The 57,065-nt window shown below is 38.7% G+C and carries 52 protein-coding genes and 3 pseudogenes; 2 read left to right on the plus strand and 53 right to left on the minus strand.

The window, feature by feature from the left end; all coding sequences use genetic code 11:
• Positions 1-449 precede the first annotated feature (449 nt).
• The 5 genes from CU635_RS14245 to CU635_RS14275 all read right to left on the minus strand — a co-directional run bounded on the left by CU635_RS14245 (position 450) and on the right by CU635_RS14275 (position 11,305).
• Positions 450-1,313 carry a proline iminopeptidase-family hydrolase gene (locus CU635_RS14245; protein ID WP_101578050.1) on the minus strand — a complete coding sequence of 288 codons (864 nt, stop codon included), beginning with the start codon at positions 1,311-1,313 and terminating at the stop codon, positions 450-452.
• A gap of 815 nt (positions 1,314-2,128) precedes the next feature.
• Positions 2,129-3,151, minus strand: a complete 1,023-nt coding sequence (locus tag CU635_RS14260; RefSeq protein WP_101578052.1) for a DNA cytosine methyltransferase — start codon at positions 3,149-3,151, stop codon at positions 2,129-2,131.
• Between the two features lie 23 nt (positions 3,152-3,174).
• On the minus strand, positions 3,175-5,082 hold the full coding sequence (gene drmB / locus CU635_RS14265) for a DUF1998 domain-containing protein (RefSeq protein WP_101578053.1): 1,908 nt from the start codon (positions 5,080-5,082) through the stop codon (positions 3,175-3,177).
• 8 nt (positions 5,083-5,090) lie between these two features.
• Positions 5,091-8,687, minus strand: a complete 3,597-nt coding sequence (locus CU635_RS14270) for a helicase-related protein (protein WP_101578054.1) — start codon at positions 8,685-8,687, stop codon at positions 5,091-5,093.
• Between the two features lie 17 nt (positions 8,688-8,704).
• Entirely contained in the window at positions 8,705-11,305 is a 2,601-nt protein-coding gene (locus CU635_RS14275; protein ID WP_101578055.1) for a DrmE family protein, read from the minus strand.
• Between the two features lie 782 nt (positions 11,306-12,087).
• Between CU635_RS14275 and CU635_RS14280 the strand changes: the two are divergent.
• A pseudogene (locus CU635_RS14280) lies at positions 12,088-12,198 on the plus strand (ATP-binding protein); the annotation flags it as partial.
• Positions 12,199-12,276: 78 nt separating this feature from the next.
• On the opposite strand, the gene CU635_RS14285 reads toward CU635_RS14280, so the two are convergent.
• Positions 12,277-13,998, minus strand: a complete 1,722-nt coding sequence (locus CU635_RS14285; RefSeq protein ID WP_101578056.1) for an ATP-dependent nuclease — start codon at positions 13,996-13,998, stop codon at positions 12,277-12,279.
• Between the two features lie 213 nt (positions 13,999-14,211).
• Between CU635_RS14285 and CU635_RS14290 the strand changes: the two are divergent.
• Positions 14,212-15,118, plus strand: a pseudogene (locus tag CU635_RS14290) (aminotransferase-like domain-containing protein); the annotation flags it as partial.
• A gap of 23 nt (positions 15,119-15,141) precedes the next feature.
• Here the strand turns inward: CU635_RS14290 and CU635_RS14295 are convergent.
• The 47 genes and pseudogenes from CU635_RS14295 to CU635_RS14525 all read right to left on the minus strand — a co-directional run bounded on the left by CU635_RS14295 (position 15,142) and on the right by CU635_RS14525 (position 57,020).
• On the minus strand, positions 15,142-16,326 hold the full coding sequence (locus tag CU635_RS14295) for a M20 family metallopeptidase (protein WP_101578057.1): 1,185 nt from the start codon (positions 16,324-16,326) through the stop codon (positions 15,142-15,144).
• Between the two features lie 183 nt (positions 16,327-16,509).
• Positions 16,510-17,535, minus strand: coding sequence for a phosphotriesterase family protein (locus tag CU635_RS14300; protein WP_101578058.1), 1,026 nt, complete (start codon positions 17,533-17,535; stop codon positions 16,510-16,512).
• Positions 17,536-17,551: 16 nt separating this feature from the next.
• Positions 17,552-18,565, minus strand: a complete 1,014-nt coding sequence (locus tag CU635_RS14305; protein WP_101578059.1) for an ABC transporter permease — start codon at positions 18,563-18,565, stop codon at positions 17,552-17,554.
• Positions 18,565-19,323: an ATP-binding cassette domain-containing protein gene (locus CU635_RS14310; protein WP_101578060.1), complete on the minus strand. Its 759-nt coding sequence runs from the start codon at positions 19,321-19,323 to the stop codon at positions 18,565-18,567. Before CU635_RS14310 ends, CU635_RS14305 begins: the two co-directional genes overlap by 1 nt.
• Before the next feature lie 71 nt (positions 19,324-19,394).
• Complete coding sequence (locus tag CU635_RS14315; protein ID WP_101578061.1) at positions 19,395-20,378, minus strand: substrate-binding domain-containing protein; 984 nt, start codon at positions 20,376-20,378, stop codon at positions 19,395-19,397.
• Entirely contained in the window at positions 20,375-21,310 is a 936-nt protein-coding gene (locus CU635_RS14320) for a ribokinase (protein WP_180956625.1), read from the minus strand. Before CU635_RS14320 ends, CU635_RS14315 begins: the two co-directional genes overlap by 4 nt.
• A gap of 17 nt (positions 21,311-21,327) precedes the next feature.
• Positions 21,328-22,167, minus strand: a complete 840-nt coding sequence (locus CU635_RS14325) for a BtpA/SgcQ family protein (protein ID WP_101578063.1) — start codon at positions 22,165-22,167, stop codon at positions 21,328-21,330.
• Between the two features lie 31 nt (positions 22,168-22,198).
• The gene (locus CU635_RS14330) at positions 22,199-22,936 is read right to left on the minus strand and encodes a glutamine amidotransferase (protein ID WP_101578064.1); all 738 of its coding nucleotides are present in this window, start codon (positions 22,934-22,936) and stop codon (positions 22,199-22,201) included.
• Positions 22,937-22,950: 14 nt separating this feature from the next.
• Positions 22,951-23,880: a ribokinase gene (gene rbsK, locus CU635_RS14335; RefSeq protein WP_101578065.1), complete on the minus strand. Its 930-nt coding sequence runs from the start codon at positions 23,878-23,880 to the stop codon at positions 22,951-22,953.
• Positions 23,870-24,886 (minus strand): LacI family DNA-binding transcriptional regulator, encoded by a 1,017-nt coding sequence (locus CU635_RS14340; RefSeq protein ID WP_101578066.1) that lies wholly within the window; start codon positions 24,884-24,886, stop codon positions 23,870-23,872. The genes rbsK and CU635_RS14340 overlap by 11 nt, the downstream gene beginning before the upstream one ends.
• Before the next feature lie 636 nt (positions 24,887-25,522).
• A complete protein-coding gene (locus CU635_RS14345) occupies positions 25,523-25,762 on the minus strand; it encodes a hypothetical protein (protein ID WP_101578067.1) in 240 nt (79 codons plus the stop codon).
• 27 nt (positions 25,763-25,789) lie between these two features.
• Positions 25,790-26,224 carry a glycine/sarcosine/betaine reductase selenoprotein B family protein gene (locus tag CU635_RS14350; protein ID WP_101578068.1) on the minus strand — a complete coding sequence of 145 codons (435 nt, stop codon included), beginning with the start codon at positions 26,222-26,224 and terminating at the stop codon, positions 25,790-25,792.
• A 39-nt stretch (positions 26,225-26,263) separates the two neighbouring features.
• Positions 26,264-26,764 (minus strand): redoxin domain-containing protein, encoded by a 501-nt coding sequence (locus CU635_RS14355; protein WP_101578069.1) that lies wholly within the window; start codon positions 26,762-26,764, stop codon positions 26,264-26,266.
• A 149-nt stretch (positions 26,765-26,913) separates the two neighbouring features.
• Positions 26,914-27,972: an LLM class flavin-dependent oxidoreductase gene (locus tag CU635_RS14360; protein ID WP_101578070.1), complete on the minus strand. Its 1,059-nt coding sequence runs from the start codon at positions 27,970-27,972 to the stop codon at positions 26,914-26,916.
• Positions 27,973-28,575: 603 nt separating this feature from the next.
• Positions 28,576-29,007 (minus strand): ASCH domain-containing protein, encoded by a 432-nt coding sequence (locus tag CU635_RS14365; protein WP_101578071.1) that lies wholly within the window; start codon positions 29,005-29,007, stop codon positions 28,576-28,578.
• A 362-nt stretch (positions 29,008-29,369) separates the two neighbouring features.
• Entirely contained in the window at positions 29,370-29,561 is a 192-nt protein-coding gene (locus CU635_RS14370; protein WP_101578072.1) for a hypothetical protein, read from the minus strand.
• A 170-nt stretch (positions 29,562-29,731) separates the two neighbouring features.
• A complete protein-coding gene (locus CU635_RS14375) occupies positions 29,732-29,950 on the minus strand; it encodes a DUF2187 family protein (protein WP_101578073.1) in 219 nt (72 codons plus the stop codon).
• A gap of 216 nt (positions 29,951-30,166) precedes the next feature.
• A pseudogene (locus CU635_RS14380) lies at positions 30,167-30,490 on the minus strand (helicase-related protein); the annotation flags it as partial.
• Positions 30,491-30,667: 177 nt separating this feature from the next.
• Entirely contained in the window at positions 30,668-31,411 is a 744-nt protein-coding gene (locus CU635_RS14385; RefSeq protein WP_245917479.1) for a creatininase family protein, read from the minus strand.
• A 5-nt stretch (positions 31,412-31,416) separates the two neighbouring features.
• The gene (locus CU635_RS14390; RefSeq protein ID WP_101578075.1) at positions 31,417-32,037 is read right to left on the minus strand and encodes a bifunctional 4-hydroxy-2-oxoglutarate aldolase/2-dehydro-3-deoxy-phosphogluconate aldolase; all 621 of its coding nucleotides are present in this window, start codon (positions 32,035-32,037) and stop codon (positions 31,417-31,419) included.
• A 12-nt stretch (positions 32,038-32,049) separates the two neighbouring features.
• A complete protein-coding gene (locus CU635_RS14395) occupies positions 32,050-32,964 on the minus strand; it encodes a phosphotriesterase family protein (RefSeq protein ID WP_101578076.1) in 915 nt (304 codons plus the stop codon).
• Positions 32,965-33,044: 80 nt separating this feature from the next.
• On the minus strand, positions 33,045-34,313 hold the full coding sequence (locus CU635_RS14400; RefSeq protein WP_101578077.1) for a PTS ascorbate transporter subunit IIC: 1,269 nt from the start codon (positions 34,311-34,313) through the stop codon (positions 33,045-33,047).
• Positions 34,314-34,601 (minus strand): PTS sugar transporter subunit IIB, encoded by a 288-nt coding sequence (locus CU635_RS14405; RefSeq protein ID WP_101578078.1) that lies wholly within the window; start codon positions 34,599-34,601, stop codon positions 34,314-34,316. It lies immediately after the preceding gene.
• A 14-nt stretch (positions 34,602-34,615) separates the two neighbouring features.
• Entirely contained in the window at positions 34,616-35,047 is a 432-nt protein-coding gene (locus tag CU635_RS14410; protein ID WP_101578079.1) for a PTS sugar transporter subunit IIA, read from the minus strand.
• A 4-nt stretch (positions 35,048-35,051) separates the two neighbouring features.
• Entirely contained in the window at positions 35,052-35,825 is a 774-nt protein-coding gene (locus CU635_RS14415; protein ID WP_245917480.1) for a GntR family transcriptional regulator, read from the minus strand.
• Between the two features lie 354 nt (positions 35,826-36,179).
• Entirely contained in the window at positions 36,180-37,055 is an 876-nt protein-coding gene (locus tag CU635_RS14420) for an ROK family protein (RefSeq protein WP_101578080.1), read from the minus strand.
• 27 nt (positions 37,056-37,082) lie between these two features.
• The gene (locus CU635_RS14425; RefSeq protein WP_245917481.1) at positions 37,083-38,561 is read right to left on the minus strand and encodes a glycoside hydrolase family 32 protein; all 1,479 of its coding nucleotides are present in this window, start codon (positions 38,559-38,561) and stop codon (positions 37,083-37,085) included.
• Positions 38,562-38,628: 67 nt separating this feature from the next.
• Entirely contained in the window at positions 38,629-39,975 is a 1,347-nt protein-coding gene (locus CU635_RS14430; protein ID WP_101578081.1) for a glycoside hydrolase family 172 protein, read from the minus strand.
• A 27-nt stretch (positions 39,976-40,002) separates the two neighbouring features.
• Entirely contained in the window at positions 40,003-40,872 is an 870-nt protein-coding gene (locus tag CU635_RS14435) for a carbohydrate ABC transporter permease (RefSeq protein ID WP_101578082.1), read from the minus strand.
• 5 nt (positions 40,873-40,877) lie between these two features.
• Entirely contained in the window at positions 40,878-41,771 is an 894-nt protein-coding gene (locus CU635_RS14440; protein WP_101578083.1) for a carbohydrate ABC transporter permease, read from the minus strand.
• A gap of 60 nt (positions 41,772-41,831) precedes the next feature.
• The gene (locus CU635_RS14445; protein ID WP_101578084.1) at positions 41,832-43,127 is read right to left on the minus strand and encodes an ABC transporter substrate-binding protein; all 1,296 of its coding nucleotides are present in this window, start codon (positions 43,125-43,127) and stop codon (positions 41,832-41,834) included.
• A 49-nt stretch (positions 43,128-43,176) separates the two neighbouring features.
• The gene (locus CU635_RS14450; protein ID WP_101578085.1) at positions 43,177-44,196 is read right to left on the minus strand and encodes a LacI family DNA-binding transcriptional regulator; all 1,020 of its coding nucleotides are present in this window, start codon (positions 44,194-44,196) and stop codon (positions 43,177-43,179) included.
• A gap of 349 nt (positions 44,197-44,545) precedes the next feature.
• Positions 44,546-45,172 carry a YesL family protein gene (locus tag CU635_RS14455; RefSeq protein ID WP_101578086.1) on the minus strand — a complete coding sequence of 209 codons (627 nt, stop codon included), beginning with the start codon at positions 45,170-45,172 and terminating at the stop codon, positions 44,546-44,548.
• A 227-nt stretch (positions 45,173-45,399) separates the two neighbouring features.
• Positions 45,400-46,893, minus strand: a complete 1,494-nt coding sequence (locus CU635_RS14460) for a UxaA family hydrolase (protein ID WP_101578087.1) — start codon at positions 46,891-46,893, stop codon at positions 45,400-45,402.
• Between the two features lie 61 nt (positions 46,894-46,954).
• Entirely contained in the window at positions 46,955-47,863 is a 909-nt protein-coding gene (gene dapA / locus CU635_RS14465) for a 4-hydroxy-tetrahydrodipicolinate synthase (protein ID WP_101578088.1), read from the minus strand.
• Between the two features lie 12 nt (positions 47,864-47,875).
• On the minus strand, positions 47,876-49,150 hold the full coding sequence (locus tag CU635_RS14470; RefSeq protein ID WP_101578089.1) for a TRAP transporter large permease: 1,275 nt from the start codon (positions 49,148-49,150) through the stop codon (positions 47,876-47,878).
• Positions 49,147-49,665, minus strand: a complete 519-nt coding sequence (locus CU635_RS14475) for a TRAP transporter small permease (RefSeq protein ID WP_101578090.1) — start codon at positions 49,663-49,665, stop codon at positions 49,147-49,149. The genes CU635_RS14470 and CU635_RS14475 overlap by 4 nt, the downstream gene beginning before the upstream one ends.
• A gap of 29 nt (positions 49,666-49,694) precedes the next feature.
• A complete protein-coding gene (locus CU635_RS14480; protein ID WP_245917482.1) occupies positions 49,695-50,708 on the minus strand; it encodes a TRAP transporter substrate-binding protein in 1,014 nt (337 codons plus the stop codon).
• A 55-nt stretch (positions 50,709-50,763) separates the two neighbouring features.
• Positions 50,764-51,408: a bifunctional 4-hydroxy-2-oxoglutarate aldolase/2-dehydro-3-deoxy-phosphogluconate aldolase gene (locus CU635_RS14485; RefSeq protein WP_101578091.1), complete on the minus strand. Its 645-nt coding sequence runs from the start codon at positions 51,406-51,408 to the stop codon at positions 50,764-50,766.
• Between the two features lie 16 nt (positions 51,409-51,424).
• Positions 51,425-52,375, minus strand: coding sequence for a sugar kinase (locus CU635_RS14490; RefSeq protein ID WP_101578092.1), 951 nt, complete (start codon positions 52,373-52,375; stop codon positions 51,425-51,427).
• Between the two features lie 17 nt (positions 52,376-52,392).
• Entirely contained in the window at positions 52,393-53,406 is a 1,014-nt protein-coding gene (allD, locus tag CU635_RS14495; protein WP_101578093.1) for an ureidoglycolate dehydrogenase, read from the minus strand.
• Between the two features lie 31 nt (positions 53,407-53,437).
• Complete coding sequence (gene hxlB / locus CU635_RS14500; protein ID WP_308303540.1) at positions 53,438-54,067, minus strand: 6-phospho-3-hexuloisomerase; 630 nt, start codon at positions 54,065-54,067, stop codon at positions 53,438-53,440.
• Between the two features lie 25 nt (positions 54,068-54,092).
• A complete protein-coding gene (locus CU635_RS14505; protein WP_101578102.1) occupies positions 54,093-55,097 on the minus strand; it encodes a substrate-binding domain-containing protein in 1,005 nt (334 codons plus the stop codon).
• Positions 55,098-55,505: 408 nt separating this feature from the next.
• Positions 55,506-55,943: an antitoxin YezG family protein gene (locus CU635_RS14510; RefSeq protein WP_101578094.1), complete on the minus strand. Its 438-nt coding sequence runs from the start codon at positions 55,941-55,943 to the stop codon at positions 55,506-55,508.
• A gap of 22 nt (positions 55,944-55,965) precedes the next feature.
• On the minus strand, positions 55,966-56,244 hold the full coding sequence (locus CU635_RS14515) for a hypothetical protein (protein ID WP_101578095.1): 279 nt from the start codon (positions 56,242-56,244) through the stop codon (positions 55,966-55,968).
• 112 nt (positions 56,245-56,356) lie between these two features.
• Positions 56,357-56,767, minus strand: a complete 411-nt coding sequence (locus CU635_RS14520; protein WP_101578096.1) for an immunity protein YezG family protein — start codon at positions 56,765-56,767, stop codon at positions 56,357-56,359.
• Positions 56,757-57,020 carry a DNA/RNA non-specific endonuclease gene (locus tag CU635_RS14525; RefSeq protein WP_281258887.1) on the minus strand — a complete coding sequence of 88 codons (264 nt, stop codon included), beginning with the start codon at positions 57,018-57,020 and terminating at the stop codon, positions 56,757-56,759. Before CU635_RS14525 ends, CU635_RS14520 begins: the two co-directional genes overlap by 11 nt.
• Between the last annotated feature and the right edge of the window lie 45 nt (positions 57,021-57,065).

Genomic DNA, 57,065 nt, shown 5'->3' on the forward strand with positions numbered 1-57,065 from the left:
CACTTTTCCGCACTGACTGGCTCAAAACTCCGCACATGTGGCTCAATTCATATGCAATAATCAATTTTTTCATAAGCGATTTCATTTAATGTTACCTTTTTTTTCATGGTCTTCTCCTATGTTGTATTCATCTTGAATTCAAGTTGAATTCAAGATAACAACATATTAACATTGAAAACCTTACTTTGTAAATATGGATTTTTAAATTTTCGAACTCTTTAGAAATTTACTGAACAATAAATTGTTGAAATTGATGTTTCAAACACTTTGTATATCTGTTATAAAGTCTCTGCAGTTAAAAGAGGAGTCCCAAACTAATTATGGAGTGGAGTTATGTTGAAAAACAAAGGAGAAAAAAATTCACATCAGATAACTTTTCTATGGAAAGTAAAGAGCGGACACGAAATCTTATTGATTCCTGTCCGCTTATTAAGTTCTTCAAATTTATATTATAGTGACTGAAACCAACTTCTCATTACCCTCAAATATTCCTCAGGCTCTTCCAAATATGGCATGTGTGCACTCTTCTCAAACACATGGAAGCTTGAATTCGGAGTGAGGCTGCTATAATACTCTGTTGTTTCAGGAGTGGCCTCATCATAACGGCCACATGTGTAAAGCGTTGGACAGGTGATGTCCTTTAATTGAGCTGTACAGTCAAAGGTTTTAAGGTTCCCCTGAACGGAAAATTCAGACGGACCCCACATGGTTTGGTATACTTCTTGATTGCGGTTTTTGGCGTTTTCTTTTACCCACTCAGGATCAAGTTCAATTCTACAAACAAATTCTTTATTAAACGCTTTGATTGCTTTTTTGAATTCTTCTGAATCAGTCGTCCCGTTTTCCTCACAACGTTTGATGGTTTCCTGAACTTCCTCAGGAAGCTTTTCAATATTCTTTTTTTGGTCTTGAGCCCATAATGGAGCACTCAGGCATGGACTGGAAAAGATAACGCTTTTCACTCCGCTTGGCTTAGTCAGACAATAAGCGGCAGCAAGTGTAGTTCCCCACGAATGACCAAGAATATGGATTTCATGCAGCTTTAAGACGTGTCTTACTTGAGCAAGCTCCTCCACAAACCGATTAATTTGCCAGAGGGAAGTGTCCGATGGCCGGTCCGATTTTCCACACCCCAGCTGATCATAAATTATGACAGGACGGTCCACACTCAGCTCTTTCAAACCCTCAAGCGAAAAAGATGATGAACCTGGACCTCCGTGCAGTATAAAAACAGGCGTACCAGTGGAGTCCTTATTATAAAATTCGTACCAGACTTTTCCTCCGGTTACATCTATGTAGCCTTCTTCGTACATCGTGCTCCTCCTAATTCTTTATGAAAAATCCTCTCTTATTCACCTTTCAAAAGTGGAATGTCCACCTCGACTCCCAAACGCTTCAGAATTTTCTCTAGAGTTTCAAGCCCGGATTTCGGTTTGATTTTAGTTTCGAGGTAATAGACTTCACCTGCGATTTATAGCTATGCAATTGAGTAAAATGCCTACCATCCCGGTGAATTGGTTGAAGGGCGATAGCATACCGTTTTCCTGAATCAGTGGAGCCGAGGATAATGCCCTCTTTAACCAGCTCATGCAACGGTAACTTCTGATCTTCAATCCATTTCAAAGCCTCTTTCCAAATGGAAGGTACACTTTCCCCTCGAATCACAGACTTAACGTTCCCAAGTGTTACGTTTACCCACAATGATTCCCACTTTTTATACTCTTTTTATTTTCCTCGTCTATATGTTCTGCTTCACTGGCGACAGTCTTTTCTTTTGATTTGGCCTTCAATTGTTCAAACAATTTTTCAACTGTCTCGACCCCGACATTTTCATATTTAGCCAGAATAACCAGTTCTTTTGGAAGCTGTCCAACTGTTTCAATTTGATCTTCGTTTAATTATCGTAAAAGCTAGGAATTTCCAATGAATTCTTCAGCAGTTAGAGGTACTTTTGATAGTTCCTCCGTTACTACAAAGCCACAAAAAGAGCCGAATATTACTAAATAATTTTGTGATCCACATTACTGAGAGAAAGTGTTTCATCCATGGGGTGGGAGTAAAAAACTCATTTGTTATTTGTTAATTGATTTTATTACGTTTAAGATTCCTAAATAATTCCACCTTAATTTCAAATCAAATTAACTAATAAATGTTGATTAATATGATTAGATTGGACTTGGCTAAATAATGGCGGTAACGCATTGCCAATCATCAATGCAATTGAGCTCCTAGGTATGTCAGTTGGAAATTCATAATTAGCTGGGAAAGTTTGTAGTAAGGCTGCTTCTCTGGCAGAAATACAACGATCTTCTTCAGGGTGTAAAAACCTTCCTTTAGAAGGATTTAAACAACCACCTGTGATAGTTGAAGAAACATCGTCCCATCTTAGGCGCCCATAAACATCGTTAAAACCAACATTCTCTTTTTTATGACATGCTAATATATACTCGTCTGGAAGATCCTTTCTACTCCCGCCATCCTTGGGAATTTTTTTTATCATTTCTTTTATTCTTTTAACATGCTTAGGGTAAATTTTATGAACAGGATCATAAGTGTTTTCAGTACTTTCTAATCCCCCTATCACGTCACGCACTGTTCGTTTTAAATCGTTACCTTGAGCAATAGAGATATTAGCAAGTCGTGAACCTAGCATTACAAACCGCTTTCTTCTTTGTGGAACTCCATAATTAGCAACATCTACAATACCAAAATCAATATGGTAGCCCATCTTAATTAACTCTCTGTGAACCTCATGAAATAAATGATAATTTACTATAGCCGGTACATTTTCCATCATTATTGTCAAAGGTTTCAGTTCTTTTACAAACCTTAAGTATTCGAGTATTAAATCATTTCTTGAATCTTCAACGGGATTGTTTCTATTTAATCGTCTAATTGAGGAAAACCCTTGACAGGGTGGGCAGCCAGAGAGTAAGTGGAGAGTCTCACCGTCTAACAGTTTCTTGATTTCCTCTACATCTAGCTGTCGAATATCTTCATCGAAAAGTTTAGTCTCTTTATGATTTAAACGGTACGTTTGTGCCGCAAACTTATTAATTTCAACAGAGGCAATAACATTAAAGTTCGCTTGTCTTAAGCCTTCGGACAAACCTCCACATCCTGCAAATAAATCAATCGCTGTAAATGCCATAATTATCATCTCTCTTGTAAAAATTACGTATTTATCCAGTTGCTATAAAAACCAAGTTGTCTATCCTCAAAGGTTCCCACTACTAGTCCTCTATCCAAAAATACGTTGTACTCTTCGCAACTTGTTTCGGGTAATAATCCACATGAATGACAAGCTGCCAAATTTAAAGCATCCCTTCCCTGACCTTGGCTAGATATACACACCGGGTCATTAGCGCATAATTCACCGAATTCTATGGCCTTTCTAAAAGTTAATGGAAAACAATCCCAATATCCTTGCCTAACAAGGCCTCCTAGTGTGCCCTCTGAATCTCCGCTCGCGGTGTATATTAAAATTGCTGACATTTCAATGCCGTCTTCTAACTCACTACAGTAAATTCTTTCTCTTAATGACGCGGCAGTATAGCCACATTCATAGCTTAATTGTCGGATTAATAAATGGGCTACTGTATGCAGCAGAATATACTTAGGGGTTATGTCTCGTTCAGAAATACCACCTTGATATGAATCTCTATAATTTTGATTTAATATTTCAGATCGTTTTAAAACGTTTGAATTATTTTCCAACCAATTGGAAATGTCGCTACTATTAAATTCTATAAAAATTCCTTCACCACGTACTTCATAAGCCGGATACCACCTAGTTTCAGGTTCTTTAACTGATATAAAACCTGGTATTTTATCACCCATTTCGAAAGTATCCGGAGGATTAATTCTTGTGAAGCCAGTTAACGCACGTACCTCTCTAATTTTATTTATCAAAGAGATGCTTTTCACAGATGGAATACCATACCTATGTATATCTGTCTCTTCACGTACAAAATCATTACCATTAATACTGTCTTTTGATATTAATCCTGATAATGCTTGAAACTCTTCGAATCTATAAATAACTCCATTAGCATTAATCCTTTCGGATTCTCCATTAGTTGGTTTAGAGAACCTTCTGATTAATATGTTCTTAATTATATTTGTCTCAGCTGAAATTTCTCTCGCAATTTCCTCGGACCACCTATCTATCCTCGCTGCTATTTTCCCCTCCCTTTCTTCTTCATCACATTCGGCAATAAAATTTAAAACACGTTCAAAAGCTCGAGACTTTTCTATTTGATTATTTATTTTCTCCGAATAGGGAGGTATTACGAGAGAACTTATAACTTTAGGGAAATATAGCGAAGATGCACCTCGTTGCATAGCACGGGGGAATTCACCACAATCCACAGTTTTATTTTTCCAAGGCATTTTACCAGTACATCCATAACCAGGGCCGTGTTTATGCTCCATATTTTCCATAGCATCCTTGTCGAATGCACCAGCCAATGTAGCTCTTGCATTACAGTTTTTACATCTAACTATTAAACCTTCTAGCCCAGCAGAAGCAGTTGTCCCTGTTTCAAATGTTAATGTTGGATTGGAGCAGACTTGCTTTTTACCTCCCACATTTTTATCATGTACCCATTTAACCCATGGAAAATCATCTATATGCCCACTTTCACAAGCAACCACTATCCTGGTTGGTACAAGGTCTTTCTTACATTCCAAGCAACGAGGTTTTTTCATATACGGATCTTGGTCTTTTCTTTTCTGCGTTGCCTTCCTATTGTATTCAGATAACCAGCTCTTTAATGGCTGGAACTTCCTGCATTTTGGGCAAAAATACCACTCAGGAAATCTTGCATATGCAATTCCCCAATCATAGTTACTACTCCCAGGCATCCCAAAATAATCTACGTTTAAAGCCTTTTCGAGTCTCTCATCATGTATCTTTATTACTTTTGAACCCCAAAATTCTGGTGCCGCCGTCATAAGAGTTTGATCCGGAAAATCTACCATTGCTCCAACACCATACTGCAAAATAGCTTGGGCACTTCTTATACTATGTGTAATTTTATTTAATCTTTGTATATCCCTTTGTCTCCCTATATTGGACATTTTCTTAGTCACTCCCAGATAATTAGACCAGCGATAACGTTTTTATCAACATTGCGCATGGACGTTAATGTTTCCTTTGCATTGTCACTACTCTCATTTCCGTATACTTTAAGTAACCTTTTACTGTCAGTAGGAGGATCAGTAACTATAAACCTATCGCCATAAAAAAAATTGTTGCTTCCCCTGGAAATCCGATCTTCCCACTCGTCCCAAAAATCTTTCATTTCTTGTATTACTTCATTATTTTCATCTTGGAGTTCAATATCTACTCGATCTCTGATTTCTGACATTCGCTGGGTGATAAATTGTTGTATCTCTTTTACGCCGTCCGCGTCTTTTTGAAACAAGGCTGCATCTTTATCTTGAGATAAGCCAAACTTATGTCTCATTAATGTCACCATTACTGCATGCAATGCTCTATCTCTTGCGGGTTTTGCAAATGGTGTTACCCCTGTGGGCTCAACAAATTTATAAAAAGATTGATGATAACCATTAAATTGTTCATAATGCGACCTATCTCTGCTTTTTGCACCATCGTATAATACAAACGCTACTCCTGGATATGTTCTTCCTATTCTACTTGAAGCTTGAATATATTCACTTGTCAACTTCGGTTGTCCAACCAATAACATAACATTAAGCCTAGCAACGTCCACCCCTACTGATAACATATTGGTTGCAAGTAAAACGTTTATTGGGTATTTCTTATCTCGCTGATTTTCCTCACTATATACTAGTTGTTCTAACTTTTCCAATGTCTCATTCAGTTGTGAAGTAGATATTCTACTAGTAAGTTCATGAGCAGATCCAAGAGGTCTCGTCAAGTTCCTTTTCCCAAAACGTTGTGCGGTTCTCCTCAAAAAATCCTTAACATCATCATCTACCAAGGTCATACATTTGCTTAAATCGCGCAAACTATTGAAATATACGGCCAATGTCCAGAATTTATCTTTTATGTGATAAGGAATTTCCATCATATGAACACGTTGAAGAATCGCCGCTATTGAACGAACTTCCATCATAGCTTTTGTTTTACCCGATGGCATGAAACCGACATACAATCTGCCAGGCTTGTCTTGTATATTCGCTTCTCTCGCGAAAAATGAATCAGTTGAGTCTATCCCTGGAGCTGGGAATTGTCGCACATCTCGGTTAAATAAATTAGAACACTGATCTTTAGCTCGACGGATTGTTGCGGTGGAAGCAATAATCTTAGGTTTAATTCCTTTTGCACTGCAAAGTGCATCAATTGCTGTTTCATAGAGTCCAACCATCGTACCAAGGGGGCCCGAGATTAAATGTAACTCATCTTGAATGATTAATTCAGGTGTTCTATTTTCGTCTGAAGTGGCAAAAAAACTACCAATATCATTTTTCCAAGGTAACATAGCAAATTTATCAACAGTTCCAAATAATAATGTAGGGGGGTTAATATATAATTCCTCATCAACAACTTGAATTGGGAGAACACTTTCAAACTCACAATTTTCTTGAGTACAATTAATTTGGAAATGGTTTTTATCCCGCATTGAATAGCCCCATTGACCAACTAAGGATTTACCTGAGGAATCTTGATCTTTCACAAGTTTTGTGCCACACCATGGGCATTTCAGTATCTGAAATCTATTGTTGATATCTTTAACCTCTCTTATATCACTGCTAGTGGCTTTATGGAGTTTATTAACTAGTTCTTTTGCTTTGTCATTTTTATTTGGTGTATGTGTCCCTCCTATCCATAAACCAATAGTAATTTTTTCGGTTCCAAGCTGATAAGAAGGGTACTTGGATTTTCTTTTCATGCTGTCTTTTCTGATTGATTCACAGGCACATATTAAAGTTCCTGCTCTTAAAAATTGTTGTGCTGCAAGTAATCTTAAAGTATACCTCATTATAACTGTTGTCCCTTTGGAAGTTTCAAGATGAGCTAATCTCCTATAGAAAATAGTAAATGCCGTAAGCCCTAAATAGGCCTCCGTCTTCCCCCCTCCTGTCGGAAACCATATTAGATCGACAAGATCTCGCTCGTCGCTGGTTTCGTTTGTTATTGATTTCAAGCTCATAAGTAAAAAAGCAAGTTGAAAGGGGCGCCATCTATGGGTACTATCGTCCTCTAAATAATAATTTAACTGTGACATTCGTTCTTGTAGGTGTTGATCATCTGGGTAATGATCTTCTTTTTGAAAATTTGCATGAATACGTTGCATAAACATAGACCGATTCGCTAGTTGAAAAGCATTAAATACTTTAACATCGTCTTTTAGTAATTCTAATCCAACGTACATCCTTTGAAGTGATTCTTCACAATCGTGAATATGCTTTTTTACCGCTTCTTGGTATCTTTCATCAAGGGTCTTCCCTTTTTGACCGATTTGAACTATCCATGCTGCATAAGCATCTACTAACTTTTTCATAGAATTTAATTTATCCAGTTTCTCTGTGGAATCTATATCTGATAAATATTTCATGGACAACACGTTTGTATCAAGGCCTGAAATATTAAAATCCATTTGAGGTACTTCATAAACTGGCACAAATTCTGTCCATACCTTACCGTTATCAGACTCAGTTATCTTCCAATCAGCAGAAACACCATGACCGGTGGCATAAACTTTTTTATCCCTGTAAAGAAGGTCAAGACTTTTTTCTTCACTATCCTGTTTTTGAGAATAGTATCTTTTTGAATAAGCGTGAAATATTATATTTGGATTTTTTTCTGTATCAACAACAATCATTGGTTGAAAAAAAGAATTAGTGCCGTTATACCCCCCCGAATTTGTGTTTACAAGCATAGCGGTAATGGCATTTATTCCTTCTTCTGCGCGTTTACGTAGTACAACCAATTTTATATTTTGATCATTAAGATTTGGCTCCTCATAAAAGGATTTTTCATCAGTGAAAGCTAACTTAATAGTAAAATTATGTGGTTCTCTAACGAACCCCTTTTCAAACTGATTGCTCAATCTGTAAAGAGAATCAATTAAATAAACATCATTCACCTCTTCATTTTCTAATATTTGGTAGACGTCTTTTCTTTTTAAGGGGTTTTTTAAGACCAACAGCCCTAACTCCTTTGAAGATTCAACCAAATGAACAACTTTGATAGGCAACACATACTGTTCAGCATTATCTGGATTGAAAGGTAACTTGCAATCCTCAACAGTGGCTTTCCTATAAGTTGCGAATGAAATATCAAAGATTAATTCATCGATATTACTATTTATAAAAAATGTATATCCCATGGAAGAAGGCATATTTTGCATTGAGAGCCCAATATCTTCGTCCAAAGTTCCAATGTTAGGTTCCTCTCCCACATTTCCTCGATATTGCTTCTGAGAATCATTATCTTCATCAATCTTTTCTTCTTGGTTTGTTTCATTATAATGATCAGTATCGTGGCCATTTATTTTAGTTGGAACCTCGTTATTGTCTGCATTAATTAGATTTTTTTGAGGGAAAAGTATGCCGACACTATATCTCACTTCAGGCAAGTCGGTAATTAATTCATTATCTTCATTCGGTATTGAATACTCTGATCCGGGACCTAAAAGCTCTTTTTGGATTTTTGATACCAATTCTTTTCTTGTTTCAAACAATATATCATTCATATTTCTACCTCCGGTTCTCATAAATTCTGAGGCCTGTTAGCAAAATGTGATGGTATAACTAGATTTTCAACATCGATCATTTTTTCAATTTGTACTACATAGGACATATTAGAAACGTTTATGGGTAATGCAGATAAAATGTCATCATGTGGTAACTCATTACTATTATTAAGTGTTTGGATAATATTTTTTCCTATGTATTTTAATATCCTTGTTCTCATAGAGCGAATTTCCCTGCATGAATTGTAATAAGAATCTGGATCAGCTAACATCTTTAAATCATTAGTGATTTTAGCTATCAAATGATAAGTTTCTCTATCCCGCGGTCCTACAATATGACTCTCTTCATCTAACCAAGATCTTAAAGTGACTTCATGTTTTCCCTTTCCATCATTTTTCATTTTGTCAGATAATTGCTTGAAAGATAATTTATTTTTTGTCATAAACTCTTTTAATGCTTGTTTCCAATAGAGAGATTTCTTGTAACTCTCTCTAAAAACTTCATCACAATTTTTGCTCTGCAATATTATCTGAATTATTTTTTCTACGATATCCTTAGTTTCACTGTCATAGTTTGTAAATACAAGAAGATCCCCGGACACTATTGAGGACACATCTGATTCAATTACTGATTGACTATCTTTGCTATAAACATATGGAGTGTAATATTTCGTAAAGAAAACTTTTTCTCCTGTCTCCAAAATTGCAATTCTTTGAATTTCTGATGTTTGTATTCCAACTGAGTCTAGTTTTTTCATTTCTGTAACTGCAAAATTAAAAGAAATCTGGCTGGTGAATGTATCTAATTCTGTCTCAATAGTTATTTCTTCAGATTCCTCAGTTAGTTCCATTGATGCTTCCAATTCTGAAAGGTTCATGTCTAACATACTTGTTTTGTCCAGATTCTCTGTAAGAGAGCAAAGTTGTTTCTTTGTTTGAGCTTCTTTTTGTATTAATTGTTTTTTTTCATTTGGATACAATAAGAATGTTACTAATTTGGTGTTAGATATAAATAATGGATTCATCTTATTCCAATCTTCAACTCCTGTTAATATGACTTCATCGACTAGATTGTGTGAATTGAAGTTATTGTGGGTATAAAACTCACATTTTTCTATTATTCCTTTTAAGGCAGTAGGAGATGCATGTAAAAAAATTTTTCCGTAATATGTTTTAGCTGTAACTATCGAAACTTTCTTCTTTTTATGTTTTATTTGTTTAAAAAATTCTATAAGGAAGTTATATTTTGGATTCCGGTGATCCATTTCATTTTTTATCCTTCTAAGAATAGATGATATGGCAAACATTTTCTGCCCAATTGTTGTATTGTTAAATTGGTTTGCGATATTATATATACTTTCTAATGCTTTGGTTGGGGAAAGTGCATTTATTCGTCCCTCCAATATGAGACGCTCCATAGTAGTTAAAGGAAAGAAAGATTTCTCTAATAGATTTAATAACCAATACGCCTTGATTATAAATATAGTAATGTTTTCATTATTGCTCTTATATCTAATTAAATGTTGTAAATATTTCTTACATTCTAAGAAATCACCATGATTGAAAATAATGTCTAAATCTTCAACATTAATCTTTATGTTAATAAAATTATCTATCATTTTGTTTAACTGTTTACTTTCTTCACATATCTTAATACCATTATTCTCCTTGTCCTTACCGATGCTACTGAGTCTCTCATTTATCCACACAAACTTCTTTAGGTTCTCAAAATTATTGTAAACTGGCAAATCAATACCTTTATACAATTCTCCTAGCATCACAATACTTTTCAAAGAATTTCTATTATAAATACTTGCTAATTCTGATATGTCCTCTGAAAAATACTTAGAACCGGATATTATTAATGTTTCAATATTTTTATCTTCTATGATTAACTCGCGCGCAACAGATAGTTTATTGGTAAACTTTAATAAGGGTTCAACTTTAGCTGGATTACCCGAATAATAATGTAGATCACTATTGGTATAATAGCCTGCAGGGAACAGGTCCCCTATTTCTATTGCTTCTTTATTAACAGAAATTTTAAGTCTTTTCATTAAACCATCAGCTTCTGACTTTTCACATACAATTACAACTGATTTATTAGTGATGCTGTTTACATCTTTGTTTTTTATATCAAACAATGTCGAAATGACTTTCTGCCTTTTAGTTGTCTTTCTTATACCTCTTCCATCAAGTGTCTTTGCAGTACCGAAATATGGTAATATCGTATTTGCAAGTGAAAACGGAACACGATTAACTGTTAACGTTCCTCTATCACAATTTTCTATAACTATCCTGCCCTCATTATCCGTTCCCTTGAACTTCCCTCTCTTATTTTGGTATATAACAAGATCTCCAATTGTTAATTCATTTATAAATGACATATCTTCAGTATCATCTGACAAAAATGATTTAAAACTTGCTATTATCGTAGCTACGTATAAGGGCAAACACGTACCTGGGTGAAGAATAATCCCACGTTCCTTTTTTGAATCTGTGAGTAATTTAATAACAGTTTCCGAAACATTGCTAATGAAATCACTTTTTTGTATGGGTTTATTATCTATTAAGAAAAAGGATCTATCATATGCTTTGCGTATCTTGTCACTCAACATTTTATATACACTTCCTTTAAACAAGGTGATGCTTTTCTAGTATAAATTTGTTTTGTTCTACCTCGTTTTATTATGTCAATGTGTTTTCTGAAATAGTACACAAAAATAAATATATATTTTCGCTCTATTTCTGGGAACCGACTGTATTGCCAGTTATTCCTGGGGCAAAAATCTTCAATGTGTAGCTATAAATTACACCGTATTTTCGAATTATTATATGTACTACTGAATCTTTATCGCATCCCTATCTAATAACCATGTAGTCTTCCCTACATTTTACCATTAGAAACAACAACTAGGAACCTGTATATGTTTTTTTGCGATTTAGTAACCCTAAAAATTGTACATTTATCTATGTGCATAAACCCCACTAAATGGGTTCTTCAAGCTAAAAGATATAAAGAAGGAACATGTGGATAGCAACGCGCTGAATCTTCATAAACAGTATGCAAAATATACTAACAATATAATTTTCGATTAAAACTTCTCCGATTTTTTAATAATCATCAACTAGCCGGATCCTTTATTTTACACTGCTTGCATTACGATTTTGCACTATTAAATCTATGTGTATATGGCACAATAAAAATGTAGGGGATGGCACTTAATTTGTGCAGTGCCCGGAGGGCGCTGCACAAATTAAAAAAACCACTTGCCAACATTCCTAAATAACAATACACTTCCTGTTGGGATAAATCGCAGGAGGTATCAAGGAGATGTTGGCAGTGGCCGAGATTAATTATATCAGACACGAGGTTAACAGAAAAGATTGTGATTATACAGGTTATCCAATCTTAACAGAGGCTGTCATTGACCGGTTAATTCACCACTCTCATCTAGTGGTTTTCAATGGGGATAGTCATCGCTATAAAGAATCCTTACTACAAAACTAGGAATTAATGTTGCCAAGTGGTTACATTTTTATCTGCGTTTAATGCATTTTTCACTTGCCAAATACAGATTTAATCTAATTAATAAGAACCTACTTTCTCTGCCTCCATTTTGTTCTTATTTTGCATTTCTTCGTCAGTTTTATGCTTTATCAATCCAGCAAATAAATCATCATAATCCTTTTCATTGTTTATTCTACGAAATCCCACATCTAAAGTTTTCTCTTCACCACGGTTTATTATTTGGTCAAATAAATTCTCTACTATCCTTCTAGATTTAACAAACTCATCTGTATCAGAGGTTCCATGTAATATTTGATAAATTGTTTGAGTTTTTTTATGATTTGATACGTCTCCGATATCGATAGCATTTTCAAAATTTGCTATTGAACAGAAAATTCTTATGCTACTACTCTCTTTAAGTTTAAATATATTTTTACAATTCGTAAGTTGAGCTTTTAATGTAGAAGAGGAGTGCTTAGTATGATTGTCCACATCATGTAAAACATCATAACTAGAGTTAAACTGATTAAGAATTTTCATCAAGGTTCCAATTGTAGCTTTACCTCTAGCACGAATTATGTGTACATTCTTATTCTTTAATTTAGCAAGGTGTTTAAAAGCAATATACTCAGTATCCCCTTCAACAATCACTATTTTATCCGCAAAGAAAAATTCGTTCACATAAGAGTCCACATAGTTTAAAATCTTCATATTTTTTTTATCATCATCATCAAAGTGCTCACTAATAGATTTATATAATTGAATTGCTTCTTTTTCACCAACACGGAAAACTTGAATAGAGGTATGCCTCTCAGACAAATCTATAAGTATTGGCGAATGAGTCGAAATCATTAGTGGCATTTTTCCCCCAATTTTATATAGAGAACGACTTAATGCTCGAACTGCTTCTGGGTGCAAGAAAGCTTCTGGCTCATCTATCAGTAATAATTTATTATCATTTTCACCCATGAGTTTTTTTTCTATCATGTTTTGAATAAGGTATATTAGACTCATTCGTTGTAAACCAGTCCCTTGGTTTGCTAGTGGCATTTTAGATTGTTTATTATTGTCAATATAAACACTTGAATTTGTAGACTTTAATATGTCTGTTGAGGAAAAGCCTTCACTCTCTCCACCTACTACATTTAAGGATAAATGTTCGTTAGAAAATAGAACACGCAAGTTATCGGAAACATCATTACTTACTTGTTCAAGAAGTTTATCCGTACTTAACTTAAGCTTTCGTAAAAACTTAGGGTAAGACTTTCTGATTTGAGAATATTCCTGTGCTAATTGGAACATTTCTTTTTCTTCTTCAGGGTCTCCATTAAAACCCTCAAGCTTTTGTAAATCATTTTTGATTATCTCAGAATATATATTTTGAATTAAATCGTTAATATCATCAGGTAACATAGATGGGGTTATGTAAAAAGGTTTATTATTCAAGATTTCTTCTAGTGTATCTTTCAATTCGTGTTTGTTTTTAATTTCAACATCATTTTCATCATAAAAACTAGGAGCAGACTCCTCTTTATATTTCTTTTTGATAGTGATTTTATCTTCATCAGACTCAAATACCGCTTTCAAGACAATCTCCTTACCCCGTTCAGAGAAGCAATCGTTAGAGATAGTTTTTGCTTTAGTCTCTTTTTGAAAGAAACAGTTTATAGCTTCTAATATAGTCGATTTACCAGTATTATTTCTTCCAGTTAAAATTGCAATTGAGTCTTTAGAAAAATCAATGGCAAAGGTATCTTTAAAAACCTTATAATTCGTAACACTAAATTTTGTTAATCTCACCAAGCATTCCTCCTAAGTATATTAGTTTATATTTTACCATATATACCCTACTTTTTGAGTGCTTGTTTTTACAAAAAATAACTTAATTCTTGTAAATTCAACAAAATCCATGAGCCAGCTCCTCAGTAGTAAACAAAATAGGGTTAAGCTCTGGCTGATCTTACTCATACCTTTCTAAGATTAATAATGACTGGATCCATATTTAGGGGGGGAATGAAGATGGCGAAGGTCACTGCAGGGGAAGATTTTCTTTTTCAACAGGTGTTTGATTGTGTGCTGAACCGGATCGAGCGCAAGGAGTGGAAGGAAAATGAGAAGCTCCCCTCCGTCAGACAGCTGGCCGCTGAATTAGAAATCAATCGGTTGACGGTTTTGAAAGCCTATAAGCTGCTGAAACAGCATAACAAGATCTATGTAAAGGATAAGGTCGGCTATTATGTTCAATCAGAGGAACCTGTATTTGAAATCTGCGATCATCCAATCCTTACCGCGAATGTATCAAAAAGTTCTTTATCTGAAATCCACCAGGCACAGGTTGATTATAACTTTTCCCAGGCACTAAAAGATCCAAATCTTCTTCCGAATCATTATTTCTCCGATTACGTTAAAAAGGTGTTTGATCTGTATCCAAAGGTCCTGGCAACATACGCCACTGTGCAAGGGGATGAGGAACTGCGTGAAGCTCTTTCGCATTATTTTACGAAAAAATATAAGACTGTACTTACGCCAGACAATCTATTAATCCTATCGGGTTCACAGCAAGGGATTCACCTAGTTGCCGAAACGTTCATCAAACCGAGGGACACCGTTTTGTTCGAACGGCCGAGTTACAGTGCTGCCATCGATATTTTTAAGGCAAGAGGTGCTAGGATTCAAACCATTGACATAACCCCGGATGGATATGATCTCGATCAGCTTGAACACTATATGAAGCTCTATCGACCAAGATTGTTTTACCTGAATCCGACATTTCATAATCCAACTGGCTATACCGTACCTGCTGAGCAGCGAAACAGCTAGTGCAGCTGGCGGAACAGTATCGCTGCCTGTTGATAGAGGATGATGCCAATCATGATATTACTTTGATGAGAAGCCGCCCGCTCCGATTTACACCTATGAGATATTAAGTAAAACCCTGTGTCTTTAAGCTAAGTAATCAACAGCAAGCTTAATATAAAATTTAATTGAATCAATATATTTTTGTAAATCTACCCACTCATCTGGCTGGTGCGCGATTTCCGGCTCTCCTGGTCCATAGATTAATATGGGAACGTGGGGAAGAGCCTTGTTGTAAATGGAACCATCGGTATAATAATTGACCCCTCCAGCAGGTTGATCATTGTTAAGCAAAGATTTATTCGTGTTTTTTGCTAGTCCAATAAACGGGTCTTCATTAGCAGTATGCACGCATGCTAAATCATTAATTGTTTCCATCTGAAAAGACATGGAATTTTGTTTTGTTGTCTTTTCTACTAAAGTTTTTATGTCTCTTTCAATATCTTCATGGTTTTGTCCTGGTACAGTTCTTATATCTAAATAGATGGTACACTGGTCGGGAACTACATTTGTACTTACTCCACCTTGAATCATGCCAATGTTAATCGTTGATTCTCCTAATATAGGATGGTGTTCATATTTCAGGGAATAGTTTCTTAATTCATTAATGAAATGGTTCATCCCCCAGATGGCATTTACCCCTAATGAGGGCATAGATCCATGTGCAGTTTTACCAAAAATTGATATTTTCAACCAAAGTACGCCCTTGTGTGCGATCTTCACTTTATTTGCCGTAGGCTCTCCAATCACAATGGCTGTGGCATCCTCAACTTGGCCATTTCTTATTACTCGTTTTGCACCAAAGCAATCAACTTCCTCACCCACTGTGCCAACAAAACGAAGATTCCCATTTAATTTTATTTGTGCTTTTTCAATACATTCGATTGCCATCACCATGGCCGCTACGCCGCTTTTCATATCGGTGGTACCACGGCCAAACAGTTTGTTTTCCTTGATTTCCCCCTCGAAAATTCCATAATTCCAAGTTACATTTCCAGGCGGTACAGTATCAAAATGTCCGCTAAAAATTAGTGTTTTACAATCTTCATCTTTCATTTCATGATTATAGGATACAATCAGATTTTCTCTTTTTTCTGATATCGGGTCAGGAAAAAGAGTTAAATTAGATCTTTTTAATCGGTCCTTAATGACATCCGAAACCGCTTTTTCACTACCAGTATTTGTGACACTATTGATGTTAATTAATGAACGGAGAAAGTTTATTGCCTCCCTTTCATCAATTAACTCAATAGCCTTTAAATAATCAACCAATTTAAGTTCCCCCCAAGAAAAAAAAGAAGCAGTCTGGCACAACTACTTTAAATAAAATACAAAAGCATAGGAACTAATGTTACGAAATGATAAAGCTTCCCAATGAACGCGTAGAACGAAAGCAGATCTTCCTACCCTTTCCTTGATTTCTGTTGTGGTCGGTCAGGTCATCAGCCTCACTCTTTAGCTCTCTCTGTCAAAAACACGACGAGGATTATCTATTAATATTGTATTGATTTCTTGCTGAGAAACTCCCATCCTTTTTAAACGTGGAACAAAGTTTTCTAGTATATGTGAGTACCCCCAACCTCCGTAAGTTTTCAATAAGATTTTCAAGAACACATCTTGGGAAAGCAATATTGATTCTCCAAATCCTTTTTCTAATAAGTTAATGATTGCTTTGGCATTATCTTCATCTGAAGGAGATTGGCCTTCTGGAAACAATAGATCAATGCCAATCATGTCATATTCCAAAAAAGCACCGCGATCCGCAAGAGACGTTTGATATGCAACATCATTCATACTTGGATTCATATGGTCAAGAATAGTTTTATGAACGGCTCCACCTTCTTTTTCAACAATATTTAGAATTTGATGTCCATATCTTTCCCATCCTGGCAGATGAATGGTTAAAACATGGCCTGTTTTTTTCTGTGCCCGTGCGGCTGCACGTAATACTTTTACTTCAAGTTCTGTCATATCAGGGCTTATCCCGATTTCGCCAATTATCCCTGCTTTTATTCCAGTCCCATCCACCCCCACTTCAAGATCTGAAATAATATCATTTTCAATTTCTTCAATCGACCAGTCTCTCACACGAGAAGGTATCGTATCCTCCAGGTAATACCCACATCCCATAATAATATTTAATCCCGTTCTTCTTGATAGCCGATATAAGGCATTTGGGTCTCTTCCCAGGGCAACTGGAGTAACATCTACAATGGTTTTTCCCCCAAAGTTGTAAAATTCCAGTGCCTCTTTTACGGCAACATCTTCATCAACCATTAAGCCGTTATCCTGATTTGCATAAGGATTTAACCTTAATCTGCCTAAAATATCCATTGAAACAGTTTGATTCGCAAAATACTTTAATGGTCCGTTTGGCTCTTCCCAAAGATGGGACCGATCAATATATAAATGCTCATGCATCAGTGTGATTCCTAAATCTTTACTATCGATTTTCCCTTGTACTGTTTGCACTAAAGCCATCAGTATCACAACCTATTTAATTATTTTTTCTAAATCCAAATACGCGAATATTCAATATTACAGCAAGTAATAATACAAATCCTTCGATGATTTGAATAATATAAGGAGAAACTTGCAATAACGTCAAACCATTATTGATCACTCCGATGATGACCACACCGATTAAAGAACCAATCATCGTCCCTTTTCCCCCCATCAGTGCGGTGCCTCCAAGTACAACTGCGGCAATAATATCCAATTCAAACATCATCCCGATATTGGATGAGCCAGAAGCTAATCTGGAAGAAATAATAAGCCCAGCAAGTGCTGCTGCTCCACCACTCATCATATATGTGATTAATTTTACTTTTCGTGTATCCACACCGGAGCGTCTCACTGCCTCTTCATTTGCTCCAATTCCGGTTACATATATTCCGAATCTGCTATTCTTTAGCGCGACCGCTCCTAGTCCAGCAATAATAATAGCCAGCAAAGCTGAAACAGGAACGCCAAATAATGTCCCAAGTCCGATATTAGTCAATCCATGTTCTCTGGAAATCGCAATGGAATAACCACCTGTGATTAATAAGGCTATACCACGAACGAAGATCATGGATGACAGCGTTACGATAAATGGAGGGATATTTTGAAAAGCGGTTATATATCCGTTTACTATTCCGATCGCAAGTCCAGCAGCAATTACGATCGTTAACGTGACTGGACTGCCAATTCCTGCTTGTAAAGCTGTTGCCGTTACTGCACTTGATAGTGCAACAATCGAGCCTACTGATAAATCAATTCCTCCAGTGGTAATAATAAACGTCATTGCTACCACTACGATTAGATTTGGCGCTAACTGTTGAATTAAATTAAAAAAGTTCCCGTAACTAAAAAATGCATTTGCAGCGAAACTAAAATAGGTGGATATAATTAACAAAATCAGAAAAATACTTAATACTTGCTTGTTTTCATTTATCCATGCAGAAATTTTGATAGCAGGATTGTACTGTTCTAGATTCACATTATTTGTCTCAATTTTCACCTTGCTCATCACGATACCTGCACCCCCTCTGGATTTCCCATAATGGACTTAATAACTGATTCCAGCGTGTATTGTTCAATCGAACGGTTATCAATGCATTTGCCTTCATGTAAAACCATAAGTCGGTCGCAAACTTCAAATAAATCCTGAAGACGATGCGTTATTAAAATTACACTAACGCCTGTTTTCTTGACCTTATTAATTAACCCTAATACCATATTGACTTCCTTTACACCAAGGGCAGAAGTTGGCTCATCCAAAATTAATACCTTCGGTTGGAACACCATTGCTCTGGCAATTGCAACAGCTTGACGTTGTCCCCCTGACATATTTTGAACTGTCAATTTGGTTGAAGATATATTAATTCCTAACTTTTCTAATTCTTCACGAGTTCGTTCATGCAGTTTTTTCTTATCAATTAATCTCCCGGCAAATTTAACTGGTTCTCGGCCAAGAAAGATATTATTTGCCACATTTAATGTATCGCATAGTGCTAAATCCTGGTAGACTGTTTCAATTTGTAAGTCTTTAGCATCTCTTGGCTTTTTAATCGAAACTTTTTGGCCATCAACATAGAACTCTCCTTGGTCAGGGATGATGACTCCACTTAATATTTTCATAAGTGTTGATTTCCCAGCGCCATTATCACCAAGTAAACCAAGACACTCTCCTTTATATAAAGTCAAATCTACCCCTTGTAACGGTTTGACAGCACCAAAACTTTTCTGGATATTTTTCATTTGAATCCGAATATCGTTTTTGGTCATTATTAGGTATCCCCCCTTAATTTTCAAAAAAGCGGAAAAGCTGGATTAACTACTTTTCCGCAGGACATCATTTATTCAAAAGAACCTCTAAATTCATCGACATTGTCTTTTGTAACAATCGTAACCGGTACATTTAGTTGTTTCTCTACTTTTTCTCCATCTATTAATTTTTTTGCTGCTTTGACTGCTTCACTGCCAAATTCATAAGGATGCTGTTGTAGAACGGCCTCTACAAATCCTTCATCAATGCCTTCAATTACTTGCTTACTTAGATCCCATCCAAATAGTTTAACTCTATCCTCTGCTTTTTGAGAACGGACTGCTGATACCATTCCTATAAAAGCAGGTTCCCCGGTAGCAAATGCAAAAGTTAAATCTGGAGATCCAGTCAATAAGTTTTCAGATGCGGCAAGTGCTTTTTCCTGAACATTCTCCCCGTCAACTGTATTGACGATTTGAAGATTGTCATTTCCTGAAACAGTATCCTTAAATCCATCTTCACGCTTAATTTGAATTTCCGAATTTAAAGCACCTACAGTTCCTAACTTAACAGGCTTTCCATCCCATTCACTTTTTAGATAGTCGTTGAAATATTCGCCAAGCTCTACACTAGATTCATAGTTATCCACACCAATTTGTACATCGACTGCGTCACTTTCAATCACAGAATCGACTGAAATAATGTGAATTCCTGCCTCTTTTGCTTGTTCAACAACAGATTCCATTCCCTTAGAATCAATGGCATTTACAATAATCGCATCAACACCAGAACTAATAAAATCTTCCACTGAATTATGCTGTGCCACTGTATCATTATTCGCATTAAATACTGTAAAATTAACCCCTAATTCATCTGCAGCTTTTTCAGCACCCTTGACCATATCAGTAAAAAACAGTGCTTCCTGGTTAATAACTGTCATAGCAATTGTAATACCATCATCTTTAGATGAATCCCCATCCGGCTTAGTACTTCCTGAAGTATCATCTACTTGCCCACAAGCTGCTAAAAATAACAACAACATCCCGATTAAGCTACAACTAACCAATTTTTTCATTTTTCATAATCCCCCTTTTTTATAAATCCTTCTACTTCCTTTTGATTTGGAAGAGATGGTTGAGCACCTTTTCGTGTTACAGAAATCGCAGCAGCAACAACTGCTTTTTTAGTGGCTTGCAGTAAATCTTTTTCTTCTAGCCAATACGTTACGAGCGCACCGCAAAAGCAGTCACCAGCAGCAGTAGTATCAACAGGATGGACCTTTGGAGAAGGCACTTGATAGATTCCGTTTTTGTCACCAATAATGGCCCCTTCAGCCCCTAAGGTTAAAACAACCTGTGAATGGCCTTCTTCCAGCAATTGTTTTACGGCTAATTTAGCATTTGCGATGTTCGATACACTAAAGCCTGTTATTTGTCCGGCTTCAACTTCATTTATAATAAGAAAATCAACTAATCTCCTTATCTGAGGATCTATGGCAACAACAGGTGCTAAATTTAAGAAGATAGGGATATTGATTTTCTTTAACGCAAGAATAATGGTATTGGCGACATCTAATGGCATCTCTAATTGCAGCAGGGCAGCTCCTGCACCGTGTGCAGTTTCTAGAGAAGCAAGCACCTCTTCCTTCGTTAATTCTTTGTTCGCATTTTGGTTGGTAATAATCATGTTTTGCCCTGCATGATCAACAATGATAAGAGATGAACCTGTAGCAGTTTTCTCAGAGGAAAAAACATAATCGAGTGAAATGCCTTCTTCTAAAAATTTCTCCTTCAATAAACTTGCATAAGGATCTTTTCCGACCTTTCCAACCAGTGCTACCTGTTTTCCTAAACGTTGAGCGGCTACAGCCTGATTAGCTGCCTTTCCCCCAGGAATCTGGCGGAAGTCTATGGAAGCGAGTGTTTCTCCGATGTCAGGAAAACGGCTAACGTAAGCAACCAGGTCTATGTTGATCGTTCCAATAACGATAACATCTGTTTTTATCAAGCAAACCGACTCCCCCTTTATCGAACTTTTTTTACCTCACTCATAAATTTTATTACTTCCTCCTTGGACACAGGATTCCACCACTCTCCCCCTTCTTTTAATGAGCTTCCTATAATACATCCATCAGCTAATGAGAGTATCTTTGCAGCATTATTTACTGTCATTCCACTTCCAACTATAACTGGAAGACTGGTATGATATTTAATGCCTTCTATTTCAGTTAATTCTGTTTCATTACCAGTACGTGTACCTGTGGCTATTAAAACATCCGCATCAAAGAAGATGTTGTCATGTGTTTGATCGGCCAGGTTCCTATCAGCTATAATCGAATGGCTTCCATGCTTTACATGGACATCAACAAACATCCTGATATCCTCGCCTTTTATTTGTGAGCGATATCTGGCAGCCTTTGCCGACGCTCCTTCTACAAACCCTTCATTTGCGATATACGCGTTTACCCATTGGTTTACCCTTACAAATGTCAGGTCTGCTGCTTTAGCAACAGCAAGTGCCTGGATCGCTCCATTGGCCAAGCAATTAATCCCGATTGGCAAATCCGTATGTGTTTTTAATCGATTCGCTACAGAGGTCATGGCTGCAACAGTTTCAAACCCAATGTCTTCTGGTTTTGAGAAAGGGATATCCCATGCATTTTCAATGATTAAACCGTCAACACCACCCTCCTCGAGGGCAGCTGCATCTCTTATCGCCCAATCATACACTTCATCTAATTTGCCCCCTTTAAAATGGGGAGCCCCTGGCAATGGCCGAAGATGAACCATTCCAATTACCGCACGATCCTGGTTGAAAATTTCCTTAATATAATTAGGTTTGGCAGGAAAGATTTTATTTGACATATTTCCTCCTTTTTGATTTTCTACTTGTTTGTTAGTTCTGTTTTAGATAGTTTAATAGACGCACCCAAATTGGCTGATAATACTCCCATTCCATAAATTCTGTAGTCCCCCAATGTGGAGCACAATCACTCGCAAATGCAGCTGTTTTCCCTTTCCCATAACTTCCCAGTACAATAAAAGGGTCTTCTTGGATTTTAACTAACACTTCTGCTTCTTTTTTTGCTTTGAATTTGTTATAGCCAAGGAAGGCAGGCCAATTTTCAATATTTTCAGTTATTTTATGTTTCAAAATGGTCTTGGGGTTGGCGCCCTGAGGGATTTCAACCCGATCATCAGCATCCAGCATTTCAACAGGGAGTACTTCAGCTAATACTGTATTTTTATAATTTGCTTTGCCCTCGATGCCCATAAAGGACAAAAAGCCGCCAATCATCAGTAAACCTCCGCCATTCTCGACATATTCACGAATTAACCCTAAAGCATTCGGAACAACCTCCATTTGATAAAAGGTTGGGTTCTGCAGGAGAAACGTATTGCTGCCAATATCACTAAGTACAATAGCATCATATTTCTTTAATTCTTCAATCTCCTTCGGAAATCGAACTTGGACTTCGTGTGCCGGCATATAGTCAACCTCGATACCGGCTTGTTTTAAACAACTTAATAAGTATGTAGCACCTTCTTCGTATTTTGTTGAGGTAAAGCTATCATATCCTTTTGAGTGAATCATATGAATCACCCAGGATTCCCCTATAAATAGTATTTTCATTGTATAAACTCCTTTCATTTTTTATAATTTAGATTTTTTTCAAACTCACGAACATCATCCAATGTAGGCATGCTTGATTGAGCACCGTATTTAGAAACAGACAATGCTGCTGTTTTATTTGCTAATTTAATGGCATCAGTAATGGAGTCCCCTCTGCCTAATGCAAAAGCCAGTGCGCCATTGAAACAATCCCCTGCACCAGTCGTATCTACAACAGGAACCTGGTAAGCCGGAAATGTTATCAACTCTTGTTTAGCCGCTTTATAAACGGAACCCTCAGACCCAATTGTTGTCACAACATGCTGAACTCCTTTTTCCAAAAGCATATCTATCCGCTGATTAAAGTTATAGCCTTCAGTTTTTTTGTTTGTAAGAAGTCTTAATTCTGTGTCATTAGGTGTTATGATATCAACTTTTTGTAATAAATCGTCTGAAAGCTCTTGGGCAGGAGCTGGATTCAAGATTACTGTTTTATTGAATGTTTTGGCCATACTTACCGCATAATTAACCGTTTCTAAAGGAACTTCCATTTGGATAAGAATAATGTCAGACTCCCTTATTTTGGCTTGATTTAAATCAATATCTTCTTTTGTGCAATGAGCATTTGCACCTTGAATGACAATAATTCGATTATCAGCATTTTCCAGCAAAATAATCGCTAACCCGCTTGATTCCCCTCCAACCGTTTTGATTGAAGAAATGTCAACCTGATCTTTCTTTAAGATTTCTTTTAACCTATCACCGTATAAATCATCACCGACAGCTCCGATCATCGTTACCTCTGCTCCAAGTCGTGAAGCTGCAACTGCTTGATTGGCTCCTTTCCCACCTGAAAAATATTCCACACTTTCTCCAAGAATGGTTTCTCCCCTATTTGGAAACCTGGAGGACTTGACCAATAAATCCATATTTAGACTGCCTATAACCGTTATTTTAGGTTTCATCATTTCTCTCCAATTTTTGCGTCGATTCACGTACTACCAGCGTTGCATCCAGCTTGATTAGCTTTTCCCGAAAAAAAGAATGCTCTATGTAGTGAATGAGGTTTTCAGCGGCTAATTTTCCTATTTCATAAGTTGGCTGCACTACCGTAGTTATTTCGGGAGTTGTAATTTCCGTTAGTTTTATGCCATCAAACCCACATACTGCAACTTTTTCTGGCACTCTTATACCTTTTCGGTACAGTACCTTTAATGCCCCAATAGCATTCATATCATTTCCGGCGAAAATCGCATCTAAATCCGGATGATCATGCAATAACTTTTTCGTAGCTTCCATCCCTCCTTCAATTGAAAAATTCCCCGGGGCCAGTAAGCTTGGAGTATACCAAGGGAGGTTTTTAACTGCATCTTCATAGGCCCTGAGGCGTTGGCGTGCTGTACTAATTTCCTGCGGCCCATATATATGGGCGATTTTTTTGCAGCCAATCTCAACTAAATGCTTCACAGCTTTTTTGGCACCTTCGTAATTATCAACAAGAATTTCGCACTCTATTTCCATTTCAGGAACTCGATCTAAAACAACCATTGGTATTTTTGATTGCCTGATTTTCAATGCGTCTTCTGGATTAAGTGCGCCCGCAGCAAAAATAATCCCATCAACATATTTTTGTTTCAGTAAATCAACATACAGTTTCTTTCTCCCACCCATCTTTTCATAATTACATAAAATTAAAGTGAAACCTTTGGAATTAGCATAATCTTCCGCACCCTTGGCCAATGTAGAAAAAAACGGATTCGTTATATCTGGAACAAATAAAGCAACTGTCTTCGTTTTCTTAACAGTTAAACTTCTTGCAACTTCGTTTGGTTCGTAATTCAATAACTTGATAGCTTCTTCAATTTTCTTCTTTGTTTCTAAACCTACATAACCTTTAGAATTAAGCACTCTAGAAACAGTAGCGATTGACACTTCGGCTAATTTTGCGACATCTCTTATGGTTGCAGTCACTTTTTCCAACACCTTTTACAAGAATAGTAAACCGGTTACACATTGGTCATATACTCACTATTTTTATGTATTACATCTTATTTTGAAATATAGTAAACCGGTTACACATTGGTTATATACTCATTATTTTTATGTATTACATCTTAATTTCGAATAATAGTAAACCGGTTACACATTCTACTAAAAAATAAGTGAGAAATTATTGTTAAGATAATTATATTTTTTAGGACTGGTTACGCCCAGCACTTTGTAAGATTTTATGACAAAGAATTTAAAATTTTCCTACTTTTTTGAACTTATACCATAAATATATGAGTTAGAAATTAATTTGTCAACGCTTACATTAATAAAAGTATAGATTAAGAAATTACAGGAAAACAAATTTATGCTGTTTCGTCGGGGAGGAGGACTGGAATTAAAAAATCCCAGTAGTGTTGGAGAACGAACCTTACTACCATACAGACAGATTTTTAATAAAACGAAAGTGTCTCATTCTCCGGAAACTTAGTTTCAGAAGTTTGAGCTAGCAATGAGATTCACACAGTGACGCTGATACTACAAGCCCTGCCTGATTTGCATAAACATACAACAAGGAACAGCAAACAAGCCGTCCCTTGTCGTGACATATTAGTGTTACTAATAACTTGGAAAATCCACCTCGTGAATATTCCCCGGCTCTTGTCTTTCAGGTATTTCAGCAAGAGCCGCCTCTAACACTTTCCTTTGTGTTTCTTTATCATGCGGCTTTCCTAACGAGTGCCCAAATTCAAAGCCTTTTGGATGAATAGCCCGCGGAGGTCTCATCAAACTGGATTGTTCAACATCCAGCGTGATTAAAGTTGTTGGAATTCCCTGTGATTCAATACCACGCTGCACTGTAACTACAGTGCGATGACAGAGCGGTCAGCCGGCCGTTAAAAGGACCGCATCCGCTTTTGAGCGAACCACTTCTTTTACGAGCGCTGGAATGGTTTCTTTATTAATCTTATTCAATCTCATGGAATATCCCATCATGGTTAGATGTTTTTCAGCTACTCCGCCAAGGTCTCCATCGTCGACCATTTCTCTTAAACGGTCGATTGGAAAGACGGTGTTAATATCCTCTTTGGGAGCATCTGTATTATAATGCTCCTTTGGTGCTGCATGGGTAACGGTTAAATCCTTTGAGTCAACATCTCCAGGAATGATGCGGAACGTTGCATCCCCTTCGGCAGGATCAGTGTTATAAGGCTCCTGATCCTTCAGGTGTACCCCGGAGGTTGAAACGATCATGATTGTCATTTCATTCAACGGTTTGCTGCTGGGTGTATATGGGATAGCTTTTCTTGAGAGTTCCATACACAGCCTCCTTATTTTCTGCTTTTTAAAAGTACTTGCTTAGAGTTTGCGTAAAACATCAAACAACTCTTCATTATCTGGCTGCCTGTCGATTGGATGAACATCAATCCACTGGATGATACCTTCTTTATCAATGATAAAGAGGGCACGTTCTGAAGCTCCGTATGCTGGTTCATTTTTATTTTTGCGAAGGACACCGTATTTTTCCGAAACTTCTCCGTGCGGATAAAAATCAGAACAGAGCGGATAGGACACTCCGCCAATTGATTTTTGCCATGCCTCATGACTGTGCACACTATCAACTGAAATACCCAGGACCTGGGTATCAAAATCTTCAAAACGAGGAAGATCATCCTCGTATGAAGGCATTTGCGCGCCTCAAACCGGGGTCCAATCTAGAGGGTAAAAACATATGAATACATTTTTGGATCCGCGATAATCACTCAAAGTAACCGTGCGATTACCATGGGCTTCCAATGTGAAATCAGGTGCTTGATCACCTACTTTTAAGGTGCTTGTTTCAGTAGCTCCTTGTGGCATATTAACTCTCCTTTCTTGTTATTCTTTCATGCTCAACAATGTTTATTATCGGCTACTGCTTTCAGCTTTAACCTCTAAAATATGCAAAATTTACATCCGGCAGGTGCTCTTTAACAGAAAAGGATGTCGGTTCAAGAACCGACATCCTCCTACTTTCCTTCACCGTTAGCTTCCCATCTTGATATTTCTTCTCGAACCATTGGCGCAACTTCTTTTCCGAGCAGTTCTATCGCTCTCATCACATCGTCATGCGGCATTGTTCCAACCGGTACGTGCAGCATAAACCGTGTGACACCGACATTCTTCCGAAGGTGAATTATTTTTTCGGCAACTGTCTTCGGATCACCTACGTACAAGGCACCTTCAAAACTGCGCGCGGCGTCGAAGCTGGAGCGGTCATACGGCCCCCATCCACGCTCCCGGCCCAGTTTATTCATTGCCTGCTGGGTAGATGGGAAAAATTTATCGGCCGCGGTTTCCGTATCCTCGGCAATGAACCCGTGTGAATGCGACGCTACCGTGAGCTTCGATACGTCATGACCTGCGTGCGCTGCTGCCTTTTTATAGAGCCTCACAAGTGGTTCAAAATGCAGCGGGCTGCCACCAATAATCGCCAGAACTAATGGCAGTCCAAGCAGGCCTGCACGAGCAACGGATTCGGAATTACCCCCGCTGCCAATCCATACAGGCAAAGGATTCTGAACAGGGCGCGGGTACACACCGAGATTTTGAATCGCAGGACGATGGCGACCTTGCCAGATGACTTTCTCGGACTCGCGTATTTTTAACAACAACTCCAGCTTCTCTTCGAACAGCTCATTGTAGTCATTTAAATCGTAGCCAAACAACGGAAAAGATTCGATAAAAGAACCCCGCCCTGCCATGATTTCTGCACGTCCGTTGGAAATCGCGTCGAGTGTGGCAAAATCCTGAAACACTCGCACTGGATCGGCAGAAGAAAGAACCGTTACTGCACTTGTCAGCCGTATCCGCTTTGTTTGGGACGCAGCCGCTGCCAAAATGATAGCAGGAGCTGATGCCGCGTAATCTTCACGATGATGTTCCCCTACACCGAATACATCCAATCCTACCTGATCTGCCAGTACAATTTCCTCGACCACTTCCCGAATTCGCTGGGCATGACTGATGACCTCACCGGTTTCAACATCCGGCGTTGTCTCTACAAACGTGCTTAAACCTATCTCCACTGAATCTTCCTCCCATTCTAGTCGTAGCTACATGTCTCTTGCTGATCTTTTGATATACCTTTTCTAAAAGATACCACTCTTATCCAATCTGTGCACAATACACTGCTTTTTCGATGATATGTAGAGTTGCTGTTGATTAGTGAAAAAATGGAAATCTGAATTTTATTCATTTTTTCTATAGACTTGGCCACCCATTTCATTAATCCCTTTTGGGTTCATCTGAAAATAAAATGTCTGCAATTTTTAACTGATATATTGTTTTCTAATCACAAAAAACAACATTCCATATTTATTTTCTGACACATCTATGAAAGGATGTCGGCACTCGAAATAAAGCACCGGTTTTTGATGATCTAGTTTGGGGAATAGGAAGAATGACAATACAGGATGGAGGAATTTAGTTTAAATGAAAATACTTTTGATTATCGCTGTGATTGCAGTTGCGTTTGTGGTATATAAGAAGTTTGTTAAACGTAGTTAAAATAAAGGGGCTCTTCTGAGTCCCTTTTTGAGATATGGGGTGCCAACCGTTATTGAAGAATGCACCTGTAGTTCATGATCTATATATTTATTCAAATAACTTCATTCGAGTGGCATTTTTCTCTACTTCAATGAAGCATGCTCCCACAATCCCAGCCTTCCTTTCGCAGGAACAAATTCATCAAGCATCTTCCTGTCATTAACTTCCCAAGCATAGCTTCCCACATCAAAGTCACCCAATATATAATCATTGCCCGATACGATCCGTCCATCCTCAAGGATTGCCGATGTCTTCTTGTCTTCCGTTACCTTTAAACAATTAATAAGCTGACATGTACCAATAATCATCCCGGTTGGAAGAGTATCCTCTGTGTAGCCATGCTTGCCAAGCAAATACAGTATACCCTCATGACTGCAGACTGCCTTGTCCACTTTCTTGCTAGTATGAATCGCCAACGGCCCACGATAATTTGTCCTCCATGTCCTTGTTTCATATTGGGCTTCACCAAGGATGAATAGACTTGCCCAAGGCTGGATCATTGATAAAACCTTCAAATACAGTCCCTCCAACCTGAAAAAATACTTTGTCTTTAAAGTATCCAGATGGAATAATATTATTAGTACAGGCAGTTCCTCAGAATTTCCTTACGCCCCCATAAAATGAGAATGACAATACAGGGGAGGAAATTAGTGCAATGAAAATACTTTTGATTATCGCTTTGATTGCAGTTGCCTATGTGTATATAAGAAGTTTGTTAAACCCAGTTAAAATAGAGGGACTCTTCAAAGTCCCTTTTGGGTTGAGCTAATCTGCCCAAAAGTTTTAAAAAATCGTTGCCCTCCCTGTTATTTCACGTTTTTTGCTCCTTAACAAATTGTTTCACCCACGATATTTTCTCCAGTAGACTAAAAATGACCTACCCTTTGGGCAGGTCAAGTGCTTGATATGCTAACTGATACTTTCCTCCATCAGCTACTTCTGAATGGTACAACGCCTTTAGGGCAAAGTTTTTCTCAAGATCATGCTCTTCCATCAGAGTTTTTAAGTGCGTCTGCAATTCTTTATTCTCTTTGACCAGCTGTTTCATTTGCGTCTTAATGTACTTCACGAGATGTGTAACTCCTTTCTTCCACCAAATCTATCCACTGAACTTTTCGTCAATTTAGAAAAAAAGCCTGATCCTGTACTGTGTTAACTCTAACATACCAGGGGTCAGGCACTGAAGTTTCTCATCCTCACAAAGACGACACTTATAACTTTATTGCCGTTTTAAAGTGTTCATGACTTTATTAGTTTATAATTTTTATGATTGACCACAGTTTTTATTGGAACGTCTTTTTTTACATCCCTGCCAATTTCCGCAATAACAGAGTTTTCCCGTGTCACTAATACTTTCCCCTTCTGTCCTTGTCCATTCCCTCTTGATATTTGGATCATATCTCCAATATTTGCTTTGTTAATGTTCTCTGTCTGGTTCTCACTTTTTTCTTCTGTCATTTCATGTCCCCCTCGTTATACCATATTTATGCGATGCGATTTTTCATTTCACCAAGTTAGTATTACCCTTCCCATTAACTATACAAAACTAAAATATAATAAAATGGATGGGAAAATAGGGTAATCCTACAGTTAGTATATAACAGATCTTATTTGTTTCTCATCTTCTACAAAAAGAAGTCCCTTAAAAAATAAAGGACAATCGTGCTCAGCATTTTTTCCACCGCTGAGATGGAGTTTCATAATATCTTTGTTTATTCGTGGGGTTTTATTATTATGAACGACTCGGCGGCCACTGATTTTATCTTCGAACGCGGCTTTTCCTCTAACAACTTCATCCTTTTTTGGAGCTTCCATTTTAGGTATCTCGAAGCCGATGTATTTTTCAATTGCAGAAATGAATTTTCCTTTATTGCCAGCTCTTCCTGTTCTTCCTGTCCGGTGGACATAGCTCTCTTTTTCCATTGGTACATCATTATTCATGAAAAGTGTGACATTATCAACGTCTATGCCTCTTGCCTCTACATCGGTGGCGATTATGCCTACGTTTCATGCCTAAAAAATAAATTAATAAGTACTAATTTTACATTTGTTATATATTCCCTTCTTAAAACGAAACTATATAAATCGTACTATCTTCATACCCCGTATTGCGTATACTACTGTATATAACGAAAAGGATGCCCCAAACGCGAAAATTTTGGGACACCCTATACATTATTGACTGCATACTCCTTTGTAGGCTTCCTGTATCAATTGTTCCATTTCATCCACAAATATTTTAAGCATCTTTTCCCCTTTTTCTTTAGACGCTTTTGTTGCATCACCATAGACGCCACTTTTACTAAGGTCCCCTAAGGATATTGTCGATTTCCCATACAACATTGGCTTACAAGGATATTCACTCACAGCCTTCGACATATCTACCAGTTCAGGTTTTAGCGCTAACATTAAAGAAGTTTCGAATTCACATGCATGCACCATTCCATGCCAGCTTGGAGTCTCACAATGCTCCTCCATAATTTCATTTAGGTTTGGATAGAACAGGTAGATCACTGGTATATCAAGTTCATCCATCAATTCTCGTGCCGCATACTTCATACTTGTGTTATTTGCATCATGGCCATTTACCAAGACTAACATTTTAACTCCGTATCGGGCTACACTATAAGCAACATCCTTTATCACTGCCTCAACATGGTGCTGCTGTAAGGATATTGTACCTGGAATGTCTCGCCAGACCCAGGAATATCCAAAGGGCATAGAAGGCAATAATATCGCACCGGTTCTTTCAGAGAGTTTTTGTGAAATGCCCTCTGCTAAAAAAATATCTACACCGAGAGGTAAATGATGGCCATGCTGCTCTGTGGCTCCTATTGGCAAGATTGCAACAGGGAATTCTTCCACTGCCTTACTTGCTTCATCCCTTGTCATATAAATTAGCTCTTTGGCCTTTTGCATGCTCATTACCCCTCATTCTTTAATACTGATACATACTCATATGCTTTTGCCCTGATTTTTTCTTTATCCTTTTTTGTTGCTCCCCATGGAACTAGATCACTGCCGATTCCAAAGGAAGAACATCCAGCTTGATAAAACTCCATTATGTTATCCAAAGACACTCCGCCTACAGCCATCAAATGCAAGTTAGGAAAAGGACCCTTTAGATTTTTTACATAATCAGATCCGAGATTGCCTGCAGGAAATAACTTTTGCACCTTTATATTTTGATTGATGGTCTGCATTACTTCCCCTGGTGTGAATACACCCGGGAAAACATTTATATTCAACTGTAGAAGCTGCTTAATAAGTTCCTTGTCCCAACCTGGAGTAATCACGTATTTTGCTCCCGCTTCTATTGCTTTTTTCGCTTGATCAATATTTGTGACTGTTCCTACCCCAAGGTTTATTTTTTGTCCAAATCTTTTATTTAATATTCTAATGCATTCAAGGCCTTTTTCTTCTTCACTCAAAGATACTTCCACCCAGTTGATTCCGCCTTCAATCAAGGCTTCTTGAACATCGATAACATTAGATGGGTCGACTCCGCGAATTATAGCAACGATGGTTCCTTTATCAACAATCATGATAACACCTTCCTAAAATTGAGCCAGCCAGCGGGCTGGATTTTTAACAAAAATCATCTCAATATCTTCCTGGCTGACACCCTCATCCAATAAGCGAGGGATAAACTTTTGGAGTATATACTCAAATCCAGGTCCGCCGCCATAAGCATGAAGATAACTTTTTCTTCCCATATCAGCGGATACCAACAATTGTTTCACATACCCATGGTCGATCATATTTTTTATCAGCTCAACCCGTACACTATCTGGATAATATTTAATCTTACTTGCCCCATCAAATTGCACGTATGCCCCTCGCTTTGCCAGTTGCAAGTGATAATAAGGGTCTGCGTTTCGGTCGCTATGGCCTACCGCTACTTTTGTGAGGTCCACACCCTCTTCTTCAAGTATATCGAGCATTTCCTGGCCCATCGTTCCAGCTTCAGTGTGAAGCCATACCGGTGCCCCCGTTTGGAGTTGGGCTCTGGACATTGAACGAGTCACTTTTTCTTCTAAGGGATGAATAAGTTGATCCCAGGAGCCGGATTTCAAAAATCCTGCTTTAGCGGAAGTCCCATCCATTCCGATGGTAAGGTCACGCACTAATTTCTGCGTTATTTCCTCAATTGTTAATGCTTGGACCCACGTTGGAAAATAAATATGCTTATTAAATCCTGTAGTCATTACAAGATGTACACCCGTTTCCTGAGCCATTCTAATTAAGTGCTTTGCGTCACGGCCATAATCTAAAGTTGTCGCATCAACAAGAGCATTCCCGCCTGCGTTTTTAAATCTCCATAATTCGCTGACGCTTGCTTCATAATCGGTTAATTCTAAATCGCGGTCTTTTTGGCTTGCAGGGGGATTTGCCCACAAGTGTTCATGACTATAAGTAAATCCGAGCTCCTTTGCTTCTATGTCACCTAAAACAGTGCGAACTTTCGCCATTTCTATCACTCCTACAACAATTTAAAGATTAAAATAGTTAGAGGAAAGAATGCTGATTTCTTTCCTCATTTTTCTTTTAATTAAATTCCAAATCCAAATAGCGATCCAACCAGGCGAATAAGAATAATCACGATAATCGCATCAGGGGAAGCAAACCAAAGTCCTTCAACACCGTATTGGGTTACATCGACTAGCGGATATGCAAGTGCGACGAGCAATGTCCAAGTAAATCCGAGGAAAAATCCGCTGAAAACAGCTCCCCTTCTTCCGCCTGTCGCGTTCCCAAATACGCCTGCAGCTCCACCCATAAAGAACAAACCAATAACAGATGGGAGTACTACTACTGGCAGAAAACTAGAAATCAATGTTACTAGTAAACCACCAACTAATGCAGCCAAGAAACCGAGAGTCACTGCTATCGGTGCGAAAGAGTAGAAGATTGGAACATCCAGGGCTGGTTTCGCTCCGGGTACAATTTTTTCACCGACGCCTTTAAACGCTGGGACGATTTCACCCAGGAACATCCGAACCCCTTGCAATAATACAAGGATACCGACAACGAAAGTTAAGGCAGTCATAATCGAGAATTGAATCATGTTCTGCCCGCCTGCAATCTCCTCCATTTTGGCAGGACCGACAAATAATGCAGTAACCACATAAATGATCACCATGACAATCCCCATTAAGACACTCATATCTTTCAGGAAATCCAGTGACTTTGGTACTTTTACGTCTTCAGAAGATTTTTCTTTATTTCCAACTAAACCCCCAACCCACCCAGATAAACTAATCCAGGAACTTCCCCAGAAACCGAAGGCCACATTATCATTGCCAGTTATTTTACGGATAAACGGCTGAGAAATAGCAGGGAATAAAACCATCGATATACCCTGGATAATGGAACCTAGAATAACTGTCATTGAAGTTGAGAAGCCCATTTGGCTGAACACAATTGCCATTGTTCCAGCAAAAGAGAACATCATATGTCCAGTCAAGAAGATATACTTCCATTTTGTCAGTCTTGCAATCACTAAGTTAATTAAAAAAGAGAATATTAGTATTAAAGCAGTTTCTTTACCCAATACTGTTTGGACAGCGGCAACAAGGGCGTTATCTTCAGCAACTATTCCTGTTAGTCCAAACGCTTCCGTAAACATTGTACTAAACGGTATTAAAGCGTTTACAATAATGTTCGCACCTTGTTGCAGAATCAAAAATCCAAATACCGTTTTTAAAGTTCCCTTAATAATATCCGAGGTCGACTTTCTGAGAGCGATCAATCCAACCGCTGCAATAATTGCTAAAATGATAGCCGGGTTGCTTAAAATCGAAACAATAGCATCTAACATTTATTTCACCCCTTTGGCAACTCTTTCGATAACTGGCATTACTTTTCTTTCAATTTCTTCTTTGTCCAGTAAATTATTAATTGCAACCACTTCGACAGACTCTCCGTCAAGTTCTGAGGCAATTTCACCTGAAGCCACCATAAAATCACACTCCTTACCTTTTGCAGATCCTAAATCTACCGCTTCTCCCTGGATGTCATAACCATGTTTTTTTCCAATAGCCTGAACATCCATCAGCAACATGAGCGATGTTCCAAAACCCATACCGCATACCGTCACAACCTTCATTCTCCCCACACTCCTTAATTAAAGATTGAAATAATTTCTTCTTTATTATTTGAACTTAAAATTATTTCCAACTTTGTTTTATCGCCTAAAACTGAAGCCAAGGATTGCAGCATACCAATATGACTGGTGCTGTCAATTCCAGAGATTGCACAAACCAACTGGACTGGATCGTTTGTTGGATGCCCGAATTTCACTGGGATTTTCAACCTGACAAGGGAAACACTTTGCTGGAGAACCCCATGCTCAGGCCTTGCATGGGGGATTGCAATGGACGGTGCAAGGACAATATAAGGCCCAATGTCCTGAAAGCCTTTAACCATTGCATCAACATATCGTTCCTCAACAATGTTCTCTTCCACTAGTAAGGCACCGGCACTTCTGATTGCTGCTTCTGCAGACTCTGCTTCAACATCCAAACTAATTAATTTCTCATTTAACTGCAGCATCCTGTCAATCACTTCCTTCACTAAAAGACTTAAATTTATTTCTTCCAAATAGATCAATATCATACTGATAACGATCTGATCGGTTAGCCATTTCAACTAATTCAAACGGTGTGCCATCAGACAAATAAGAAACCCTCGTGATATGAAGGATTGCCGAATCTGGAGAAACTCCCAGCTCAAGAGCTTCCAAATCGTTAGCGATTCTTGCCTGGATTCTTTCGTGCGCCTTTTCTAACTGAATGCCGTAATCCTCTTCCAGGACTTCGTATAGAGATTCTTTGTTTAGCCCTTTTTCAAGAAAACCCGGTACAAATTTTGAGCGAAAATAGTTAATCATGATAGCAATAGTCTCTCCATCAGCACACCGGAGTCTCTTTAAACAGATGACCTTTTCACCTTTAGACAATTTCAATTCTTCAGTCAATTTTCTTGAAGGTTCAATCTCATGCATTAACAGATTTTTAGTTTCGATTATTTTACCTTTTAATCTCATCTCTTCAGTCCAGCTTGTAATGGTCCCCGCTTTTTGTACGATCTTTCGCGATTGAACAAACGTCCCTCTTCCTTGCTTTTTCGAAACAACTCCCTCATTTACAAGCTCATCAATTGTTTTTCGAACGGTGATTCGACTTACTCCATACATTTTTTCAATTTCGGACTCAATCGGAAGCGCGTCACCTTCCTGTAAATTTTCTTCTATGAACTCTAAAAGAGCAGTTTTGAGTTGCTTGTATAGCGGCTCTTTAGCGTTTTTATTTAGGGGTATAATAGCTCCCACCTCTTCCTATAAAAGGTTATCATCTTTTATTTATTGTAACCGTTTTCTTTATAATAACATTATGATGTTTAATGTCAATAACATAAATTAATTCACTAAACATTATAATGTTTAGGTGTTCACCTTACATGGTTTCACCACTTGCATGTGACCACTCAAAAAAAAGTTCGATTAAACTCAACTAAGTTAGTAGAATGCACTTTTGTTTTAATGTTTCTAGAATCTATCATCGTCCCACTTTATGTGTTTTTATGAATAAATTATGGAAAAATAAAAAGCCATTAAGACCTATATCTCAACGGCTCCAACAGTTTATATTTTTAATTAGTAAAATGGTAAACTACATAATTTAAGTTAAGAGTATAATTGATCTTCACAAGTTTCTGCAGCCAATAACAGGCTTCCGATAACCCCTGCATTATCTCCCAACCCAGGAGCAACAATATATTCATTCAAATCTGGTATTGTTACATAGTTAGCCATTAGCTTAGCAAACTCATCACGAATCAGCGGAAATAGTTGCTTTTGCTTCATAACACCGCCGCCGAGGATGATTTTCTCCGGCCTTAAAGTTAGTGAATAGTCTACAAGTGCTTGTGCTATGTAGTAGGCTTCAATTTCCCAGACTTTATCCGCTTTTTCCAGCTCATCCCCCTTACTGCCATACCTGCCTTCAATTGCTGGTCCTGCTGCTAGCCCTTCGAGACAATTCCCGTGGTATGGGCAAGTGCCTTCGTAAGTGTCTTCCGGATGTAATCTAACCAAGACATGTCCCATTTCCGGATGTCCATAACCTTCTAATAGTTTACCGTTAACAACCGCCCCGCCACCAATTCCTGTGCCTACGGTTAAGTAAAGGCAACTTTCACAACCTTGTGCATTCCCTTTTTTCAGTTCGCCATATGCGGCTGCGTTCACATCTGTCGTCCAGGCAACCGCAACCGGATAACGGTCTTTGATCGTCCCCACAAAATCAAAATTACTCCAATCCGGCTTTGGTGTTGTCGTGATATATCCATATGTCTTGGAATTCTTATTTACGTCAATCGGCCCGAACGAAGCAATTCCAATTGATTTCAAAGAATATTGATCAAAAAATTCAAACACCTGGTTAAGCGTTTCAGCAGGGCTTGAAGTTGGGATACTGATTCTGTCTTTAATCACAAATTGATCATCGCTTACCGCACAGACAAATTTTGTGCCGCCGGCTTCTATTGCTCCGTAATACATTGTTTCACCTCCAATCAGAATCAGTCGCTATTTCCACACAGAATCGAACTTCCACGATTCAATGCTGTTTACACGGACTTTACCGCCTTTTGTAAAAATATTAAACTGCGTGCTGTTGTCATCCGGGTAGATCCGGTTTGTGATGACTTGTTCCCCGTCATTGACAAAAAGCTCGACAGATGTTGTGTCCATAAAGATACGCAGGTTGATCCTGCCATTTGGCCTCACTGCCATCGGAGCTTTGCTGGTTCCTTTTTCACCACAGCCGGAATTGTTACGGTCCATGATGATTTCTTTCTGATCAAGATCCAGCAAAATTTCGGTTCTTTGTTTTCCATCTTCTGAGCATCTTAGCTGAATTCCGAATAATGCAGCATCTGTTTCGTTCATGTCAAAATCAATGATTATTTCCGAGACGGGTTCTTGTGATTCATTGATCGTTGTTCGTTCAGCTACTTCGAAGCCATCCAATCTTTTGTAATCGGATCTTAATTGAGCCAACTCGGGTACAGGCTTTTGCTTAACGATGCCGTCTTCCAAAATAAGTTCCCTCGGAATTGTCATCGCTCCGGCCCAGCCGAACTGTTGGGAAGGCATTTTTGTCAGCCACTTTTCCATCCAGCCGATCATGATTCTCCGGCCTTTATCGTCAATCAATGTCTGCGGTGCATAGAAGTCAAATCCATAATCCAATGTTCTATAAATCCCTTGTGTGAAAATGCCTTTATCATAGTCCATGTCACCAATTACATAAAACGGCTTTTCGTTTTGCGTTCCATACATTGGCGAAACAAGCAGGACATGAGAATGATTTAACGGGAATAAATCTGGACACTCCCACATATCTCCCTGGGTGCCATTGCTTTCTGCGGCAACCCCTTTGTAATCCCAATGCTTTAAATCGTCAGAGACATATAGAACCGCTTTTCCTTTTCCATCCTTGTTTGAACCAACGACCATGTACCATTTATCTTCATGCTTCCATACTTTTGGATCTCTAAAGTCTTTTGAACCATCAACCGGAAAATCAGCTATCACAGGGTTTTGTTCATACTTTTCAAAAGAAATTCCATCCTGGCTTGTTGCGATACATTGAACTTGTTGCGGCGAGTTGCCGTCTACATGTCCCGTATAAATCAGAACGAGTTCTTCATTGTCTACCACTGCACTGCCGGAGAAACAGCCATATCCTTTCACGTCTCCGGAATCGTAGGACTCGGAAGGTGCCAGGGCAACCGGCAGGTGTTCCCAATGGACCAGGTCTTTGCTCTTTGCATGCCCCCAGTGCATTGGACCCCAGCTCGAAGCATACGGGTAAAATTGATAAAACAAATGGTACTCGCCCTTATACTGCACCAAACCGTTGGGATCATTGATCCATCCAGTCGGTGCCATGAAGTGATATTTTAACCGGTAAGGACTTTCCTTGATGTTGTCTTTTTTATCCGCTATTTCTTCGTTTGCTTTTTGAAGAGCTGTGAGATGTTTCGTATTTACCATATTCATTCATAGCACCCGCTTTTGTTTGATAATAGCTTCGTAAATACACATGTTAAAAACGTAACTTCTAGATTTATTTGCTTAAAGTACCCTTGACACGTTTAGCATGCTCGATATTTCCGAAAGAAGATTCTCTTGTTTTTTTGTATTTTATGTCCGCCTGGTTTTTCTTCTCCGCCACATAGACCGCTTCTCTTTCTTTCGCGGATGCATAAGCTTTTTGTTGCTCTTCATTTAATTCCTTTTTCGCTTTTTGGACCACGGCAGGCATTTCCGCAACATGAGGAATTCTTTCTTCTACTGGGAGAATATCAAGTTTTGGAGATGGCAGAGTTTGATACCAGTAAGCAGTAGAAGACCAGTCATCAGATAAATGGTTCGCATGTCCATGCTCCAGCGTAACCTTGATGCTCTCAGAGAAATGGATAGGGTCTGCGATGTGAAATCTGTAAGAAACCTGGTAGCCCGGTTTTTCACTTTCATGAATGATTGAACCGTTATATAAAAAGGCATTTTTCTGCATTCCCCAGGCATGTCCGAAATAATCTTCACTGCCTGTTCCGTTAATGCTTGGCTGTTTTTCTCCATCGATGAAAATCATGTCATCGCCTTCGCCCCACCAGCTGCCCTGAAAGTGATTTACCGATAAATTGCAGCCGACATAATGACCCTTTCCTTTTATATCCAGGATTACATAGTTATCTTTACCGGAAAGGTTCGCTACGCGTTGAACTTCCGGACTGTTTACTTGTAGATCATTTCCCCAGCCTTGACAAGGGTTTTCACGGTGCCAGCTCGCATGGAAGTAAACTGTATCCTCAGGCAGTTCTTCTTTATACAGCTCATAATCAATATAATAATAGAGGCCAAACGGCAAAGAGTTTTCGTTCACGATTTCGATTTTGGCTTTTTTATTAAACGGCATCGGGAAGTAGCAGTTTAATGCGGCAGGCGCACCGAACTTATTAGCTTCTTCCGGTTTGACAGAGACGTTGAATGGGACTGATTCAAAGTTTCCCGGCAAGGAATGGCCGACACAGAAGAAATCTCCGAAGGGTGCTAAAACGCTTGGCGTGTCTTGATCGTCCCAAGTGATTTTAATCAATGCTTTCCGGTAATAGAAAGGATCTTGCTCCTCCCATGTAACACCAAGTGCATTGTGGATTTCATTGACAGGTGCGACATTGCTTCCTAAAGCTGGGTCAACAATACTCGGGCCCATAATTTTTCTGCAGAAAGAGGTCATCCAAAAATGCGTTAAACAGCCCGGTCCTTCAATTTCCCCCAATACAACAGACTCGTTTGGCGGAATTAGCCAGTAATCCTGGTTTCTTCCTGTTTGATCCGAACTTGAAATTCTTGCCGATCTTACATCCTTATGTGTTGTTAAGTTTTGCATTAATCCATTTGATAAAGTCATAGTTTTTTCGTCTCCCATTCTAGTTTTTTATCCTTTTACTGCACCGGCAGTCATTCCTTTAATGATGTGCTTTTGGAATATTCCATAGAACACTAACTGTGGAATGATAAATAACAAGCTGGCTGAAACAATGCCGCCGTAATCGATGTTATACCTTCCTTTAAATTCGGATATGGCCAGCGGGATCGTCATGTGTGACGGGTCACTGATTAGCGTTACCGCGAACGGAAATTCATTCCATATGTAAAGAATATTGAAAATGAAGATCGTCATCACCACTGGCTTCACAACCGGAAACACGACTTTTGTACAGAGTGTAAACAGGTTACAGCCATCAATGACCGCAGCCTCTTCAATCTCAGTGGGGAAATCCTTCAGAAATCCTGTAAACAACAGCGTATTAAAAGAAATTGACGTTGCGATATAAGGTAGAATCAGAGATAAATAGGTATTTTCCAGTCCAAGCGAAATCGTAATCCGATAGATTGGAAACAACAAGATAAACGGAGGGATCGCAAGTCCGATAATCAGAAAATAGTAGAGACCATTTCTGAGCTTCCTTCGTTTAAATATCAATCTGCTGATCGCATAAGAACTGGCAAAGGTAATGATCATTTCGATGAATAGCGACACCGCAGCAATGATAAACGTGTTCTTGTACAACAAGGCAAAGTCCAATGTTTCAAAGGCGCGCTTATAGTTATCCAGGTTTATGTTGTCAGGCAATGAAAAGGGATTTGTCAGGATTGTTTGGTTATCTTGAAAAGACAATACGACCATCCACACAAAAGGAATCATGACAATCAGAGTAATAGCATACGTAAGGATATATGTGAGACTGTTCAGTCGTCTGTCTCTTCGGTTCAATGATGCTATAGAAGTATCCTTTGCTTTCATCCACTTTACACCCCTTCCTTGTTGTACAGCCTTCTCCCTAATGAATAGAATCCCAGGAAAGCACCTGAAAATACGATCGTTGCGATCAGCGATGCAACTGCAATGGCCATGCCGTAACCATACTCCCCGGCAATAAAGGTTGTACTGTACATATAAGTGACCAGTACATCAGATAAATGGTTTGGTCCCCCGTTCGTAAGCTGGAGAACGGTTTCAAAAATTTTAAAACAAAGAGTAATCACTAAAATGATGTTTAGCTTGAACGTTTCGTTTAGTAATGGAATCGTGATATTGATCAACTGTTTGAATTTACTCGCGCCGTCCATTTCAGCCGCTTCATAAAGCTCTGACGGTATCAGCGTTAAGCCTGCTAAAAATATCGTCGCGATGTAACCCAGGCTTTGCCAGCTCTGGATAATCGCAACCGAAAAAGGTGTCAATGTATCCCCGCCAATCCATTCAAAAGCGAGCCGGCCGAGACCAATTCTTTCCAATAAAGTATTAATCAGTCCAATTTGGGGATCGAGAATAAATACCCAGATCAAACCCACCATGATTGGCGCAATGATGGAAGGCGAATAGTTGATCGCCCTTAATGAACCAACGCCTTTAATTTTTTTGTTCAATAACAATGACAGTAAAAATGAGCCTGGAATCAGAAGCAATAAAGTGACTAATAAAACAATAAAGGTATTTTTTAATGCGATCATAAAAATCGGATCGTCGAACAGTCTCTGAAAGTTCGCAAGCCCCACGTACTTTGGTTTCCCAATCCCTGAAAAACTGGTAAAGCTGTAATAGGTTGCGATGACGATCGGCATCATAATATAAGTTAAATAGATTAGGAGAGTCGGCAAAAGCAACATTATCTTATTAGTATTACTGCTAAACCATCTCATTTTTCCACCTACCTTTTAGAATTGGCTAATGAGCATATACATTAGCCAGTCTCTAAAAAATTATTTGACAGTCGAAATTTTATCTTCAACAACTTTTACTGCTTGTTCAGGGGTGTAAGTTCCGTTTATGACTCCGTAAATGCTGTCATACATAGCGTTTGCAATTGATTCAGGAACGACAAGGTCCGGCTGGTTTGGCTGGCTCTCCCAGCCTTCAAGCTGCATTTGGTCAACCAGCTTTTTAAAGACTGGATGCTCCGCTTCATTAATTTCAACTGAAGCATTTGTCATTGGCGGCACTTGGTTCTCGACCATGATCTGTGTTCCTTCTTCACCGTAGTAGAATTTAAATAGTTTTAGGATCGCTTCTTTTTTCGCTTTATCTTCACCGGCTTTTTTGCTGGCAAGCAAAGGTGCAGCCGGGACGATTGAGCTTATCTTTTGGTCACCTGTACCATCCGCAAAAGTAGGTCCCCACCAAAATCCAACGTCCTTGCCTATCGCGCTTTGTTCAATTTTTTGGACATCCCACATACCGGAATCGAGCATCGCTGCCTGACCACCCAAGAATTGTTCCACCGCTTGGAAGTAGGTTTGAGTAGTTACGTTTTTAGAAAACGCTCCCAATTTTCTTAATTCATCGATCTTTTGGTAATATTTTATAAAGTCAGCGTTGTTATAGCTTTCATCTCCGGCAAGAATGTCGTCAATTTTATCAAAGTAGCCATATCTGGACAGCATCGTTAAAAATGCCCATACTGAGTATTCATCTTTGGCTCCCTTGGCAATTGTTGTAATGCCATTCTGTTCAAATACTTTTGTTGCCTCGGCAAGATCCTCAAAGGTCTCAGGGATCTTAACCTCATATTGATCAAAAAGTGCTTTGTTATAAAACAAACCTGTAATCAGTGGCTGATAAGGCAAGCCATACTGTTTGCCATCTTTGTTATAGGTATTTAACATGTTATCGTTTAGAGAGTCTTTGATGTCCGGATTGTCGTCAATAAAACCTGATAAATCCATTAGCATATCAGCCTCCTGTAATTCTTTCGCTGAAGCGGGAAGCATCCAGAACACATCCGGAAGTTTATCAGATTGCGACATCATTTTAATACTTTTCACATGCTCCTGTTGTTCTTTTCCAATCAGATTAACTTTGATATCCGGGTTTTCAGCCTGGAATTTTTCAATCACTTTATAAAAGGCAGGCTCTTGATCCTTTGCATTTGCTACATGAATCGCAAAATCAATGGTCGTGGTGCCGTCTGATGATGTGATAGATTCTTTGCTGTTGCAACCGACTAAAAAGGAACTAATAAGCAATATCAAACTCAAAAGAATACTAAATTTTTTCATGTGAGACCCCTCCGGTTATTTTTTTATTTAAATTTTTAAACATGTAACCTTACAAAGAGTTTCTAATAATGATAGATGATTCAATACAAATTTCCGTTGGCTCTTTTGTCCTATCCCTTAACTTTTCCAGCATGAGCCTGGCCGCAGCCTCACCCATCTCAAATGATGGTTGCCTTATAGTCGTAATCGCTGGTTCTGTCAGTTCCATCCAATCGAAATCATCATAAGAAAGGAAGGAGAGATCATCTGGTATTTTGATATTCTGTTCTTTTAAGTATTTGAACACTCCCATGGAAATCGTATTATTCACAACTACAATCCCATCAATTTCATGATTGGATAACAGCTTACTTGCTATTTCATATCCAGATTGAAAGGAAGATTCTACTTCAAAGATAAGCCCTTCATCCAAATCAATCCGATATTTTTTCAAAACATCTTTATAGGCTTCAAAACGTTCAATGGTACTTGACACATCGATCGGACCAGAGATAAATGCAATTTTATTTCTTTGTTTCTTTAACATCAGTTCAATTGCTTCGTAAGTTACAAAATAATTATTAGTGTAGATCGTATCTACGTTATGTAGTGTGTTTGGCTTTCGATCTACATAAACTACTGGATAATCAATATTCCAAGAGTCATTTACTTCACTTCCAATATTTGAAGTTGGCGCAATGATTAATCCATCCACATAATCAATAAACTGTGTCTTAAACATATCAATCTGGTCTAGTTCACTACTTAAATTTTCATGTGAGTTGCCAATTACCAGTCTATAGCCTTCATTGTTTAAAACGCTTTCAACTCCATTTGAAAGAGAGATGAAAAATTGTGCTGACGTGTCTTTATGCTGGATTGGTATGATTAGGCCGATGACCTTCGTATCTTTGCCCTTTAAAGATTTTGCAACTGTGCTGGGCCTGTAATTCAACTCTTCCATTGCCTCAAGAACTTTCTTACGAGTCTCCTCTTTTACAAATCTGGAGGAATTCATGACATTTGACACTGTTGCCGTTGAAACATTGGCCTTTTGCGCCACAAGCTTTATATTTGGTTTTTTTTCCAACAGGCACCCTCCCTTCTACTTTTTCGATACTATCAAAATTAAAGAGGACTAATCATCTTCTCATTAAATCGATTAAATTAAGGACAAATACATCTGAAAGACTTACTTTTAATGTACTATTTAATCGATTAAATCAAACATGAAACTATGAAATTACAACTTGTGAGTAAATCCATTTAATCGATTAAATCAAATGTTAAATAAAAATTCCAGACCTTTTTCTCCATTTAATCGTTTAAATGAGAATTAAAATAAAAAATATAGCCATTCCTTTCCATTTAATCGATTAAATAATAAGGCAGTGCTATATTTTTTTGAAAACGCTTAACTAATTAGTAGTCTAAATTATTTAAAAATTAATGTCAATACTCTTTATATTTATTTTTTTCACAGTCCTTGCAACTGTAATTAGCAGGTATACGCTAAATATTGAACCGGAGAACAGAAAAAATAAACCCGTCACCTTTGCTGTGAGAAAAAGTAGTAATAACAACCCTGTCAGAATATATAAGTTAGTCATAGGATTGTTTAACAAGATATACAGAGATCCTTTGTATATCTCCTTGTTGCCAATGCTATCACTATATACGATAAGGCTATAAAAAAAGAGCATCGTTAATAAAAAGAGAAGTAAATAAAATAAATAGACCACAAAGCTGCTATAAGGAAAATCCATCAACGAGAAGAAACGGATATCCGCAACTATGATAAAACCGCATAGACTAAATGGAAAAAATAAATGGTTACTCTTTTTAAACTGACTCTTGTATAGGCGAACAAATTCTTTTTTAATACTAAACTCGTTTTTTTCCACCAATAATTTTTTTATTATTAAAACCATTGCCGTTGTCGCAGGAAAAAATCCAAGTAGTATGCCGCCGAAAACCGTGAAAACCAGCCAAAGGATATTGATGAACACTAAATTGGAAATCCATACAGATAACCCGTGCAATTTGTTTAATACACTATTATTCATCTATTTTCACCTGCTTTATATTTAGTTACATGGCTTTCGGGGTAATTAGATACAAAGTTTAGCTCAATATTACGATTCACTTTGCACTTTGTAAAGGTTGATATTAAGAACTTATTCATTTTCGCAAGGGTTTTTACGGATATTCCCCGATTCATTTGCTGGTTACGCTGTAGCCGTTGTAAAAATCCTGGTATGGATGTCACCTATCTTTTTTAAAAGCATTGTCACTACATAGTGACCCCATCTTTAAAAATTGCAATCTCTTTAAATCCAAATACTTCATTATTGGTAAGTTTTCTACCAGAAGCTACATCTAGAATATACGAAAAAAACTCATCAGCTAATTTGTCCATAGGCATGTCCTCAATTAGCTTCCCGGCATTAAAGTCAATCCAATTCTTCTTCCGCTCAAATAATGGTGTGTTAGTAGAAATTTTAACAGTAGGAACCGGACCGCCAAACGGAGTTCCTCTTCCAGTTGTAAACAAGACAATTTGACATCCTGAAGCAGCCAGAGCCGTTACCGAGACTAAGTCATTACCCGGTCCCTGAAGTAAATGCAATCCCTTTTCACTAATCCGATCACCGTATTGCAGCACTTCTTCAATTCTTGAGAAGCCTCCTTTTTGGACACAGCCGAGGGATTTTTCTTCAAGAGTTGTGATGCCGCCCTTTTTGTTTCCGGGAGAAGGATTTTCGTAGACCGACTGATTATATTTCACAAAGTAGCGTTTGAAGTCATTGACGAGATTGACGATTTCCGTAAACGTTTCTTCGTCCTTTGCTCTTTCCATCAAGATCGATTCTGCGCCAAACATTTCGGGAACTTCTGTTAATACAGTGGCGCCACCGCTTTCCACAATCATATCCGAAAACACGCCAACTAAAGGGTTTGCCGTTATACCAGACAAGCCATCCGAACCGCCGCATTTCAAGCCAATTCTTAATTCGGAGACGGGTACTTCTTCTCTTTTAAATGCGGAAGCATATTCTGCTAACTCCTCGATTAATTCCAGTCCCAATTCCATCTCATCCTCGACTTGCTGGACATTTAGAAACTTAACGCGCTGCTGATTATAGTCGCCGATTTCCTCTTTGAATAAATCAATGTAATTATTTTCACAGCCGAGTCCAAGCACTAAAATGCCGCCAGCATTTGGGTGATGGATAAGGTCTGATAATATTTTTTGTGTGTATTTCAAATCATCGCCCAACTGGGAGCAGCCATACGGGTGAGCAAAGTGATAGATTCCATCAATATTCCTATGCTTAATTACTTTTTCAGAGACCTTGACTAGATTTTCGGCTACTTTGTTAATGCAGCCTACCGTATTTATAATCCAGATTTCATTCCGGACTCCAACATCGCCATTTTCACGGCGATATCCCAATAACGTCTGGATGTTTTTGCTTGCAGATTGCTGTTTTATCTTTGGTTTATATGTGTATTCAAGTTCGCCACTAAGATTTGTTTTTACATTATGGGTATGGACAAATTCTCCTGGTTCAATGTCTGTTATCGCATGCCCAATCGGAAATCCATATTTGATGATATACATCCCCGCTGCGATTTTTCTGTTCGATATTTTATGTCCTCTATCTACATCTTCTTTAAGTTCTACGGTAGAGCCGTCTATTTCAAGAAGTGTCCTCTTTTCTAAGTCTTGTAGGCTGATCCAAACATTGTCGGATTCATGTATTTGAATAACGTCTCGTAACATTGCTGATCCCCCTCCATAAAAGAAAGAGGTTAACCTCGTATTGTTAACCTCCATTTTCCCCTTACAATAAACCTGCCTTTTTCAATAGCTGGGCCAACTGCTCTTTTTTCTCAATTGATAATGCTCTAGCTGGTGGCAGCACGTGTGTAGAAATGTTCAGTCCTGTCAATTTCATTGCTTCTTTCACTACATTTACGAAAGGCGAATCCAGCTTGTAGATAAGGGGAAGATGAGCCAATCTTTGATGGAGCTCTAAAGCCTCTTGCATGTTACCTTCCTGGAAAGCGCGATAAATGCCAATCGTAAGCTGCGGTGCAAAGTTTGCACTGGCAGAGATCGCTCCATCCCCGCCAAGTGCCAGTGTATTTAACAAATGGTCATCAAATCCACAGAACACCTTAAATTGCGAGTGGTTTTCTTTTACCTTTAAAATCATTTCCCTAATATGTCCTGCCTGATCGACTGTTTCTTTAATCCCTACGATATTCTGATTTTTATCTACCAGCTTTAAAACAAATTCAGGGCTTAAATCCTGGCCGGTCAGGTTCGGAAAATTATACAGCAAGATCGGGAGATTGATAGATTGTGCGATTTGGTCATAATGCAGAAACAGATTGTCTTCCGAAAGCGACCAGTAATACGGGTTAATCATTACGACAGCGTCTGCCCCTGCCTTTTCTGCATGTTGACTCAGTTCAATCACTTCGTTCGTGCTGGTACTGCCCGTCCCTATCAAAACGGGTACCCGGCCGTTGACATAGTCAACAGAAAATTCAGCAACCCGTTTGCGTTCTTGAACGGACATTTGCGAAAACTCTCCTCCAGTCCCGAGGAAAAAAAGTCCGTTCACACCCGACTCTATTAAAAAGTCTATTAATTTACCCATCCCTTTTTCATCAAGACTGCCGTTTTCATTGATAATCGTCGATACTGGCGGAATAATGCCTTGAAATGTAACTGCTCTTTGCAAGATCGTCTCCTCCTATTCAGTAAAGAACTCCAATGGCACTGTGACGATACCCGGGAATAACACCAATAGAAATAGAATCGCCATTTGTACGAGCAAGAACGGGAAAATCCCTTTTGTAATATCTATGATACTTATTTTACTAATTCCGCATCCTACATAAAGGACGGTTCCTACTGGAGGGGTTATTAATCCAATTGAAAGGTTGATAACCATTAATAATCCAAAGTAAACTGGATCGATTCCAACAGCCTTTACTACTGGCAACAGTACTGGAGTAAAGATCAGAATAGCCGGAGTAAGGTCCATTACACATCCTACAATCAATAAGAAGAGCATGATAATTACCAGCAATAGAGTAGGGTTTGTGGTGATATTGGATAAAAACTCACCTAATTCCCTTGGAACTTGGCCAACCGTAATCGCATACCCTGAAACAATTGCTGTAGCAGCAACGAACATAACAACACCCGTTGTTTTAGCAGTTTCAACAAACACTTTAGGGATTTCAGTCCACTTTAATTCACGATAAATTAAGGAAATAATGAAGGCGTAAACTGCCGCAACTACCCCGGCCTCAGTAGGGGTAAAGACGCCGCCACGCAAACCGACAATAATGATAACCGGCAATAGCAATGCCAGGAATGCCCGCTTTAAAGCGACCCACCGCTCTTGTGAAGTTGCTTTCGGAAGAGTATCACTATTGTCACGTTTGGAGACAAAGTACCATACAACCATTAGTCCCACTGCCATTAGAAGACCGGGAACAATACCGGCCATAAACAATTTGGAAATGGATACGCCGCCAACTACCCCAAATAAAATCATTGGAATACTCGGAGGGATTATTGTACCGAGAATACCTGTTGCAGCAGTCAAACCTGTTGCACGATTTTTGTTATAGCCCTTTGCAATCATCATTGGGATCAGGATGGCACCCAGTGCTGCTGTATCGGCAACCGCTGAACCTGACAACCCTGCGAAAATAACACCGGAAATGATGACAACATAGCCAAGTCCGCCACGGATATGCCCAACAAGTGAACTGGCGAAATCAACGATACGCCTGGATACTCCGCCCGCATTCATGATCTCACCCGTTAAAATGAAGAATGGTATGGCCATTAGCGAGAAGCTATTAGCCCCTTTAATTAAATATTCGCCAAGTATTCCTGTATCAAATAAACCAAGTGAAACCAGCATAACGACAGCACTTATAAGCATGGAGATTGCGATAGGCACTCCAATCAGCAACAAGGAAAACAGGGATGCAAGAAACAGCCAAATCATTTGTTATTCCTCCCTTCAATTTCAGGCTCTCCTGTTAAAGGAGGTTCCCCATCTTTGGAAAATATGAATTGAATCGTTTGGATGGCCGTAATCGCAATCATTAACACCGCGAATACAACTCCTGCCAGATAAAAGAAGGCTACTGGAATCCCTGTAGCAGGACCCGAAATCATACTATTCAGGTTGATCATTTTAAATAGCCCGTCAATAAACAGGATAAGGACAAAAATAACAAGTGTATTGGCTACCAAAGATAAAACCTTTTGCACTTTGCGGGGAACATTTGCAGTTAAAATGTCTACCCCGAGATGGCTTTTGTCTCTTGCAGCAACAACAGCTCCCAAAAAGACAAGCCAGACGAACAGATAGCGTGATAATTCTTCAGACCAGGTAATCCCTGAATCAAAAGCATAGCGAAGGACTACATTTATAAAAACTAAACCGACCATGCCCACCAGTATAATCACTATTACTGAATTTAAAATACCGTTAAGGACTTTTAACACTTTGCTCATTTTCCCACCTCACCCCAGGTATATAAACCTTATTTTTGTTCGTGAATTTTATTGATAAACTCCTCTGCCCAATCATATTTTTTATATAGATCCTCATAAACTGGTTCCATTGAGTCTCTCAATTCATTCATGAATTTTTCATCCGGAACTGTAAACTTGATCCCGTGTTCTTCAAGGAACTGCTTTGTTTCACTTTCTGATTCTTGAAGAAGCTCCCATTCATAGTTAGCTGATTCCTTAGCCGCAGCCAAGATGATTTCTCTCGTTTCATCGTCAAGGCCATCAAAAAACTCTTTATTCATCAGATATACATTGGGACTGAACATATGCTTTGTTTCAGTCACATGGCTTTGAACCTCATACAAACCTGATTCCTTCAACGTGGTGATCGGATTTTCCTGGCCGTCAATAACCCCTTGTTCTATTGCCGTAAAAACTTCGGAAAGTGCAAGCGGCTGGACGTTCGCCCCCAAGGCTTTTCCTGTATTAATAAAGATAGGGATATTTGTCATCCGTAACCGGAAACCTTTGAAGTCTTCCATGGAAGCAATTTCACGATTGGCAGAGACCGATCTGAAACCATTGGCTGTCCATGCCAGCGGCTCTGCGCCAAGTTCGCGGAAAGCCTCTCCAATTTCATCCCCGACTTCCCCATTTAAGATGCGGTTCGCTTGCTCATAATCATCAAACAAGTATGGCCACTCCACAGCCCCTATCTTTGGATTTGCTGTCTGCAAGCCCATTCCCGTAATCGCCATCTGAATGGAGCCTATCCTTACGCCACTTGTAAATGAATCTTCATCCCCAAGCTCGTTACCCGGATAAATTTCGACTACATATTTTCCGTCTGTTTGTTCTTCAACCATGGGCTTGAATTTTTCTCTTAAAGCAATGTTCTGCGGGTGAGTCTCAGAAAAATAGTTGGCAATTTTAATAGTAGTAACACCGTTTCTCTCTTTGCCAGCCGTTTCAAGCGCATTGCAGCCGGTTAATACGACCAGCATTAATCCTATCATCATAGTTAAAAACGCTTTCATTTTCATACAATAAACCCCCTTGTTTGAACTAAGGTAAGGGACAAAGTGATGTCCCATCCTTTTAAAGTGAAAACCTTGCTTCTTTTACTGTATCCACAAACTGGCGCGCTTTGTTCTCGAGATTAATAAGGAATTCCTCATTTACTTGCTGTTTCATGTTGACCAACGAACTTCCAATCCCTGCAGCCACGGCACCATTTTTAATATAGGCGCCTACATTATCTACATCGAGACCGCCTGTCGGCATAAGCGGAATTTGCGGCATCGGGCCATGGATATCCTTAATGTAACTTGGGCCAAAAACATTAGCCGGAAAGACCTTAATAATATCAGCGCCATTTTCGTATGCTGTTAAAATTTCAGTTGGCGTTAAAGCACCTGGTATGCTTACAACTCCATATCTTTTGGCAACTTTAATAGTTTCCTTATTTACAGTAGGAGAAAAGATGAACCTGGCACCGGCCATGATCGCCGCTCTGGCAGTTTCCGGATCTAATACCGTCCCCGCTCCAACAATCACTTCATCGCCCAACTCTTCTGCAACCTGTTCGATCAGGGAAAGAACCTTTGGGGTCTCCACCGTAATCTCAAGTGTTTTCACTCCGCCTTTATGCAAAGACTTTGCGATTGCAACTATATTGTCGGGAGAAGTTCCCCTAATAACTGCAACAATACCATTCTCTTGAATTTGATCTATCAATCTCATTTGTCTTCCATCCTCCTTAACGATTTACATCTTCACCTGACTGACTTGAAAAACGCTCAATCTCTTCTCTTTCAGGAAGACCCTCGACATCACCATTGACCATCGTGACGAATGCACCTGTGATATTTCCGCGATCAACTGCTTTAGCCGGTTCGAGACCATCCAATAGACCTGAGATAAAACCTGCGGCAAACCCGTCTCCCGCTCCAACCGGATCAACTACCCGTTCTACAGTAATTCCAGGCACCATTGCTTGTTCGTTATTTGTCATATACATTGCGCCTTGTGCTCCAAGCTTTAGTACAACGGTTGAGGCTCCCTGGTTAAGAAACAATTCACCCAGTTTACTAGGATCACTTTCCCCAAACAAGAATTGTCCCTCTGAAACTCCTGGAAGCACGATATCTGCTTTTGAGATCAGTTTCAATAATATGGCTCTTGCCTTTTCTTCACTCCATAATTTCCTTCTAAGATTGGGATCAAAGACAACCTTTACGCCATTTCTCTTTGCCACTTCTACGGCTTCAAAAATGGCTTCTTCACAGCTTTCACTTAATGCAGGAGTGATTCCCGTTATATGCAGATATGTTGCTTTTGCGATATATTCCTCATTAATATCTTGTTTCGATAGAGTACTAGCTGCAGACCCCTTTCGGTAATAATAGACACGAACATCATTTTCTCTTCGCGGTTCTTTAAAATAGATTCCCGTTGGTGCGGATCCGTCAGTTTTCACCTGACTGACATCAACTTTTTCACCGCTGATAAAGGACAGCATGGCCCGTCCAAACTCATCATCTCCGACCTTGCTGATCCAGCCAACTTTATGTCCGAGTCTAGAGAGCCCGATCGCTACATTGGACTCTGCTCCGCCAAACTTCATTGAAAATTGCTTGGCATATCTCATTAATCCTGTTGTATCAGGAGTAAACAAAACCATTGTTTCACCAATTGTGACGACATCCATTTCCTTCACTTCTTTCCTTATGCCTGTGATAAATAGTTATAAACCGTTTCCGTTACCGGAATCCCGTCACGAAGTCTGGCTTCTTCTTTCAGTTGCTCTGGCTCGCCAGGAACCATTACTTTAGAAAAACCTTCAGCAGGCTGTGTTTCATGAATTTCATTAATCATTTGGTCCATATTCGCCAAAAACTGTTTTGGATCTGTGAATACAGCTGGATTTATCGCGCAAAGAAAATGTCCAAGCTTACGTTTTTTACTGTAGTCACCATACATTGTCGCGATATGCGGCCCGAATGCTGCGCCTGCCAATAATCCTGATAATACATCCACTACCATGGCTAAGCCGTATCCTTTCGGGCCAGCAAAAGGAAGCAGCGCGGATACTGCATGAGGATCGGTTGTTGGCTTCCCGTTTTCGTCCACTCCCCAATCAGCAGGAACCGCCGCATCAGCCTCTCTTGCGTGCAATACCTTTCCGAAAGCAACATTGCTTGTCGCCATATCCAGTATTACCGGTTTGTTTTCCTTGGCAGGGAAACCAAATGCGATTGGGTTTGTCCCAAAATATGGCTTCGCTCCGCCGAAAGGCACGACCACTTTGTCGGTATGTGTCATCGCCATTCCGACCATATTCTTTTCAGCTGCCTGCTGGACAAAATATGATAGAGCCCCACAATGGCTGCTGTTTGTCACGACAACCATTCCAACACCATTCTTTTCTGCCAGTTTAATAGCATAATCCATGGCTTCTTTCGCAATAACGTGACCCATTCCGTCATCACCGTCAAAAATTGCTGTAGATGGGGCCGTATCTTTTACATTGAATGTTGGATTTGGATTTAACCCGCCTTCTGATAAGCGTTTAACGTAATGTTCTGTACGCAAAACCCCGTGTGAGCTTACACCCCGCAAGTCAGCATGGACAAGAACGTCAGCCACCGCTTGTGCATGGTCCTCACGTAAACCCGCTTTTGTTAATTTTGATACAACTAAGCCTGTTAACTCTTCACTCGAAACAATGATATCTGCCATTTATAAACACCCCATTAAGTTAATTTTCAATCTATTCAAGATTTGCATGCCGCTTTCGCATGGCTTCTTTCACTTCTTTGTTCACCTGCAGGCTATGGATAATGATGCCGTCCAGAAGCAGGTGCACACTTTGGTCAAATTGATTCCCTAAAGGCTGAATAGTTTCCGGTTCTTCAGGCCTGCGGTACTTAGTAGCCGCTGGAATTACCAGAACCGCGTCACTTATTCTCGCAATTTTGGAATCCCGGTTTGTAGTAACCAAAAAAACGGTTGCCCCCAATTCCCGGGCCTTTACACAAAATTCATGGATCATTCCAGTTGATCCGGAACCCGAGATCGCGACAAGCAGGTCTCCTTCGTCAATGCTTGGAGTTGTCGTTTCTCCGACCACAAATACAGAATAGCCTCCATGCATAAGACGCATCGCGAACGCTTTACCCATTAACCCGGAACGGCCCTCTCCATAGACAAAGATGCGCTTTGCTTCCTTTATCTTTTGGGAAAGTGTTAAAGCTTCTTCTTCCGCTACCAATGAGAGAACACTCGTAACTTCTTTTCCTATTGTTTCAATAATGGTTTTCAAATGAGCATCCTCTCCTTTATTTTTTGACGCCGGGTTGAATGTAATCATTGCGTCGCCAATTGTGATGATATCCGCCATGGTGCAGCCCTCCATTCCAATGTCATCAGCATGATTCTCGAACCACTAATTCCGGTTCAAATCGATATACTTGTATCTCTTTCTCTGTGTCGGCTTTTTCTATTTTTTCTATCAGGAGTGTTGCTGCTTTTTCACCCATCGCCAAAGTCGGTTGCTTTATAATCGTCAAAGCGGGACTGTAAATGCTGGCGAATGATACTTCATCAATTCCGATTAATGCAAAGTCTTGCGGAATCTGCTTTTTGTGGTCCCTGGCGTATCGCAGCACTTCCATTAACGATAAATCGTTCCCGGCGAGAATCGCCTGGGGCGGCTTTGGAAGAGAAAACATCGCTTCTAATGAAGCTGTAATCTCTTTTATTTCAATTCCTCTTACGTATTCATCTTGTACAGCGATACTTCGTTTATTTAAAGCTTTTTTATAACCTTCAATCCGTTCTATCCGCGGGGTTATTTTTTGGATAAGAGAAGTTGTAATAATCCCAATCCGTTCATATCCCTTTTTAACAAAATGATTGATCGCCAGTTCGGAAGCCTTTTCATTATTAAGAATGACTGTATCCACCGGAACATCAGGTACAATTCGGTCCATAAAAACAAGTGGATATCGGTTCTTCACAAGTGATTCATATAATTCGATATTGCCTCCCGTTGGGAAAACTATTAATCCGTCAACCTGCTTCGCCATTAACATCTCAATATATTTCTTTTCCTTCTTAGGTGAATCATCCGCATTACAAACAATCACATGATAATTATTTTCGTGGCAAATATCCTCTATCGTGCGAATAACCTGAGTGGAAAACGAGTGCAAAATATTCGCAACAATTACACCAATGGTAAATGTCTTTTTTTGCTTCAAGCTTCGGGCGACAGCATTCGGCTGGTATCCGAGCTCAAGAATCGATTGTTCAATCCTCTTCTTTGTTGCCTTGCCCATATAATCAAATCGACTATTCAAATATTGAGAGACAGTACTCTTCGAAACATTCGCATGCTTCGCAACATCTGCCATCGTAACTTTTCTCATCTCAATGCTCCTTTTTTCATAAACCGATTTACTAAACCGGTTTAGTGATATTATAAATAAAATGAAAGCGCTTTTCAAGATAATTTTTTCCCTTCTGATTGACGATTCTTGATATCTCATTTGTCCCACAGTCGTACAAGTCGCTTTGTCCACCCCCTAAAGTAAAAAGAAACCTTGGACGGCAATGAAGCCAATCAAGGTTTCTATAAAAGTTATTTATAATTTAGGAATATCAATGTTGTTTCCTGGTGATGCGCTAAAGAAAATCTCTGGAATGTCAGGGTTATTTTTTTCAATTTAAATACTTGAATTTTGAGTCAGCCCCTTGTTGTTGATTACATTAAAAACCATCAAAAGTTAGAGCTAACGAGGGTTAGTTGTATTCATATTCATATATGTCAAAGATTTTTATCCTTCAATAATTTTTTTTGGTCTTTCTCCTTCAGTTATAAGCCCCAAATTCTTGTACTCCCAAATGATCTGTTGCTCATATGAATCTACTTCAGACAAGTCATCATAATTGTATTCGATATTAAAATCTCCGGTATGGTCAAGTGTGAATGTTAGATTTGTCCATTTTTCTTGTTTTTGGTTACCAAACTCTTCCCAAATTTCAGTAAAACAGTCATATAGTTCATCTTCTAACTGCTCAAAGTCATCCTCTTGAAGATTAAATTTCTTTACGATATCAAGACTATAGACAGGCACGGTTTCCCCTTCTGGATAAAAATAGAAATATATTTGTCTTGAATCTTCACTGACTTCTGCATAAAGGTATATTTTTTCCCAAGGTACCGGAATCATGTTATTCAGTATTTCAACCGCATTTTGATACAATTGTTCCATTCCCTTATCGTCCCTCTTTATTTTACTTTAACATCATCTCCAGTTTATCAAGCTCTACAACAAGGGGCTCTTCATAGCTTTCAATTAAATTAGTGTCAAAGTATGCCCGCAAAGCCCCTTTTATCTTAGGATCTTTACTTAAATCCCCATAGTTATTTGCATCTATTGTTTCCAATAAATCTTGTAATCTCTTTAAAAGCGTGTCTAAAAATGGGTGTTCCCTTTGTTTCTTTTTTGCAATAACAAGATCTATAACCCTTTCGACTTGATTTCTAAGTTGATCCTTTGGTTCATTTTCCATTACATATCTCCGTTTTAAAGTTCTGGATAACTTCTAATTTCTTAGGAAGAATGAAAGAGCGCTTTGGAACTGTGCCCTATAAGATTTCGTGTTGAATAAGAACTTTCTTATTTCACTTTATATACTCGGCTTCCCATCTTTCTTGTTTTTCAACAGGACCAATTTGGGAAAGATCCTCATAGCCATAATTTATTTTCATCTGACCTGTGTTATCTAGAATAAAAGTTAAATTCGTCCACTGTTCCTGTTCTTGTATTTTAAATTCTTCCTGCAATTCAGAAAAAAATCCATACAGGTCATTTTCTAATTCATCAAACTCATTTTCATTAACAACAAATTTCTCAGTAATATCAAGGCTATATATTGGCTCAACACCTGATTCAGGATAATAATAGAAGAAAACTTTTTTATAGCCTTCTCTTAACTCAGCGTATAAGTAGATTTTATTCCATTCTTCAGGGATCATATTCACTAATGTGTTCGCAATTTGCTGATAGAGTTGCTCCATTTTCTTAGTTTCCATCTTGCGTGCCTCCTGTATAGTTAGTTAGCCTATCTGAATATTTTTTACCATCTATTGTATAATTAATTTTAAACGCACTCGGTCGCAATGATTGGCCTTCATATATCGGTTTTACTTTAATATTAACATCTTTACCTTCTTCTAAAGCCTTTTTCCAGGCATTCTCTAGCGTTTTATATTCGCTCCTATTTAGTGTAGCATTCATAGGCACTAAATTGTCAATTTCACCAGACCCTTTGTTTGAGTCAAGCATTTGTTGGCGGAATTTATTTCCACCTAAAACGTGTAAGCGGATTCA

Origin of the sequence: Bacillus canaveralius, from assembly GCF_002860125.1 — a bacterium.
Taxonomy (GTDB): domain Bacteria; phylum Bacillota; class Bacilli; order Bacillales; family Cytobacillaceae; genus Bacillus_BJ; species Bacillus_BJ canaveralius.

What these genes read in the sequence shown, in the direction of transcription:
- CU635_RS14455 (WP_101578086.1), bottom strand. Translation starts at nt 45,172, where the DNA reads ATGAATAATAGTGTATTAAACAAATTGCACGGGTTATCTGTATGGATT.
- CU635_RS14420 (WP_101578080.1), bottom strand. Translation starts at nt 37,055, where the DNA reads ATGTATTACGGAGCAATAGAAGCCGGCGGCACAAAATTTGTCTGTGCG.
- CU635_RS14305 (WP_101578059.1), bottom strand. Translation starts at nt 18,565, where the DNA reads ATGAGCAAGGTGAAAATTGAGACAAATAATGTGAATCTAGAACAGTAC.
- CU635_RS14505 (WP_101578102.1), bottom strand. Translation starts at nt 55,097, where the DNA reads ATGAGAAAAGTTACGATGGCAGATGTTGCGAAGCATGCGAATGTTTCG.
- CU635_RS14310 (WP_101578060.1), bottom strand. Translation starts at nt 19,323, where the DNA reads ATGACCAAAAACGATATTCGGATTCAAATGAAAAATATCCAGAAAAGT.
- CU635_RS14525 (WP_281258887.1), bottom strand. Translation starts at nt 57,020, where the DNA reads ATGCTTGACTCAAACAAAGGGTCTGGTGAAATTGACAATTTAGTGCCT.
- CU635_RS14270 (WP_101578054.1), bottom strand. Translation starts at nt 8,687, where the DNA reads ATGAATGATATATTGTTTGAAACAAGAAAAGAATTGGTATCAAAAATC.
- CU635_RS14390 (WP_101578075.1), bottom strand. Translation starts at nt 32,037, where the DNA reads ATGATTGTTGATAAAGGAACCATCGTTGCTATAATTCGCGGAGTCGAC.
- CU635_RS14490 (WP_101578092.1), bottom strand. Translation starts at nt 52,375, where the DNA reads ATGGATGTCGTCACAATTGGTGAAACAATGGTTTTGTTTACTCCTGAT.
- CU635_RS14510 (WP_101578094.1), bottom strand. Translation starts at nt 55,943, where the DNA reads ATGGAACAATTGTATCAAAATGCGGTTGAAATACTGAATAACATGATT.
- CU635_RS14435 (WP_101578082.1), bottom strand. Translation starts at nt 40,872, where the DNA reads ATGAAAGCAAAGGATACTTCTATAGCATCATTGAACCGAAGAGACAGA.
- CU635_RS14400 (WP_101578077.1), bottom strand. Translation starts at nt 34,313, where the DNA reads ATGTTAGATGCTATTGTTTCGATTTTAAGCAACCCGGCTATCATTTTA.
- CU635_RS14385 (WP_245917479.1), bottom strand. Translation starts at nt 31,411, where the DNA reads ATGCAAAAGGCCAAAGAGCTAATTTATATGACAAGGGATGAAGCAAGT.
- drmB (WP_101578053.1), bottom strand. Translation starts at nt 5,082, where the DNA reads ATGTCCAATATAGGGAGACAAAGGGATATACAAAGATTAAATAAAATT.
- CU635_RS14260 (WP_101578052.1), bottom strand. Translation starts at nt 3,151, where the DNA reads ATGGCATTTACAGCGATTGATTTATTTGCAGGATGTGGAGGTTTGTCC.
- CU635_RS14445 (WP_101578084.1), bottom strand. Translation starts at nt 43,127, where the DNA reads ATGAAAAAATTTAGTATTCTTTTGAGTTTGATATTGCTTATTAGTTCC.
- CU635_RS14350 (WP_101578068.1), bottom strand. Translation starts at nt 26,224, where the DNA reads ATGGAACTCTCAAGAAAAGCTATCCCATATACACCCAGCAGCAAACCG.
- CU635_RS14410 (WP_101578079.1), bottom strand. Translation starts at nt 35,047, where the DNA reads ATGCTGCAGTTAAATGAGAAATTAATTAGTTTGGATGTTGAAGCAGAG.
- CU635_RS14245 (WP_101578050.1), bottom strand. Translation starts at nt 1,313, where the DNA reads ATGTACGAAGAAGGCTACATAGATGTAACCGGAGGAAAAGTCTGGTAC.
- CU635_RS14480 (WP_245917482.1), bottom strand. Translation starts at nt 50,708, where the DNA reads ATGAAAATGAAAGCGTTTTTAACTATGATGATAGGATTAATGCTGGTC.
- hxlB (WP_308303540.1), bottom strand. Translation starts at nt 54,067, where the DNA reads ATGGCGGATATCATCACAATTGGCGACGCAATGATTACATTCAACCCG.
- CU635_RS14375 (WP_101578073.1), bottom strand. Translation starts at nt 29,950, where the DNA reads ATGACAGAAGAAAAAAGTGAGAACCAGACAGAGAACATTAACAAAGCA.
- CU635_RS14485 (WP_101578091.1), bottom strand. Translation starts at nt 51,408, where the DNA reads ATGAGATTGATAGATCAAATTCAAGAGAATGGTATTGTTGCAGTTATT.
- rbsK (WP_101578065.1), bottom strand. Translation starts at nt 23,880, where the DNA reads ATGAAACCTAAAATAACGGTTATAGGCAGTCTAAATATGGATTTATTG.
- CU635_RS14325 (WP_101578063.1), bottom strand. Translation starts at nt 22,167, where the DNA reads ATGTCAAATAAAATCTTTCCTGCCAAACCTAATTATATTAAGGAAATT.
- CU635_RS14300 (WP_101578058.1), bottom strand. Translation starts at nt 17,535, where the DNA reads ATGGCTTTAGTGCAAACAGTACAAGGGAAAATCGATAGTAAAGATTTA.
- CU635_RS14315 (WP_101578061.1), bottom strand. Translation starts at nt 20,378, where the DNA reads ATGAAAAAATTGGTTAGTTGTAGCTTAATCGGGATGTTGTTGTTATTT.
- CU635_RS14425 (WP_245917481.1), bottom strand. Translation starts at nt 38,561, where the DNA reads ATGAATATGGTAAATACGAAACATCTCACAGCTCTTCAAAAAGCAAAC.
- CU635_RS14460 (WP_101578087.1), bottom strand. Translation starts at nt 46,893, where the DNA reads ATGTTACGAGACGTTATTCAAATACATGAATCCGACAATGTTTGGATC.
- CU635_RS14520 (WP_101578096.1), bottom strand. Translation starts at nt 56,767, where the DNA reads ATGGAAACTAAGAAAATGGAGCAACTCTATCAGCAAATTGCGAACACA.
- CU635_RS14330 (WP_101578064.1), bottom strand. Translation starts at nt 22,936, where the DNA reads ATGAAAATACTATTTATAGGGGAATCCTGGGTGATTCATATGATTCAC.
- CU635_RS14470 (WP_101578089.1), bottom strand. Translation starts at nt 49,150, where the DNA reads ATGATTTGGCTGTTTCTTGCATCCCTGTTTTCCTTGTTGCTGATTGGA.
- CU635_RS14440 (WP_101578083.1), bottom strand. Translation starts at nt 41,771, where the DNA reads ATGAGATGGTTTAGCAGTAATACTAATAAGATAATGTTGCTTTTGCCG.
- CU635_RS14405 (WP_101578078.1), bottom strand. Translation starts at nt 34,601, where the DNA reads ATGAAGGTTGTGACGGTATGCGGTATGGGTTTTGGAACATCGCTCATG.
- allD (WP_101578093.1), bottom strand. Translation starts at nt 53,406, where the DNA reads ATGGCAGATATCATTGTTTCGAGTGAAGAGTTAACAGGCTTAGTTGTA.
- CU635_RS14275 (WP_101578055.1), bottom strand. Translation starts at nt 11,305, where the DNA reads ATGTTGAGTGACAAGATACGCAAAGCATATGATAGATCCTTTTTCTTA.
- CU635_RS14430 (WP_101578081.1), bottom strand. Translation starts at nt 39,975, where the DNA reads ATGACTTTATCAAATGGATTAATGCAAAACTTAACAACACATAAGGAT.
- CU635_RS14515 (WP_101578095.1), bottom strand. Translation starts at nt 56,244, where the DNA reads ATGGAAAATGAACCAAAGGATCAACTTAGAAATCAAGTCGAAAGGGTT.
- CU635_RS14475 (WP_101578090.1), bottom strand. Translation starts at nt 49,665, where the DNA reads ATGAGCAAAGTGTTAAAAGTCCTTAACGGTATTTTAAATTCAGTAATA.
- CU635_RS14395 (WP_101578076.1), bottom strand. Translation starts at nt 32,964, where the DNA reads ATGGCGAAAGTTCGCACTGTTTTAGGTGACATAGAAGCAAAGGAGCTC.